This is a genomic window from Streptomyces sp. NPDC046712, from assembly GCF_040645695.1.
GTDB lineage: Bacteria > Actinomycetota > Actinomycetes > Streptomycetales > Streptomycetaceae > Streptomyces.
On the sequence record NZ_JBEYYW010000004.1, the window covers coordinates 286,483 to 342,502 of the forward strand.

Here is a 56,020-nt window from a genome sequence, read left to right on the forward strand (position 1 = left end):
TGGCCCTCCTTCTGCCCCTCGCCCTCGCCGCCCCGGCCGGCGCGGCCGACACCGAGTCCGTACCCGCCCGCGGCTCCGCCTACATGGGCATGGGCGTCATCGAGCACGACGGCCAGGGCGGCAAGCCCGGCGGCATCTCGATCCAGGCCGTCCAGACGGAGGGCGTGGACGTCTCCAGCCACCAGGGGAACGTGGCCTGGTCGACCCTGTGGAACAGCGGGGTGAAGTGGGCCTACGTCAAGGCGACGGAGGGCACGTACTACAAGAACACCTACTTCGCGCAGCAGTACAACGGCTCGTACAACGTGGGCATGATCCGCGGCTCGTACCACTTCGCGACCCCGGACACGACGACGGGCGCGGCGCAGGCGGACTACTTCGTGAACAACGGCGGCGGCTGGTCCAGGGACGGCAAGACGCTGCCCGGGGCGCTCGACATCGAGTGGAACCCGTACGGCGCGACCTGTTACGGCAAGACGCAGTCCGGGATGGTCGCGTGGATCCGTGACTTCGTGAACCGGTACAAGTACCGGACCGGCCGCGACCCGGTGATCTACACGGCCACGAGCTGGTGGAAGCAGTGCACCGGCAACTACGGCGGCTTCGCCACCACCAACCCGCTGTGGATCGCGCGGTACGCGTCGACGGTCGGCGAACTCCCGGCCGGGTGGGCGTACTACACGATGTGGCAGTACACCTCGACCGGCCCGACGGTCGGCGACCACAACCACTTCAACGGCGACCTCTCGCGGGTGCAGGCACTGGCGAACGGCTGAGCCCGGCCGCCCCTTCGGCGGCCTCCCGGACGCGACGGCGCGCCCGGGAGGCCGCCTTCGCCTTTCTGCGACAGCCCCCTTGCCCATTGGTATGGACCAATGCGAGGCTCTTGGGCAACGCGTACGGCTTTCAACTTCCGTGCGCCGTCCGCTCGTTGCTCGTCCCGTACTCCCCCACGCACGAGAGAGAGCCCCGCATGTCGTCGTACCGCCGCACCGCGGCAGCCGTCACCCTGTCCGCGGCCGCGCTGATCCCCCTCACCCCCTCCACCGCCGGCGCGCACGGCGCCGTCTTCAACCCGGTGAGCCGGGTGGCGGCCTGTTACGCGGAGGGGCCCGAGACGCCGAAGTCGCAAGTGTGCAAGGACCTGGTCGCCGACTCCGGCACCCAGCCGCTCTACGACTGGAACGAGGTGAACATCGCCAACGCGGACGGGCAGCACCGGCTGCTCATCCCGGACGGCAAGCTCTGCTCGGCCAACCGCGAGAAGTACCGGGCGCTCGACTGGGCACGCACGGACTGGCCGGCCACGGCGGTCGGGGCGGGCTCCTTCGACTTCAAGGTACGGGTGACGGCTCCGCACTCGGGCACGATGACGGTCTACATCACCAAGCAGGGCTTCGACCCGACCCAGCCCCTGAAGTGGTCGGACCTGGACGCGACCCCGGTGGCCACCTACGCCACGACCCGCACGGCGACGGACGGCTTCTACGCCTTCACCGGCAACCTGCCCGCCCGCACGGGCCGCCACATCGTCTACAAGGTCTGGCAGCGCAACGACAGCCCCGAGGCCTTCTACAGCTGCTCGGACGTGACCTTCGGCGGCGCCGCGTCGGCCGACGCCCCGACGGAGGCCGAGATCGCTTCCGGATCGGACCGTTCCACGGTCAGCCACGCGGGCCACGGCGGCGACGAACAACTCCCCGCCCTCTCCGCCGAGGCAGCCCGGACGTCCCCCTCCCCGCTCCCCCTGGCCCTCGCGGGCGCGGCGGCCCTGACGGCCTTCGGCGCGGGCAGCCTGCTGCTGTCCCGCCGCCGGAACACCTGACGTCCCGCCGCCGGAACACCTGACGGCCGTCCCGCCGCCGGAACACCTGACGTACGACGAAGCGGGGCACCCCCGGGAAGGGGTGCCCCGCTCGCCGTACGCGCGAGGGGTTACGCCGCCGCGCTCACCGTGACCTCTGCCGGGGAGAGGGCGATCTCCAGGACCTGGCGGACGTCCGTGACCGGGTGGACCTCCAGCTTGTCCAGGATCTCCGCCGGGACGTCGTCCAGGTCGGCCTCGTTGCGCTTCGGGATCACGACCGTCGTGATGCCCGCGCGGTGGGCCGCCAGGAGCTTCTGCTTCAGGCCGCCGATCGGGAGGACCCGGCCGGTGAGGGAGACCTCGCCGGTCATCGCCACGTCCGTGCGGACCAGGCGTCCGGAGAGCAGCGACGCCAGCGCGGTCGTCATCGTGATGCCCGCGCTCGGGCCGTCCTTCGGGACCGCGCCCGCCGGGAAGTGGATGTGCACGCCCCGGTCCTTGAGACCGGTCACGGGCAGCTCAAGCTCCGCGCCGTGCGAGCGCAGGAAGGAGAGCGCGATCTGCGCCGACTCCTTCATCACGTCGCCCAGCTGGCCCGTCAGGGTCAGCCCCGCCGCGCCCGTCTCCGGGTCCGCGAGCGATGCCTCCACGAAGAGGACGTCACCGCCCGCGCCCGTGACCGCGAGCCCGGTCGCCACGCCCGGCACGGAGGTGCGCCGCTCGGCCGGGTCCTGCGCCGACTCGGGCACGTGGTGCGGGCGCCCGATCAGCCCGCGCAGATCGTCCACACCGACCGAGAACGGCAGCTCCCGGTCGCCCAGTTCGTGCTGCGCCGCGACCTTCCGCAGCAGCCGCGCGATGGACCGCTCCAGGTTCCGTACGCCCGCCTCCCGGGTGTACTCCCCCGCCAGCTTCCGCAGGGACGCGTCCTCCAGGACCACCTCGCCCGGCTCCAGGCCCGCGCGCTCCAGCTGCCTGGGCAGCAGGTGGTCACGGGCGATGACGACCTTCTCGTCCTCCGTGTACCCGTCGAGCCGCACCAGCTCCATGCGGTCGAGCAGCGCCTCCGGGATGGCCTCCAGGACGTTCGCCGTCGCCAGGAAGACGACGTCGGACAGGTCCAGTTCGACCTCGAGGTAGTGGTCCCGGAACGTGTGGTTCTGCGCCGGGTCCAGGACCTCCAGGAGAGCGGCCGCCGGGTCGCCCCGGAAGTCGGAGCCGACCTTGTCGATCTCGTCGAGCAGGACCACCGGGTTCATCGACCCGGCCTCCTTGATCGCCCGGACGATCCGGCCGGGCAGCGCGCCGACGTACGTACGCCGGTGGCCGCGGATCTCCGCCTCGTCCCGTACGCCGCCGAGCGCGACCCGCACGAACTTCCGTCCCATCGCGTGCGCGACGGACTCGCCGAGCGAGGTCTTGCCGACGCCGGGCGGGCCGACGAGGGCCAGGACCGCGCCGCCTCGGCGGCCGCCGACGACCCCGAGCCCACGCTCGGCGCGCCGCTTGCGCACCGCCAGGTACTCGGTGATCCGCTCCTTCACGTCCTCCAGGCCCGCGTGCTCGGCGTCGAGGACGGCCTTCGCGCCCTGGATGTCGTACTGGTCCTCGGTCCGCTCGTTCCACGGCAGTTCGAGGACGGTGTCGAGCCAGGTGCGGATCCAGGAGCCCTCCGGGGACTGGTCGCTGGACCGCTCCAGCTTCTCGACCTCCTTGAGGGCGGCCTCGCGCACCTTCTCCGGCAGGTCGGCGGCCTCCACCCGGGCCCGGTAGTCGTCGGACTCGTCGCCCTCCGTCTCGCCGTTGAGGTCGCGAAGCTCCTTGCGTACGGCCTCCAGCTGGCGCCGCAGCAGGAACTCGCGCTGCTGCTTGTCGACGCCCTCCTGGACGTCCTTCGCGATGCTCTCGGCGACGTCCTGCTCGGCCAGGTGCTCGCGCAGCTGCGCCGTGGCGAGCTTGAGGCGGGCGACCGGGTCGGCGGTCTCGAGGAGTTCGACCTTCTGCTCGACCGTGAGGAAGGGGGAGTAGCCGGAGTTGTCGGCGAGCGCGGAGACGCCGTCGATCTGCTGGACGCGGTCCACGACCTGCCACGCGCCGCGCCTCTTCAGCCAGCTGGTGGCCAGCGCCTTGTACTCCGTGACCAGTTCGGTCACGGCGCCGGGCAGCGGCTCGGGCACGGTCTCCTCGACGACGCTGCCCTCGACCCACAGCGCCGCGCCGGGGCCGGTCGTACCGGCGCCGATCTTGACGCGGCCGCGGCCGCGGATGAGCGCGCCGGGATCGCCGTCGGACAGCCTGCCGACCTGCTCGACGGTGCCGAGGACGCCGGTCCCGGCGTACGTGCCGTCGATGCGCGGCACGAGGAGCACCTTGGGCTTGCCGGTATCGGAGCGCGCGGCGGCCTGGGCGGCCTCCACCGCGGCGCGTACGTCGTTGTCGGACAGGTCCAGCGGCACCACCATTCCGGGCAGCACGACCTCGTCGTCGAGCGGCAGCACAGGCAGGGTCAGCAGTGAGGACGTCGAAGCCATGATCTCCCCTTCGGCAGTCAAGTTGAGCTGTACCGACTCAATGCATGTGAGCCCAGGAATGTTCCCTGCGACCCGTTCGCTCTGAGCGATCACTCTCGCGCAGGCCGTGAGCTGCGGATGTAATGACTGCATGGATATGGGAGCTATTACCTCCGCCTGGGTGGCGGGCTGGACCGTGTCGCGGGGCACACCGCCCGCCGTCGTGGAGCCGTGGGGATACCGGATCGACGTGGGCCTGCCGACGCATGTCTTCCGGCATGTGCTGCCGGCGCCGGACGCGGTGTCCGTGGGGAAGCTCTGCTCGGAGATCACCGAGCCGAACGCCTGGCTGAAGGTGATGGCCGGGCCGGAGGAGGTCGCGGAGTGGATCACCCCGGGGTGGACCGTCCCGGACGATCCCGGCTTCATGATGACGAAGGCGCTGGACGCGGGTGCGCGGCCGCCGGCGCCGGAGGGCTACGCGCGGACGACGGAGACCCGGAACGGGGTGGTACGGGTCCGGATCGTGGCACCGGACGGCACGCTCGCCGCCCGCGGCCAGATGGCACCGACGGGAGAGACGGCGGTCGCCGACCAGATCGAGACCCACCCCGACCACCGGCGCCGCGGCCTCGGCGCCAACGTGATGCGCACCCTCGAAGCGGCGGCCGCGCAGGCGGGGGCGGTGACGGGCGTCCTCGCGGCGACGACGGACGGCCTGGCCCTGTACGACACCCTGGGCTGGCGCCACGAGGGCCCACTGACGGGCATCGTGCGGGACGCGTGACGGGCCTTCGGGCCTTGCGACTCTGCCCCGACGCCGTGCACACGGCCCTGGTCAATCGGATCGGCTGAGGGCATGCTCGGACCCATGGTGCTCAGGGACATGGTGCGCGGGAAGCGGTACGCGGGGCTCTGGGCCGCGTCGGCGGTGCTGATACCGGTGATGACGGTGGCCGGGTGCGGCGACCAGGGCGACCCGCGGCCCCCGGTCGCCACCCACGACGGGACCGCGAAGCCGACACCGACGCCCACGCCGCCGGGAACCGTGGACGCACCCGTCCCGCCCGTCCCGACGAGTACGGACGGGACCGTGAAGAACGACGGGGAGCCCAAGCCGCACGAGGTCCTCGTCGAGGTGAACGTCAACGGCGGTCTCGCCGGCGTCAGCAACCAGCTGATCGTCCACCACGACGGCAGCTACACGACCCGCTCCGGCACCAAGCCCCCGCGCACCGGCCGCATGACCGCCGCCGAAGTGGCGGAGCTGCGCGCGGCGCTGGAGGACCCGGCCTTCGGGAAGGTGCCCGCGCGGCCGAGCGGGAAGCCGGTGGCCGACGGCTTCACGTACGTGATCTCGTACGACCACCGGGTCGTCGTCGCCGCGGACGGCGAGCGCCCGGCGGCGCTGCAACGCGTGTTCGCGGCGCTGCCCGACGGCGGGCCGCCAACCAGCCCCTGACTCCGCTCCTCGGCCGGATCCGTTTCCCGGGACCGGCGGTCGCGTGAACCGCCGGCCGTCCGCCGAGCGATAGAGGGGGCGTGAGACTGTTGCGCCCCGAACGGGGAGAAGAGCGGGACGACTCCGCGCTGTTGCGCGCGGTCGCCCGGGGGGACGCCGAGGCGCTGGCCGTCCTGTACGACCGGCACGCGGGGTGGCTGCACGCCCGGCTGGCCCGGCGCTGCGCGGACGAGGAGACCGTGCGGGAGGTCCTCCAGGACACCTTCGTCACGGTCTGGCGCTCCGCCGGTTCCCACCGGGGCCGGGGCGAGGCCGGGGGCTGGCTGTGGGTCGTCGCCGCACGCCGCCTGGTCGACGCCCAGCGCGTCCGGGCCCGTGCGGAGCGCGCCGCGCCCGAACCGGTCGTCCCCGCCCCCTCGGCGGAGGACCGGGTCCTCGCGGGGCTCGAGTACGGGGACGTCGGCGCCGCGCTCGACCGGATCTCGCCCGAGCTGCGCGAGGTCCTGCGGGCCACCGTGGTCGACGGCCTGACGACCCGCGAGACGGCCCGGCTGCTGGGGATACCGGAGGGCACGGTGAAGACCCGCGCCCTGCGGGCCCGTCGCGAACTGCGTGCCGCCCTCGGCCCGAACCCTCTGGGAGGCACCGCATGACCGCGCCATGGCATGTGACCGATTCGCTCGCCGCCCGCTACGCCTCGGGTTCGGCGGCCGAGCCCGACGCCTGGTCCCTGGAGAAGCACGTCGAGGTGTGCGGCGGCTGCGCGGCCCGCGTCTCGGCCGCGGTCCGCGCGGGGGGCGCGGGCCCGGTCCTCGCGGACGTCCGTGCGGCGCTGCTGGACACGGTCCGTACCGAGGCGGTGAGCAGGCAGCCGAAAGCCGTCCCCGGACACCCGGGGCTCCGTACGGACACGGCAGCCGTCCCCGGACACCCGGGCCTCGGCGGCTCCGGGCTCTCCCCCGCCTCCCGTTGGGCGCGCGTGCTGTGGGCCGCGGGCCCCGCGCTGCGCGGGGCGTGGCTGGTGGCGCTGCTCGTCGTGGTCGCCGCCGCCGTGGGGCTCGCGTACGGCGCCGGGTTCCACGGGGCGCGGCCGGTGCTGCTCGCCGTGGCCCCGGTGCTGCCCCTGGCAGGGGTGGCCGTCTCGTACGGACGCCATGCCGACCCGATGTACGAGATCGGCGTGGCGACGCCCTCCGGCGGGCTGCGCCTGCTGCTCACCCGGGCGGCGGCGGTGCTCGGCGTGTGTGTGCCGGTGCTGACCGCGGCCGGGGCCCTGCTCCCGCCGGTCACCGGCGTGCCGGGCGCTGCGGCCTGGCTGTTGCCGGGGCTCGCGCTGACGCTGGCGGCCCTCGCCCTCGGCTCGTTCGTGGGATGCCGGGCGGCCTCGGCCACGCTCACCGGCGGCTGGCTGCTCGCGGTGACCGGGCCGGTGCTCGGGCGGCCCGGGGCCACGGGCGAGCTGGCCCGGTACCTCTCGGGCCCGGCCGCCCAGGGCGGTTGGGCAGCCGCCGCCGTCCTCTGCGCGGGCCTGCTGGCCCTGCGCCGCCGTTCCTTCGACCATCTGGAGAACCGGTGACCACACCGCGCACGTCCTCCGCGCCGAGCAGGCCGACCGCCCCGTCGGAGACGACCGTCGCGGCGACCGCTCTGACCGTCCGGCACCGCCGTACCGTCGCGCTCGACCGCCTCGACCTGACCCTCGGCCCCGGCGTCCACGGCCTGCTCGGCCCGAACGGCGCCGGCAAGACCTCCCTCATCCGCGTCCTCGCGACCGTGGCCGCCCCCTCGGACGGCCGGGTGGAGCTCCTGGGCCGGGACGCCGGGGCCCACCGCGAGCGGTCGGAGATCCGGCGCCGACTGGGCTACCTGCCGCAGGAGTTCGGGTACTACCCGGGCTTCACGGTCCGCGAGTTCGTGGCGTACGTGGCCTGGCTCAAGGAGATGCCCGCGGACCGCGCCCCGGCAGCCGTGGCGCGCGCCGTGGAGCGGGTGGGCCTGGCCGACCGCATCGACGCCCGGCTGAAGACCCTGTCCGGGGGCATGGTCCGGCGGGCCGGCATCGCCCAGGCGATCGTGAACGAACCGGAGTTGCTCCTCCTGGACGAGCCGACGGCGGGACTCGACCCCGAGCAGCGGGTCGAGTTCCGGACGCTCCTGAAGGAGATCGGCGCCTCGTCCACGGTGGTCGTCTCCACCCACCTGGTGGAGGACGTGGCCGCCGCCTGCTCGGAGGTCACGCTGATCGAGTCGGGCCGCGTCGCCTTCCGGGGCACGACGGCGGAACTGACCGCCCTGGGCGAGGAACCGGGGAGCCCGGGAGCCGCCGGCGACGCGGCCAACGCCATCGAGCGCGGCTACACGGCGGCCCTGCGCGCCCACCGCGCGCCCGCCTCCCCGGAGGTCCTCCGGTGACCGACACCCTCACCCCGCCCCGCGAGTCCGCCGCCCCACCCCGCACGTCCGTCGTCCGCACCGAGCTGCGCCGGGGCGTCGGCCCCTGGACGGGCGCCGCCGTCGCGGTGACGCTCCTCGTGACCATGTACGGCAAGGCGCCGGGCTGGCAGGGCCGCTGGACCGACGCGACCGACATGCTCCACGTCGCCACCGGCATGCTCGCCGGACCGCTCGCGCTCGCCGCCGGATGCTGGCAGGGCGGTCGGGACCGGCGGCGCGGAACGCTGGAGCTGTTGCGCTCCGTGCCCCGCGGCCGACTGCGTCGCCAGCTGTTGGCCGTCGCACCCTCCGCCCTGTGGCCCGTGGCCGGGCAGCTGTGCGCGGCCGCCGTGTGTCTGCTCGCCGGGGTCTGGCCGTACGTCTCCGGTGGCCGGCCGTACCTCGAACTGGTCGCCGCCGACGCGGTCGCCCTCGCCTCGCTCGGCACGCTCGGTCATCTGGCCGGGCAGGTGGTGCCGTGGCGGCTGACGGCTCCGCTGCTCGCGGTCGTCGGCTACGTCGGGCTCGGGATCGGCGCGTACAGCCCGACCTCCGTCCGCTGGCTCAGCCCGGCCGCCGAGCACTCCTTCGCGTGGGACAAGCCCCTGTGGTGGTACGCCCCCGCCTCGGCGGCCTGGACCGGCGGCCTCGGGCTGGCCGCCCTGGTCGCGTACGCCGCCCGCCCGGCCCGGCTTCGGCTGCTCGCCGTGGTCCCGCTCGCCCTCGCGCTCACCGCCGCCGGGGCGATCCTGCGGCTGCCGGAGCACGGGCCGTGGCGCCCGGACCCGGAGGCGGCCAGGCTCGTCTGCGACGGGGGCAGCCCGCAGGTGTGTCTGACGTCCGTCGACCGCGCGCTGCTGCCTGACGTCTCCCGGGCTCTCGCCCCGCTCAACGAGCGGCTGCGCGGTCTGCCGGGTGCGCCCACCCGCTGGGTCGGCGGCCCGACCGGCGCGCTGCCGGGCGACGTCGGACTGCCGGGAGCGGATCAGGACGTCGCCCGGGGGCGGCTCGTCCATCCCGAGCGCTACGCCAACTCGGCGGCCCAGTGGCTGTTCTCGGACACCTGCCGCCCGGGGGACTTCACCGGGCCGGACGCCGAGCGCACCAGCCTGGTCAATCTCGCCGTCGTCGAGTGGCTCGCGCCGGCGCCGCCCGGGTACGGGGCCGACACCACCGGTGCCCAGATGTACATCGCCCGGCTGAAGGCCATGTCCCCGGCGGAGCAACGGGCCTATCTCACCCGCTATCTGGCCGCCGACACCTGCCGGCCCGAGGAGGTGCCGATCCCGTGACCGGCTCCACCCTCTACCTCCGCTCGCGCACGGTGCCCGGCGCCCTCGCGGCCCTCCTCGGCACGGCCGCGGCCGCCGCCTGGTCCGCGTCCTGGCTCCAGTCCCAGCAGGGCTTCGACCACACCGCCCGCGTGCCGGTCGTCGTCCTCGGCCCGCTGCTCGCCGCGTCGGCGGTCGGGACGAGTCTGCATACGCCGAGCGACGAGCTGGACCGTACGGCGACCCGCCCCTGGCCGCCGCGGCGGCTCGCGCACGTCGTCGGCCTGACCACGCTCGCCGTCCTCCTGCTGGCACTCGCGGTACCCGGACACGCCGAGGAGTTCGGCGGGCTCGCGATGGTCCGCAACACGCTGGGCTCGGTGGGGGTCACCGTAGCCGCGGTGGCGCTGATCGGCGCCCGGGCCGCCTGGCTGCCGACGACGGTGTACGTCGGCAGTGTGTATCTGGCGGCGCCGCCCGCGCCGGGAGGCGCCGCCGCCGTGTGGGCCTGGCCGATGCAGCCGGGCCCGCAGGTCGGGGCGTGGGTGACGGCCGTCGCGGCGTTCGTCGTGGGGACGGCGCTGTACGCGATCCGCGGCGCCCGTCCCGTACGGAACTGAACGTCCCCGAGCCCCGCGCGCCCCTCCCCCGGTTCAGCCCGCCGCCGGCAGGCCCTCCCCCGTCGTCGAGATCTCGCTCAACTGCCGGTCCAGGAAGGCCCGTACACGGGCGGGCATGTCCATCGACGCCGGGTCCAGGGCCCACTGGATCTGCAGACCGTCCATCATGGCCAGCTGCTCCTGCCCGACGGCCCGGCAGTCGGTGTCCGCCTTCAGCTCCCCGCGCCGCACCGCGGCCTCCAGGAGGTCGACGGTGTGGCCCAGCACGCGCTCGTAGCGCTCCTTGAAGTAGCGGTGCGCGGGGTGGCCGACGTTGCCCGACTCGCCGATCAGGACGTTGAACATGCGCACGATGCCGGGGCGCCGGGTGTTGTCCTCGACGAGCCCGACGACGGTCTCCAGATACGCGGCGTACGACTCCGGCTCGTCGGCGAAGAGGCGCTCGACGTCGTGCTGCTCGCTCTGCGCGAGGACGGAGAGCAGGAGGTCCTCCTTGCTGCGGAAGTGGTGCAGCAGGCCGCCCTGAGTGATCCCGCAGTCGTTCGCGATCCGCGCGAGCGAGGAGGCGTGGAAGCCCCACTGCCCGAAGTGCTCGACGGCGGTGTCGAGGATCTTCCGGCGGCGTGCGTCTCCCACCGCATAGCTGCCTCTGCCTGCGCTGTTGCGGGTCGTTCGGCCCTTGTTCTCCGGCATGGGGACCACCCTAAGCCGTGCCCGAATTATGGCTTATGGCCTGTGATCCAGGACATATTCCAGAAACCTAGTGGCCACTCGGTTTTCACCTCTAGCCTGAGGGCGCCACGGCCGGCCCTTCGCCCGGCTCGGGCTGATGGCCGCCGCGCTCACGCCGGTCCGCCACTCGGTCACGTCGCACTCAGGAGCCAGGACATGCACCCGTACCAGGACGCCACCCGTCCCGTCGCCGAACGCGTCGAGGACCTGCTCTCCCGGATGACGCTGGAGGAGAAGGCCGGCCAGCTCTTCCACTCCATGCTGATGATGAACCCGGACGGCACCCCGGTGACCGAGACGGACGGCTCGATGCTGCCGTTCACCACCCCGGAGCTCGTCGAGGCCCGTCACCTCAGCCACTTCAACCTCCTCGGCACCTACGGCGCCCGCGAGATGGCCCTGTGGCACAACGCGATCCAGGAGATGGCCGCGAGCACCCGGCTCGGCATCCCCGTCTCGCTCTCCACCGACCCGCGCCACGCCTTCACGGACAACATCGGCGCCTCCTTCAACGCCGGCGCCTTCTCCGCCTGGCCCGAAGCGCTGGGACTCGCCGCGATCGGCGACCCGGAGCTGGTGTTCCGCTTCGCCGACACCGTGCGCCGCGAGTACCTCTCGGTCGGTTTCCGCACGGCGCTCCACCCGCAGATCGACCTGGCCACCGAACCCCGCTGGGCCCGCCAGTCCGGCACCTTCGGCTCGGACGCCGAGCTGACCGGCGAGCTCGTCCAGGCGTACATCCGCGGCCTGCAGGGCGAGGAGCTGGGGCCGGACTCGGTGGCGGCCATGGTCAAGCACTTCCCCGGCGGCGGCCCGCAGAAGGACGGCGAGGACCCGCACTTCCCGCACGGCAAGGAGCAGATCTACCCGGGCGGGATGCGCGACCACCACCTGGAGCCCTTCAAGGCCGCCATCGCCGCCGGCTGCTCGCAGATGATGCCGTACTACGGCCAGCCGATCGGCACCGACTGGGAAGAGGTCGGCTTCGGCTTCAACAAGGGTGTGATCACCGGGCTGCTGAGGGAGGAGCTGGGCTTCACCGGCATCGTCTGCACCGACTGGGGTCTGCTCACGGACGCGACGATCTTCGGCGAGATCCACGAGGCCCGGGCGTGGGGCGTGGAGCACCTCAGCGTCGCCGAGCGGGCGGCGAAGGCGCTGGACGCGGGCGCGGACCAGTTCGGCGGCGAGCAGTGCCCCGAGGTGGTCGTTGAGCTGGTGCAGTCCGGCCGGATCTCCGAGGCCCGCGTCGACGCCTCCGTACGCCGCCTGCTGCGCGAGAAGTTCGTCCTCGGGCTCTTCGACGAGCGGCGGTACGTCGACCCCGACGAGGCGGCCGAGACGGTCGGCCGCGCCGACTTCAAGGCGGCGGGCGCCGCGGCCCAGCGCCGCTCGCTCACCGTCCTCACCGACGGACCGCTGCCGCTGGCCGGCCGGCCGAAGCTGTACGTCGAGAACGTCGACGCGGCCGTCGCGGCGGCGTACGGGGACGTGGTGACCACCCCCGCCGAAGCGGACCTCGCCGTGCTGCGGCTGCGCACCCCGCACGAGGAGCGGCCGAACCGCTTCGAGGCCTTCTTCCACTCCGGCTCGCTCGCCTTCGAGGAGCCCGAACTGACCCGGATCCTCGCGCTGCTCGCGACGGTTCCGACGGTGGTCTGCGTCAACCTGGAGCGCCCTGCCGTCCTCCCGGAGATCGCCGAGCACGCGGCGGCGCTGATCGCCGACTACGGCGCGAGCGACGAGGCGCTGCTCGACGTGGCCTTCGGCCGTGCGCGCGCCGAGGGAAAGCTCCCCTTCGAACTGCCGCGCTCGATGGCAGCGGTGGCGGCGGCCCGCCCGGACGTCCCGAACGACACGGAGAACCCGGTCTTCCCGCACGGCCACGGCCTGTCGCTGTAGCCCACGGACCGCGGGGTACCTGAACGACCCCGCGCCGATCCGGGGCCCGCCCGTCCCCCAGGGCCTCGCCCTGGGGAGACCCCGGGGGCCGGGCCCCGGATCGATCTCGCCTTCGAACAGCGCGGCACGAGCGACTCCTTCGACATCGCGCTCGGCCTCTGCCCGTTCGACGGCTCCCGTCGACGCCCGCCGCGAGCTGCAGTGGATCGAGCGGTACGTGAAGGACGAGGCGCCCCGCCCGTAACTCCTGTCTCCGTAATGGTTTGTCCCGGCCGCCCCGCCCCGCGAGGATGGCCGGGACAGACCGTCTGCCGAGACCGGGAGTGTGTGAACATGTCCAGCCCCGTCACCCTCGACCGCCGTGAGGGTCCGTACGGAGAAGTCGTGCTGCGCCGCCGCGACGAGCACTTCGAGATCATCGCCAACGGCACCTTCCTGATGGACACCTCGGACGGTCGCTCGGAGCGGCTCCTGATCGACGCGGCGATGGACGCCCTCGGCGGACGCACCGCAGCCTCCGTGCTGATCGGCGGCCTCGGCGTCGGTTTCTCCCTCGCCCACGCCTCCGCCGACCCCCGCTGGGGCCGGATCGCCGTCGTCGAGCGCGAGCAGGCGATCATCGACTGGCACCGCGAAGGGCCGCTGGCCGCGATCTCGGGCGCGGCGCTGGCCGATCCGCGCAACGTGATCCTGCACACGGACCTGGTCGAGCACGTCCACACCTCCACCGACACCTACGACGCGCTCTGCCTGGACATCGACAACGGCCCCGACTGGACCGTCACCGACGGCAACCAAAGTCTGTACTCCGCCGAGGGATTGGCGGCCTGCGCGGCCCGGCTGAACCCCGGCGGGGTCCTCGCCGTGTGGTCCGCGCAACCCTCCGCCGATTTCGAATCGTCCTTGCGGAATGCCGGATTCAGCGGGGTACGGACGGAAGAGATCCCGGTTGCCCGGGGCGTCCCGGACGTGGTGCACCTCGGCATCCGGCCTGCGTAGCCGTATCGCTGTCCGTGCCTCTAGGCTCTTGGCCGACATCAGCGATGCGAGGCGGGGCAATGGAGCAGACACACACCACTCACCACGGTGCGGCGGCCACTCCGGGCGCGCAGCGGCGGGTGCTGGTCGTCGAGGACGACACGACGATCGTGGATGCGATCTCCGCGCGGCTGCGGGCGGAGGGGTTCCTCGTCCAGACGGCGACGGACGGTCCCGCCGCGGTCGACGCGGCCGAGGCGTGGCAGCCGGACCTGATGGTGCTCGACGTGATGCTGCCGGGGTTCGACGGTCTGGAGGTGTGCCGCCGGGTCCAGGCCCAGCGGCCGGTCCCGGTCCTGATGCTCACGGCGCGCGACGACGAGACGGACATGCTGGTCGGGCTCGGCGTCGGCGCCGACGACTACATGACCAAGCCGTTCTCGATGCGTGAGCTGGCCGCTCGGGTGCACGTGCTGCTGCGCCGGGTGGAGCGGGCCGCGCTGGCGGCCGTCACCCCCCGGAGCGGGATCCTGCGCCTCGGCGAGCTGGAGATCGACCACGCGCAGCGCCGGGTCCGGGTCAGGGCCGAGGACGTGCACCTGACGCCGACCGAGTTCGATCTGCTGGTCTGCCTGGCGAACACGCCGCGTGCGGTCCTCTCCCGCGAGCAGCTGCTCGCGGAGGTCTGGGACTGGGCGGACGCCTCGGGGACCCGGACCGTGGACAGCCACATCAAGGCGCTGCGCCGGAAGATCGGGGCGGAGCGGATCCGTACGGTCCATGGCGTCGGATACGCGCTGGAGACCCCGGCGCCATGAGCCGACGGGGGCCGCGCCCCGAGCGCCGCGGCAGGCGCCGGATCCTCATCTCGATCAAGACCAAGCTGGGTGCTCTGGTCGTCGGGGCGGTCCTGCTCACCTCGGGCCTGGCCCTGGTGGCGATCCGTACCTCCACGGAGTTCCGCTACATCACGATCTTCGCGATGATCGCGACCCTCCTGATCACCCAGTTCGTGGCGCAGTCGCTGACGGCGCCGCTGGACGAGATGACCACGGTGGCCGGGTCGATCTCGCGCGGCGACTTCAGCCGGCGGGTGCGGGGCGCGGACCGCCGCGACGAGCTCGGCGACCTCGCCTCGACGATCAACCGCATGGCGGACGATCTGGAGGCCGTGGACCGGCACCGCAAGGAGCTGGTGGCCAATGTCTCGCACGAGCTGCGCACCCCCATCGCCGCGCTCCGCGCGGTTCTGGAGAACGTCGTGGACGGGGTCTCCGAGGCCGATCCGGAGACGATGCGGACGGCGCTGAAGCAGTCGGAGCGGCTCGGCCGGCTGGTCGAGACACTGCTCGACCTGTCACGTCTTGACAACGGTGTCGTCACGCTGAAGGCACGCCGTTTCGAGGTCTGGCCGTATCTCTCGGGGGTGCTCCGGGAGGCCAATCTGGCCGCGTCCCAGCGCGGCCTGTCCTCCACGTCCGGGCTGCACAACCGTACGGACGTCCATCTGCACCTCGATGTGTCGCCGCCCGAGCTGACCGCGCACGCGGACGCGGAGCGGCTGCACCAGGTGATGGCGAATCTCATCGACAACGCGGTGAAGCACTCGCCGCCGCACGGCCGGGTGACCGTACGGGCCCGGCGCGGGCCCTGGCCGGACTCCCTGGCGCTCGAGGTCGAGGACGAGGGCCCGGGTATCCCGGAGTCGCTGCGGCACACGGTCTTCGAGCGGTTCAACCGGGGCCAGGTGCCGGCCCAGTCCGGTCCGGGCAGCGACGGTGGCACGGGTCTCGGCCTCGCGATCGCCCGCTGGGCGGTGGATCTGCACGGCGGGGAGATCGGAGTGGCCGAATCGTCACGCGGCTGCCGGATCCAGGTCACTCTTCCGGGAAGCCTTCCGGCGCGGGATTGACGTAGGGTCGAACCGGAAGCGCATGTTCTGCGTGTGAGTGAACAGGACACGATCAGGACGTGGTCAGGGATGCGTGCCTCACGGGCCGCAACCCGGTTCTCTCGTACCCGCGAGAGGGCAGAACCACGCTTGTTTCCCGCCATTCCCTGCCCCGAAACGCGGTGTCAAGTGTGACTTGCGCGACGTTGGAGCGCCTGGCCTGCACCTCTCGGCCAGGGAGGCGTAGCCTTTATTTCCGCTGTCCATCACCTTGTGAAGCGGAAGAGGGCGGTTACCGCCGTGTCGTCTCAGTCCCCCAGTAACTCGAGCATCTCCACCGACCAAGACGGGCAGGGTCAGAACCCTGCGACCGCCTTCGGCGCCAATGAGTGGCTCGTCGACGAGATCTACCAGCAGTACCTCCAGGACCCGAATTCGGTCGATCGTGCCTGGTGGGACTTCTTCGCCGACTACAAGCCCGGCACGACGGAGGCTCCCGCCGCCGCGCCGCAGGTGAGCCCCGCACAGGCCGCACCTGCCGCTCCGGCCCCGGCTGCCGCCCCGGCTGCCCCGGCGCCCGTCAAGGCCGCTCCGGCCCCGGCTGCCGCCCCGGCCCCTGCTCCGGCCAAGCCCGCCGCGGCCGCTCCGGCCCCGGCGAAGCCGGCTGCGGCCGCGAAGGCCCCGGCCGCCGCCGAGGCGCCCGTCGGTCCCGAGCTGATCACGCTGCGTGGCCCCGCCGCCGCCGTCGCGAAGAACATGAACGCCTCGCTCGAGGTGCCGACGGCGACGTCCGTCCGCGCCGTCCCGGTGAAGCTGCTCTTCGACAACCGGATCGTGATCAACAACCACCTGAAGCGCGCCCGGGGCGGGAAGATCTCCTTCACGCACCTCATCGGCTACGCGATGGTGCAGGCGATCAAGGCCATGCCGTCGATGAACTACTCCTTCGCGGAGAAGGACGGCAAGCCGACCCTGGTCAAGCCGGACCACGTGAACTTCGGTCTCGCGATCGACCTGGTGAAGCCCAACGGCGACCGCCAGCTCGTCGTCGCGGGCATCAAGAAGGCCGAGACCCTGAACTTCTTCGAGTTCTGGCAGGCCTACGAGGACATCGTCAAGCGCGCCCGCGTCGGCAAGCTGACGATGGAGGACTTCACCGGCGTCACGGTCTCGCTGACCAACCCCGGCGGCCTCGGCACCGTCCACTCCGTGCCGCGTCTGATGCCCGGACAGTCCGTGATCATGGGCGTGGGCTCGATGGACTACCCGGCCGAGTTCCAGGGCACCTCCCAGGACACCCTGAACAAGCTGGGCATCTCCAAGGTCATGACGCTGACCTCGACGTACGACCACCGGGTCATCCAGGGTGCCGCCTCCGGCGAGTTCCTGCGGATCGTCGCCAACCTCCTCCTCGGCGAGGACGGCTTCTACGACGACATCTTCAAGTCGCTGCGCATCCCCTACGAGCCGGTCCGCTGGCTCAAGGACATCGACGCCTCGCACGACGACGACGTCACCAAGGCCGCCCGCGTCTTCGAGCTGATCCACTCCTACCGGGTCCGCGGCCACGTCATGGCCGACACCGACCCGCTGGAGTACCGCCAGCGCAAGCACCCCGACCTGGACATCACCGAGCACGGCCTCACCCTGTGGGACCTGGAGCGCGAGTTCGCGGTCGGCGGCTTCGCCGGCAAGTCGATGATGAAGCTCCGCGACATCCTCGGCGTGCTCCGCGACTCGTACTGCCGCACCACCGGCGTCGAGTTCATGCACATCCAGGACCCGAAGCAGCGCAAGTGGATCCAGGACCGTGTCGAGCGCACGCACTCCAAGCCGGAGCGCGAGGAGCAGCTGCGGATCCTGCGCCGTCTGAACGCGGCCGAGGCCTTCGAGACCTTCCTGCAGACCAAGTACGTCGGTCAGAAGCGGTTCTCCCTGGAGGGCGGCGAGTCCGTCATCCCGCTGCTCGACGCGGTCATCGACTCCGCCGCCGAGTCCCGCCTGGACGAGGTCGTCATCGGCATGGCCCACCGCGGCCGCCTGAACGTCCTGGCGAACATCGTCGGCAAGTCGTACGCGCAGATCTTCCGCGAGTTCGAGGGCAACCTCGACCCGAAGTCGATGCACGGCTCCGGCGACGTGAAGTACCACCTGGGCGCCGAGGGCACCTTCACGGGCCTGGACGGCGAGCAGATCAAGGTCTCGCTCACCGCCAACCCCTCGCACCTGGAGGCGGTCGACCCGGTCCTCGAGGGTGTCGTCCGCGCCAAGCAGGACGTCATCAACAAGGGCGGCACGGACTTCACCGTCCTGCCGGTCGCCCTGCACGGTGACGCGGCCTTCGCCGGCCAGGGTGTCGTCGCCGAGACGCTGAACATGTCGCAGCTGCGCGGTTACCGCACCGGCGGCACGGTCCACATCGTCATCAACAACCAGGTCGGCTTCACCGCCGCCCCGGAGTCCTCGCGTTCCTCGATGTACGCGACCGACGTGGCCCGCATGATCGAGGCGCCGATCTTCCACGTGAACGGCGACGACCCGGAGGCCGTGGTCCGCGTCGCGCGGCTCGCCTTCGAGTTCCGCCAGACGTTCAACAAGGACGTCGTGATCGACCTCATCTGCTACCGCCGCCGCGGTCACAACGAGGGCGACAACCCGCAGTTCACCAACCCGCAGATGTACAACCTGATCGACAAGAAGCGTTCGGTGCGCAAGCTCTACACCGAGTCGCTGATCGGTCGCGGCGACATCACGCTGGAAGAGGCCGAGCAGGCGCTCCAGGACTTCCAGGGCCAGCTGGAGAAGGTCTTCGCGGAGGTCCGCGAGGCCACCTCGGCGCCGGCTCCGACGCACGTCCCGGACGCCCAGCCGGAGTTCCCGGTCGCCGTCAGCACCGCGGTCTCCCAGGAGGTCGTGAAGCGGATCGCCGAGTCTCAGGTCAACATCCCGGAGCGGATCACGGTCCACCCGCGTCTGATGCCGCAGATGCAGCGCCGCGCGGCCTCCATCGACGACGGCACGATCGACTGGGGCTTCGGCGAGACCCTCGCCATCGGCTCGCTGCTGATGGAGGGCACCCCGGTCCGGCTGTCCGGCCAGGACTCCCGCCGCGGCACCTTCGGTCAGCGCCACGCGGTCCTGGTGGACCAGGAGACCGGCGAGGACTACACCCCGCTGCTCTACCTGGCCGAGGACCAGGCCCACTACAACGTCTACGACTCGCTGCTCAGCGAGTACGCGGCGATGGGCTTCGAGTACGGCTACTCGCTGGCCCGCCCGGACTCCCTGGTCATCTGGGAGGCCCAGTTCGGTGACTTCGTCAACGGCGCGCAGACCGTCGTCGACGAGTTCATCTCCTCGGCCGAGCAGAAGTGGGGCCAGACCTCCGGCGTCACGCTGCTCCTGCCGCACGGCTACGAGGGCCAGGGCCCGGACCACTCGTCCGCCCGCCCTGAGCGCTTCCTCCAGATGTGCGCCCAGGACAACATGACGGTCGCGATGCCGACCCTGCCGTCGAACTACTTCCACCTGCTGCGCTGGCAGGTCCACAACCCGCACCACAAGCCGCTCATCGTCTTCACCCCGAAGTCGATGCTGCGTCTGAAGGCCGCGGCGTCGAAGGCGGAGGAGTTCACCACCGGCGGCTTCCGCCCGGTGATCGGCGACGACAGCGTGAACGCGGCCGACGTCCGCAAGGTCGTCTTCTGCGCCGGCAAGGTCTACTACGACCTGGAGGCCGAGCGTCAGAAGCGCGGTGTCACGGACACGGCGATCATCCGTCTGGAGCGCCTGTACCCGCTGCCGGGTGCCGAGCTCCAGGCCGAGATCGCCAAGTACCCGAACGCCGAGAAGTACCTGTGGGCGCAGGAGGAGCCGGCGAACCAGGGTGCCTGGCCGTTCATCGCGCTCAACCTGATCGACCACCTGGACCTGGCGGTCGGCGCCGACATCCCGCACGGCGAGCGCCTGCGCCGGATCTCGCGTCCGCACTCCTCGTCCCCGGCGGTCGGCTCTGCCAAGCGCCACCAGGCCGAGCAGCAGCAGCTGGTCAACGAGGTCTTCGACGCCTGATCCGCTGTTCCGGTACGCACGGAGGCCCGGCACCCCGCGAGGGGTGCCGGGCCTCCGGCGTTCTCCGGACCCGTCGCGGGTCAGCCGAGATACGCCTCGAAGTCCCAGTACGGCCGGTTGCGCTGCCGTGCGGAGAGGGTGTGCGGGTGCTGCGCGCCGAGAGTCCGGGTCAGGGTGAGGAGGGCGTCCTCCTCGACCTTTCCGGCCTCCTCCACCTCACGCAGTCCGCGCAGGTCGGCCGCGAGGGCGATCTGCGCGGAGAGGGTGAGGGGGTGGTCGGTGCCGAGGACGGTGCGCGCCTGGCGGAGCGTCTCCCGGCTCAGCTCGGTGGCGTCGGCGACCCGCCCGTTGAAGTTCCGGGCGGCGGCGGCGTTGAGCGCGCAGCCCAGCACCCAGGGGTGGTCGACGCCGAGCGAGGCGGTGAGCCCGGCCAGGGCGGCCTCCAGCATGGCCATGGCGTCGGCGCGCTCGCCGGAGGCCTGCATGACGAGTCCGGTGTTGGCCAGCATCCCGGTGGCGACCGGATGGGCCGGGCCGAGGAGGCTGCGGTAGGCCGCCTCCGCCTCCTGGGTCAGCTCGCGCGCATGGCTGAGATCGCCGTGTTCGCGCAGGAAGTTGGCGTAGTTGTTGATGAAGGAGAGCGTCAGGTAGTGCCCGCGGCCGTGCACCTGCTCGAGCTGCTCCAGGAGGTTCGCCATCTGGCTGCCGATGTCCTGCTGCGAGCTGCCTTCGCGGCGTCGGCACAGGGCCAGTTGAGCCCGGGCGGACAGGGTCTGCGGGTGCTGGGCTCCCAGGACCTGCACATGCAGGCGGACGTTGGCCTCCTGGCGGACCAGGGCGTCGCGGTAGCGGCCGAGCAGCCGTAGGTCGTGGGCGAGCGCGTTGCCCGAGTTGAGGGTGTTCACATGGCGGGCGCGCAGGACGCTCTCGCGCCGGGCGAGGGTGTCGACGTCGTAGTCGTACGCCTCCTGGTAGCGGCCGAGCAGGCGGAGGGCCACTCCGAGGTTGTGACGCGCGACGAGGGTGACGAACTCGCCCTCGCCGAGCAGCCGCTGGGACACCTCGAGCACCTCGCGCTGGAGTGTCTCCGCTTCCTGGTACTGGCCCAGGTGCCGCAGGTTGGTGGCGATGGCGCTGTTGCAGAACAGTTCGCCCAGCTCGTTGCGCGGGGTGGCCCGGGTCAGCCGGTCCTGGAGCGCGCGGTCGAGGTCGTGGGCCTCACGGAACCGGCCGCTGGCGCGCAGGATGTTGCCCTCCTGCGTGGTGAGGTCGAGCATCGGCTGGGCGAGCGGGTCCATGAAATCGCTCCAGCTCGCGCGGATCCGCTCGGCGAGCCGGGTGCCCGCCTTGAACTCACCGCTGCGGAAGCAGTAGCGCAGACAGTTGAGGACGGCGGTCTGGGTGCGGGGGTTGTGGCTGGTGAGCGCGCCCGAGGGTTCCAGGTGCGGGAGCAGTTCGGCGTACTGGGGCCAGTGCCGGCTGTCCATGGGGTCGCCGGGGTCGGCTTCGGCGAGCAGCGTGCGGACGGCCTTGCGGTGGGCCTCGCGGTGCGGGCCGTCGGTGAGCCGGGAGACGATGTCGTGCACGAGCCGGTGCATGTGGACCGACTCCTGGTGCGGTCCCGTCTCCGTGCTGAGGGTGCCGCGGCTGTCCCGGGTGAGTACGGAGTACTTGACCAGGGTGTCCAGGGCCCGGGTCCACGCGGCGAGGTCGGTGGCCATCCAGTGGAGGTCCTCGGGCAGTTCGGCCTGGGGATACGAGCGGACGATGCCGAGGGGGATGCGTCCGGGGGCGAAGGAGGCGCACAGGCTGAGGATCTCGACCGCCTGCGGCTGGGAGCCCCGGAGCCGGTTGATCAGTATCGACCAGGAGGTGAGGGAGGCGTTCGGGAAGCCGTCGCCCGTGGAGGGCTCGTCGACGGTGGTGAGGCGCCCCTCGCGGACCATGCGCAGATACTCGGGGACCTCCATGCGGGACTCGCCGAGCCAGGCGGCGGCCTGGACGAGCGGCAGGGGGACGTCGCCGAACTCGGCCGCGACCTCGTCGGCCTCGGCGCCGCTGATGTGCGGGGCGCGGCGCATCAGATAGGCGGTGGACTCGGCCCGGTCGAAGCCGTGGACCTCGAGGACGTCGGTGTGCTCGGCCCATTCGCGGTTGCGGGAGGTGATCAGGACGTGGCCGGGTCCCTGCGGGAGCATCACGTTGACGCCCTCGATGTCGTCCCAGCCGTCGAAGATCACCAGCCAGCGGGAGTGCGGCTCGCCCCGGCGCAGGGCTTCGCGCACGGCTCGGATGCGCTCGCCGGGTTCGCTGCCGGCGGGCAGGTCGAGCGCCGCGGCCAGTCCGCCGAGGCGGTCGCGCTGGATGTTGCGGTCGTCGGAGTTGACCCACCAGATGACGTCGTAGTCGGGGCTGAAGCGGTGGGCGTACTCGGCGGCGATCTGGGTCTTGCCGATGCCGGACATGCCGACCAGGGTGCAGGCGGCGTTGCCCCGTTCGGCGTCCATGAGGCGCTGCTGGAGGTCGGTCAGCAGGTCGTCGCGGCCGGTGAAGCGGCGGTTCCGGCGGGGGACCTCCCCCCAGATGTCGGGTGGGGTGTCCGGGTAGCGGGTGGTGGGCAGGGCCGGGGTGCGGCGGCTGCCCGGCCGCCGCGGCTCGATGCCGAGTCTGGAGAGCAGGCGCGCCTCGGCCTCCTCCTCTCCGACGCCCCAGAGGCTGACGGGTTCGAGGACCGCGGTGGCGGGGAGCAGCGAGCGGTTGGTGAGATTGACGGCGGCGAAGCGGTCGGCGTGGGCGGCGACGAAGCCGCGCAGGACGTCGTTCCACTCGCCGGCCGGGCGCGGGCCGAGTTCGAAGAACCAGTCGTTGAGCACGAGGAGGACCGGTCCGCTGGCGAGCAGCAGGTCGTCGAGGGAGTCCTCCAGGGGCACTTCGCGGGGCGGGTCCCAGCGTTGCAGGGTCGACCGGACGTCGTGCCTCGCGAGGCGCTGTGCGATCCAGGTGGCCCAGGGGCGGTGATAGCCCGGGAAGACGACCAGGACATGCTCCGGCCCACCTGCTCCTCCGCGGTCCGCCGTCACGGAGCCGCTCGATCGCCCCTGTTCCGCCATATGCTTCTCCCTACTCCACTCACGCGCCACGCTGTGTGATGTGCCGTGGGCACAGTGTTACTCAAGGGCGCCTCGGGTCGCGCCGAGGCTCGCATGGTGCCTGTGCATTCGATGGGCGAACTCCCGCCCGGAGTTTGTCAGTTCATCGGATTCAAGCAGGATCTCCAGCGCCTCGCCCACCTGATCGTGGAAGCGCTCGAACTGCTGCCCGGCCCGGGTGCGCCAGGGTGTCGGCAGCCCTCCCCCACCCGCGGCCCTGCGCCACAGGTCGGTGAGGGCGAGATGGGCGTACGTGCCCTGGAGCACCCCCGAGATGGGCCGTGGATCGGCCCGCCAGCCGACCCGGTGCACGGCCCCGTGCACCGGGTCGTAGAGCGGTACGAGTTCGTGGAGCGCGGCGAGCTTGCCGTGGTGCACCTCGTGGACGAGGGTCTCGGCCAGCTCGCGGGCGTTGTGCGGCAGCGTGGTCAGCACGGCCCCCGGTGCGGAGCGCAGGGTGGCGCCGATGGGGCCCGCTTCGCCCGCTGCCAGGGGGACGACGACCCGGACGGCACGGGTGGTCTCGGCGGCCCGGCCGGGGTCCGTACGGGACAGCAGATCGTGCGCCGCCCGCCATCGGGCGACCCAGAGCGGGAAGTCGCCGGTGACCCGCCCGGACGCGCGCCGTACGGGGTTGCCGACCCCACCGGGCGGTACGCGGTAGGGGTCGAGGTCGTCGAGGAGGGCGATGCCGCCGGGCAGTCCGCGCACCCCTTCCCAGCGGCGCCCGAGACCCGCCGCGCGGGCGTGCGGACCCTTCGTCACCAGGACGGCACCGGGCACGCGGGCGCCGTCCCGCCCGATCCGGGCGGCCCTGCCCCGGACCCGGACGCGGGCGCGGTCGGCGCCCGTCCCGAGCCGTCCGACACCGGTGAGCGAGAGCGCGCCGCGCGGGGCGGCGACGTCCCGGTCGAGAGGGCAGCCGGCGCGCAGGGCGGCCGTCGCGGCGATGGCCTCCCAGCGGGCCAGGTGTTCCGCGAGCAGGGCTCCGGACGGCGCGGCCAGCGCGGCGGCCAGCCAGGTGCCGGTCGTGGGGTAGTCCAGGACGTCACGGACGACGTCGGGCCGCTCTCGTTCGGCCCTCTCGAGGAGGCGCCATGCGTCCTCGAAGCGCCCGTACGCGCCCGGGTCCAGGTCCTCGTGCCCGCGCTGGACCCGGATCCGCAGGGCCTTGAGGAGCAGCAGTCGCCGGGAGCGCAGCCCGGAGCGGAGCTGCGGCGTTCCCGTCACGGCCGGGCGGGTGCTCGCCAGTTGGGTGAGGACGGCCGGGGAGAGGGGCACGACGCTCACGGCCGGTTCCTCGCTCCTACCGATGGCCGGGCCACACATCTGGCCGGATTCGGTCGGTAGGTGGTCAGGGGCCGGTCATCAGCGCAGGCCGTCGCTGTTCGACGCCCAGGACTCGCCGAGCTCCAGCGACTGCACGAGTACGTGCTCGACCGCGGCGGCCAGCTCCGGATGGTCCATGACCCGCAAGGTCCGCAGGTCGACGGCGGTGAGATCGGGCAAGGACGGAGCCTGACCGGCGCCCCGGTCGGTACCGGTCGCCCACTCCTTGTGCTCCGACACCCTCGGCTCCTCCCCACCGACGTCTGTCCCCCACGGTCGTAGCGGCGGAGCGGTTCTTCCCGACGCCAGGAAGTCAGAAACCCGTTCGACTCAACTGCGCCCATTCACGCCCCCGTTATCCAGCCGTTCTCCGTATCGCCTCTCCGGCCTCCGCCTAGTCCGGCGTCTCGCTCCAGACCCACCACGGCGGCGCGATCCGGCGGCGGTCCTCGCCGGACAGCGATGCCTGGACGGGGCCCTGATCCCTGCTCACCTCCGCCAGGAGCGTCCTGGTCCGTTCGACGTCGCTCCAGTCCACTTCGACCAGGGCGGCCGTCAGCCGCCGCCACTGCTCGGCCGCGGCACTCAGCGCGCTCTGCGCCCTGCCGGTGCGGCCCATGAGCCACAGCACGGCTCCCTGTGCGTGCAACGCACGGGCTCCGGTGATCGTGCCCGGGGTGTCGCCGTAGGCCGACGTGGCGTCCTCCCAGGACCGTTCGTACGCCGTGAGCGCGTCGCCGAGGAGACCGTCCCGGGTCACCCCGCTCAACTCCAGTCGCACCCGTCCCAGTTGCAGCCACACGGCGGAGCGCAGCCCGGCGTCCCGCGTCGTGCGGACGGCCTGCTCCAGGAGGTGGCGGCCTTCGAACAGGTCGGGCAGGAACCCGGCACGGTGGAAGCGCAGGGCCAGCACGCTGCCGATCAGGATCTGCGCCCGGGCGCGGTCGGGCGCCTCGGCCGGGAGGCGGGTGAGTGCCTCGCGCAGGACGCTCTCGGCCCGGTCGACGGCGGCCTGTTCGGGGGTGGCCGCCGCGCGGCGCATCAGGGACTCGCCCCAGGCCATCAGGATCCGTCCGCGCTGCTCGCTGTCGGCGGGGGCGAGCAGCGTGGCCTCCTCGTAGGCGGCGTCCGCGGCCGGTCCGTCGCCCGCGGTGTCGTAGAGCCGGGCGCGCGCCGTCGTCCAGCGCAGCCGCAGGGCCGAGCCGGTGCCGAGGAGCTCCCCCGCGCGGTCGAGTACGGGGGTGAGCTCGCCCGGGTCCGCGCCCGCGAGGTGCAGGGCGTCGGCCAGGTCGAGGAGTGCGGGGGCGCTCTCCCTGAGGGAGAGGGCCGTGGTGAGTTCGGTGGCCGCCGCGGCGCCGTCGCCGCGTGCCAGGAGCAGCCGTCCGCGGCGCAGATGCAGTGTGTGGTGGTGGGCCTCGGGCCAGTCGGGCACGTCCCCGTCGAGCGCGGCGAGGGCGTCGTCGAGGTGTCGTGGGTCGGCGGTGTGGCGCCACAACCCGTGGTGCGCCACGGCCTGTTCGAGCCGGGCCTCGGCCCACTCCGCGCCGCCCGGCTCGGCGAGGCCCCCGGCCCGCTCCAGCTCGCCCAGCGCGCGGGTCAGCAGTACATGGCGGCGCTCGGTGCCCTGGACGGCGGCGGTGCCGGCCTCCGCGTACAGCACCCGGCCGAGCAGGATCCCGGCCTCGACGGGGTGGTCCGGCAGCGCCGCCTCGGCCTGCTGGCGGGCCCGGACGAGCAGCGACGGGTCGGACTGGTCGCGCCACTGGTCGAACAGCCCCCGAGCCGCGGCGAGCGGATCGGGGGTGATCAGGTCGGGGTGGTAGAAGCGGAGCACGCGCGCGGGGATGCGGGCGAAGAGCTCGGGTTCCGTGCCGACCGGGCCGGTGGGCTCGTCGGTCTCCTCGACCGCGTCGGGCGCCGCCGGGTCGTCGTCGGGGGCGTGGCCTGCAAGCCGGGCCGCCGCGAGCGCCGGGAAGTTGCGCATGCCCTGGCCGAAATTGCGCTCCACGTACTCGGAGCAGTGCTTGAGCACCAGCGCGGCGGCGCTGCGGTCCAGGGAGCCGAGGAGGTGCTGCTGGACGCCGGGCGGGTAGCTGAAGCAGGGGTACGGGGCGGGGCCGGGCAGTTGTCGCAGCAACCCGCTGAGCAGGACCTCGGCGAGCTCCATGGGGCCGGTGTCGGGCAGCATGGCGCGCTGCACGAGCTGCATGACGGGTAGGGCCAGCGGCGCGGCGGCGAGATGGACGGCGAGCCGCAGGGCGCCGGGCGAGGCGCCGGCGGTGAAGGCCCTCAGCAGCTCCTCGTCGCTGCGCGGGACGCGGCCCCGGCCGGCGGACGTGGGCGGGGCGGCCGGCCCTGACGTCCGCAGCGCGTCGGGGGCGATCAGGGCGGCCCAGCCGCGGACCGCGCCCGAGCCGTGGCCGCCGTGGAGCCGCGCCCAGGAGGCGAACGCCTCGGGTGTGGGCGTGAGCACGGGCACCGCGCGGGTCTCCGCGGCGACCGGCTCCCAGGGCTCCTCGTCGGGCTGGAAGCCGGTGTGTCCGCCGGGGGAAGAGGGGCGCAGCAACAGGCCCGGTTCGACGGAGAGCGCGGTCCGGGGCCAGAGTCTCGGGGGCAGCGGCTGGACGAGGGCGAGCGGGGACTGCCGGGGCCACTGGTGGATGAGCCGCTGGGCCGCGCCGCGCTGCCACAGCGGGCCGACACAGTCGCTGACGATCAGGGTGAGGCGGCGGCCGGTGGGGTCGTGGAGCTGGTCGCCCGGGCGCAGCCGGGGCCGACCGTCGGGACCCGAGGTGGTGGTGACGAGCGGCGCGCCCTCGCCGGTGTCGTACAGCCGGTGGACCTGGACGTCCCGGAAGGCACCGGACTGCTGGCAGGCCTGGCGCAGTTCCTCGACCATCCGGGTCCACACGACCATGGCGGGGCCGGTGTCCATCAGGAGCTGGATGTCGGGGCGGCGCCCCGCGGCGGTGCGCAGGACGGGGGTGAGGATGCCCGCGGCGGCGCTGCGTTCGGCCGTCGCCTCCTCGTCGAGGAGACCTTCGCCGGGCCGGAGCGGGAAGTGGGCGTAGTGGCGCAGCGGGCGGAGCGCCTTCTGCAGGCCGAGCAGGCCGGGCAGGGCGTTGGCGCCTGGCGCGCGGACGGGCAGGGCCCTGCCCCGTTCCGTCCGTGAGCCGACGCCGTGGGTCGGAGGGCGGACGTACAGCGAGAGGCCGACGGTGTCGGAGGCGTGGCTCGGCCGTGCCCCCTCGTCACCGGGACCGATGCCGCTGCCGGTGCGTCCGCCCGTGCGCCCGGGGTCGCGCTCGCCGTCGATCCCCACACCCGTACGGGGGTCGGTGGTGTCGCCGCTCTCGCCGATGGCCGGATTTCGCCCCTCCTCCGGCGCATCGGGGCGGGCCGAGTCGGCAGACCGGCCCGCCGGCCGGTCCGCCTCCGGACCCTCCGCCGGCTCCGGGGACGCGCTCGGCAGCCACTGGGCGAGCCAGACGGCGTCCGCGACCTCCTCGGCGGTGGGGTCCTGGCCACCGGCCCGCAGTCTGCGGGTGAGTTCTTCCAGATGCATCCGGTGCATCCGGCCATCACCTCGGTTGATCGAGCGGCTGCATGAGCATGTCCGCGATGCGTTCCCGGGTCACCCGCTCGGTGCGCGGGGCGTGCTGGGTCAGATAGATCGCGTTCAGGAGCTGGTCGGTGGCGATGACCTCGCCGGGTTCGCGGTTCAGGAAGCGGCTGACCAGGCCCTCCTCGCCGGCCGCGGCATTCGGCCCGAGGTGCGCCTCGATCATCGCGCCGAGCTGCTCCTCGCCCGGCGGTTCCAGCTCCAGGCGGATGCAGCGGCGCAACAGGGCGGCGGGGAAGTCCCGTTCGCCGTTGGAGGTGAGCACGATGAACGGGAAGGTGGAGCAGCGGATCCGCCCGCCCTGCACGGGGACCTTGCGGCCGTCGTCCGTGAGCACCTCGACCACCGGCTCCCGGTCGGCCAGCCGCTCCAGCTCCGGGATGGCGAACTCGCCCTCCTCCAGGGCGTTCAGCAAGTCGTTCGGCAGGTCCAGGTCGCTTTTGTCGAGCTCGTCGATGAGCAGGACGCGGGGCTGGTCGGAGGGGAGCAGCGCGGTGCCGAGCGGTCCGAGCCGGATGTACGAGCCGATGCCCGCCGGGGTCGCGGCGGGCACCGTCGACCCGGCCTGGGCGCGCTCCAGCTGGACGTCCTGGAGCCGGCCGATGGCGTCGTAGCGGTAGAGCCCGTCCTGCAGCGTCGACCGGGAGACGATCGGCCAGCGCAGCACCCGGCCCAGGCCCAGTTCATGGGCGACGGCGTGGGCGAGGGTGGACTTTCCGGTACCGGGGTTGCCGGTGACCAGGAGCGGCCGGCGCAGATAGAGCGCCGCGTTGACGGCGTCGGTCTCGGCGGGCCGGGGGTGGTGGTTCTGGACCAGGCGGCGGCGCACGCCGAGGCGCCGGTCGGAGCCCGCCAGGGTGTCGTCCGCGCCGCCGGTCGAGAAGTCCCGCCAGGGCGGCGGGGCGGGCAACCGCCGTATCTCGTCGTGCGGGTGGCCGGCCCCACGGTAGATCCGCCAATCGTTCACGATGAACTCCTCCTGGCTGTGGTGGCGTGGCCCGGCCCGTCGAAAATACCGCCCGCCCGCAAGGGCTGCCGACAGGGAATCCGGTCGAATTGTCCGGGTGCCATCGGGGTCACCAGTCCTCCTCGCCGAGCATCGGCGGGCCCTGGAGTGGATCTTCGTGCGGCGGGCGGTCGGGGGGATCGAACAGGACGGCGAGATGCGCGGCCCAGGCGTGCTCGGAACGTGCGGCCGGACCGGCGTCTTCGCTCTCCGCTGCGGAGTACGGGACCGCGTCGGCGAGGGTGACCGCGTCGGTCTCGTCGTCGCTGTCGCCGTACGGGCTCAGGTCGGCCTCCGCGTCGGCGTACGGGTCCGGGTCCGCGCCCATGTTCCCGTCCGCGCCCATGTCCGGGTCCGCTTCCGCGTCGGCGGCGACGCGCTTGCGCAGCGAGATGACCGGTCCGTGCAGCCCGCCGGCCGTTCCGGCCTCCGCGAGCAGCCGGTCGGCGCGCTCGTGGAACTCGGCGCAGTCCGTGTGGTCGTGGGCACCGCTCCGCCACAGGGCGATGGGGTGTCCGGCGGCGAGCGCGGCGGCCATCGCCTTGAGTCCGTCACCGCTGCCGACGGGGCCGCAGTAGACGGGCACCGATCCGTCCGCGGCCTCGGAGAGACGTACCCACGCCTGCCGCGGGGACTCGCGGCGGATCCGTGCCGCGTGGACGTCCCGCGCCGGCCCGAGCGCCTCCGCGCGCAGCGGCACCGCCCTGAGCGGCCCCCGGCCGGCCGTCCGCCATCGCTTGTACCACTCGGGCGCGGGCGGCCGCGCGTGCCGGCCGGCGTCCCGTATGACGACGATCCGGCGCTGTCCGAGAGGCAGGGAGCGTTCGTCGAAGAGCTCGTCGTCGGGCGAGAGCCGCCAGGTGTCGAGCGGCTCGTCGAACAGCTCGCGCGGTAACAGCGCCTCGACGGCGGCCAGATGCTCGCCTCGGTCGCCCCGGGCCAGCGCGTCCGCGAGCGGCTCGCGCAGGGTGTCGCGGAGCCGTTCCCGCTCGACCCCCTCGTCGTCCCCGTGCAGCGGGCTGATCGTGCGCCCGTCGAAGAGCAGCTTCACCCGCCAGGGGAACCGCCGTCCGTAGCGCGGGGTGTCGATCTCGACCAGGACGTCGGCCCGTGATCCCGGTTCCCGGGCCGAGCGGGGGCGGGTGGGGCGGCCGGCCCTGAGGAGCCCGGCGATCGTCTGGCGGATGACGAGCGGGGTCTCCGCGGCGGCGTCGGTGACCCAGGCGGTCAGGCTCCGGATCGCCGCGCTGTCGCCGTGCCGCTCCCTGACGTGCCGGGCGACCGCCGCCGCGTACACGAAGACGGCGTTCAGACCGAGGTCGGAGGCGGTCTCCTGGTTCGGCTCATGGAGTTCCTGGAGCAGTCCGACGCCCTCGCGCCAGGTGTGCGGGTCGACTTCGAGGAGGGGGCGGACGTTCCTGCCCACCGTCAGCTCCCTGACCTCGTCGACGAGGTGCAGCACGTCGCCGGGCCCGGTGGGCGGGGGCAGTTCGGCCAGCCGCCCGTACAGATGGATGCGGCGCCCGGGGTCGAGTCCCTGGGTGGTGGGGGGCCGGTGCCGGAGCTGCGCCCTGGTCCAGTCGGGCTCGCCGGAGAGCGAGCGGAAGCGGGCGAGGTGGTGCCGGTCGTGCTCCCGGATGACCTCGGAGAGCAGCGAACCGCCCCGCGCCCGGTACAGCTGGCGCAGGGAGGTGATGGGGACGGCGGCGCCCTCCGTCGCGCCGCGTCCCTTGTTGAGTCCGATGACGGCCGCGCGGTTCAGGTCGACCACGGGTCCGCCGGAGAGTCCTTCCACGGGCTGTGTCCCGCGCAGCAGGAGGGCCTCGCCGTCGATGCCGTGGACCTCGCCGACGGCTTCGCGGATCCCGAGCCGGCCGGTCTCCCGGGACCAGCCGTGCAGACCGACCGGGATGGGCTCGGCGATGACGGGCGTGCGCTCGCTGAGCCGTACGCAGCTCACGTCGAGGGCGTCGGGGACATGGACGAGCGCGAGGTCCGGGAAGTCGTAGCGGTCCAGCTCCTGTTCGGGCACGGCCGGGCGCGGCTTGGCAAGGACGACCTCGCCGGTCGTCACGCCGCCGTCCCGGACGATGCCGACGGCTCGCTCGCCTCTCCACACCGCGCTTCCCCCCTTTGCCACGACGTGGGCGCAGGTCAGCACCCAGCCGGGGGCGATGAAGAAGCCGGTGCCCCAGTACCGGTCGCCGTGCGGGTCATACCCGTCCCCGGGAGCCGCGATGCGTACCAGTGCGGGGCGCACGAGGGATTCGAAGGCGCTCATACGGCGCCATCGGCCGCCGGCCGGTGGTGCGGACCGGTATCGGGAGCCGGCGCGGGCGCGGGCACGGGCGCCGTGACCGCGGTGTCCGGTTCGGGGGCGGGGGTCGGGCCGGGTTCGGTCCAGGTCAGGGAGACCGAGATCGATGCCGTGCCGCCGCCGTCCGCGAGGACGCCGATCACCTTGCCGGCCTGCGCGGACAGTTCGATGCCGAAGCTGACGGCGACCTCGACGGGTGCCTGCGGGTCGAGTCCGGCCCGCAGCGAGCCGACGACGCCGCGCACGACGTCGGTGAGTCCGCCGGCCATGGAGACGACCCGGTCGCCGATGCCGGTGTCCTGGAAGCCGCTGCCCCGGCCGAGTTCGGCCGGCTCGCTGATCCGGGCCCAGACCGGTGTCCCGTCGTCCAGTCGTATACGAGCGATCCCATGCGTCACAGCGGCCCCCCGCTCCCCGAAACGATGATGAAGAAGGCTAATCGCTGGCACCGACGAGCGACAGGGGCCGTCATGCCCCACGGCCTATCCTGATCGCATGTACTTCACTGACCGTGGCATCGAGGAACTGGAGAAGCGGCGCGGCGAGGAGGAGGTCTCCTTCGAGTGGCTCGCCGAGCAGCTGCGTACGTTCGTCGATCTCAACCCCGACTTCGAGGTGCCGGTCGAGCGCCTCGCGACCTGGCTGGCCCGTCTGGACGACGAGGACGACGAGGAGTAGGACCCGGGTGACGCCGTAGGGGCCTCGCTCGCGGCCCCCGATCTCGGCCCCCGCCTCGGGTCACAGACCGCGCAGGCGGTCGTACGCGAGTCCCAGGGCGCCGTGCGCGACGAGCAGTGCCCCGGCAGCCGTCCAGCCGCCACTGCGGCGGGCGATGCCCCAGGCGAGCAGCGGCACACCCGCCCCGAGCTGTACCGCGCCGAGCAGCCGGGCCCTGGGGCCGCGGAGATACGGGCCGAAGGGGCCGCCCTCCACCGCGTCGAGTTCGGCGCGTACGGCTTCGCGCCAGCCGGACCATTCGAGCTCTTCGGCGCCCTGGGCCAGGGCCACGGAGCGGAGCCGGTCGGCGCTCTCTCCGGGGGTGAGCCCGGTGGGCAGTCCGAGGCCGATGCGGGCCAGGACCGCGGTCAGGCCGATGAGCCGGGCGTGCGCGTCGGCGTCCTTGTCGGTCTTGGTGAGCGGCTCCAGGGCCTGGACGTCCAGGACGGGGTCGAGGGCGAGCCGGGCCGCGAAGGTCCGCATGGCCTCGTCCTCGCCGGCCGGGGTGCCGTCGGCGAGCCAGGTGTAGCCGACGGTGCGGCGGAAGCCGGCGGCGAGGATGAAGCCGGCCCGGTCCGCGTCCCACCAGAGCGCGAGGACGGGCCAGGTGGCGGCGGAGACGGCCAGCGCGGTGGCCCAGCCGGTGACGACGCGGTCGACGGGTTCACCGCCGTGGAGCCAGGGCTTTCCCTCCGGGACGATGACGCTCCATTCGGTTCCGGCCGGGGCGAGGAGCAGCTGTTCCCGCAGCAGCTGGGCCGGCGGGCGGACCGCCGCGGGCTCGGCACGGCAGAGCAGCAGCGCCCCGACGGGGCGCGGTCCGGATGTCGCGTTCATGGCCCATACGCTAGGTCAATTTGTCCAGCTATGAGGGTGAATGGTCCCGCGAGCCATCGAGGAACGGGGTTGACTTCCCACGACCGCGATATATCGTGTATGCGAAGAGACGCGATATGTTGCGTCGCCGATGCGGGAGGTCAGCACGATGACAGAGTGGTCCGTGGCCGAGCCGACGAAACTCACGCTGACCGACCCCGTGACGCGCCTCCAGGTGCGCGTCGTCAACGGCACGGTGAACGTGGTGGGCACCGACGAGCCGACCGCCCGGCTGGAGGTCTCCTCCATCGAGGGCCCGCCGCTGATCGTGACCCAGGAGGGCTCGACGCTGACGGTCACCTATGAGGACCTGCACTGGAAGGGCTTCCTCAAGTGGTTCGACCGCAAGGGGCAGCGTCGCCGGGCGACGGTCTCCGTGGCCGTCCCCGCCGGTACGGACGTCGAGGTCGGCGTGGTCGGCGCCGGCGCGGTGATCTCCGGCATCAAGGGACGTACGGACGTCCGGGGAGTCACGGGTGACACCACGCTGGTCGGCCTCTCCGGCCCGGTCCGCGCGGAGACCGTCTCCGGCTCCCTGGAGGCCCAGTCCGTCACCGGCGCGCTGCGCGTCAACTCCGTGACGGGCGACGTGACGGTCATCGAGGGGGCGGGCGCCTCCGTGAAGGCCGACACGATCAGCGGGGACATGGTGATCGATCTCGACGCCGCCGACCTCGACGGCCCGCCCGCCGACATCCGGCTCACCAGCGTCTCCGGAGAGGTCGCCATCCGGCTTCCGCACCCGGCGGACGCCCGGGTCGAGGCGAACACGACGAGCGGCTCCGTCTCCAACGCCTTCGACGACCTGCGGGTGGACGGACAGTGGGGCTCCAAGAGCATCACCGGCACGCTCGGGGCCGGCCGCGGCACGCTGAGGGCGACGACGGTCTCCGGCTCGATCGCCCTGCTCCGCCGCCCGGACCCGGCCGCGTCCGACGACTTCGAAGCCGCCTCCACCGGAAAGGTGCTGTGACATGCCGCCCGTCTTCGCCCACGGCCGCCTGCGCCTCTATCTGCTCAAGCTCCTCGACGAGGCGCCCCGCCACGGGTACGAGGTGATCCGGCTCCTGGAGGAGCGCTTCCAGGGCCTCTACGCCCCCTCGGCCGGCACGGTCTATCCGCGGCTGGCCAAGCTGGAGGCCGAGGGCCTGGTCACGCACGCCACCGAGGGCGGCCGCAAGGTGTACTCGATCACCGACGCGGGCCGGGCGGAGCTGGCCGGGCGCGGCGGTGAACTGGCCGACCTGGAGCTGGAGATCCGCGATTCGGTCTCCGAACTGGCCGCGGAGATCCGCGACGACGTGCGCGGGGCGGCGGGGAAGCTGCGCAGCGAGATGCGCGCGGCGGCGAGCGAGTCCCGCCACAAGGACTCCTCGTTCGCCGACGTCAAGGAGGAGCTGCGTCGCGCCAAGCAGGAGTGGCGGGAGCAGACCCGCCAGGCCCGCGCGGAGGCGCAGTCGGCACGCCGCCAGGCCAAGGAGTTCCAGCGGATCGCCAAGCAGGTCCAGGACGAGGTCCAGGACCGCTTCGCGCGCGGCGACTGGCCGTCGGGGGTCTGGGAGGGCATCTCGGACATCACGGCCCAGCTGGGTGGTCTGGTCACCGGCACGACGCACCCCAAGGCGTCCGCTCCCGACCCGACCGCGCCGGCGGCCTCCGACGAGGCCGGCTCGGAGTGGGGTGGCTCGGAGTGGGCCGCCTCGGAGGGCGCCGGCTCGGAGTGGGCCGGCTCCGAGTGGGCCGCCGACACCGAGTCGACCGGCGACCCCGCCCGTGATCTCGACCGTCTCCTGGACCGCTTCCGCGACGACATCCGCGACGCGGCCCGCGACCACGGGGTGACGGCCTCGCAGCTGGCGGAGACCCGCCGCCGGCTGTCCACGGCGGCGACACACATCACCGCGCTGCTGCAGCCCCAGAAGGGGAAGCAGGCCGGCTGATCCGGCCCGGGGGCCGGGCCATGACGGGCCGTCCGTGTCGGGGCTGCCACCCCGCCACGGACGGCTCCGTGCGTCGTCAGCGCCGGGTGACGGTGACCGTCACCCGGGCTCCCGGCGCGGCCACCACCCACGCACGGCCCGCGTCCTTGCGGAGCACGACCGCCTTCCCCCTGGCCGCCACCTGCCAGTTGCCCGGGGGAAGGGACAGCTCCGTCACCCGGGAGCCGCGCCGCCCGGAGTCGTACTCCAGGCGGTAGACCCCGCTCCCGGAGTCGTAGGCGGAGGAGCGGACCGCGCCCGCGACCGCCTCCGCGTACGGCTGGGCCGTCAGCTCCTTGTTCGTACGGAAGGTCCCGGCGCCGTCCACCGCGCAGTAGCCGCCGCCGTAGCACCACACATAGCCGGCCCACCCGCTGCCGTACCGGCCGAGGGAGGCCATCGCGTCCCGGTAGAAACGGTTCATGTTCGGCAGGGCGTTGTTGAGCGGCCCCCACTCCCCCACGACCACCGGGACCTTGTACTCCTTGGGGTACTGCGTCACGGCCTGCTCGTAGCTCTCGATCCAGCCGGCCGCCGGATCGTAGTCGGCGCCCGCCTCCATGGCGGTGTTGTAGAAGTGCGGGGCGTAGACGATCTTCGGGTCGTCGATCCTCCCGAGGCCCGTCGGCACGCCCTCGCCGACGATCGGCGTGGGTTCGACGAAGACCCAGGTGTCCCGGTCCACCGAGCGGACCGCGTCCGCGAGCCGGTTGTACATCGGGGTCAGCTGCTCGCGTTCGATCCGCCGGGCGGCCGTCGGCAGATCCTCGCCCTCGCCGAGCTCGCCCATCGGCTCGTTGATCAGGTCGTAGCCGAGGACGGCCGGGTGGTCCTCGAAGCGGTCGGCGAGTACGCGCCACATCCGGGCCTGGGCGCGTCGCAGGTCCTCGTCCTCGTAGAGATGGGTGAAGGCGCGCTGCACGGCCGGCTCGAAGTACTCGGCGAACCAGTCGTCGGGGTGCGGGGTGAAGGGCAACCCGTCCGTCCGGGTCGCCCACTCGGGCACGCCACGGTGGCCGAACGCCGGCCCGAAGACGTCCTGGTGGGCGTCGATGAGGACGTGGACGTCGTACTTCTCCGCCCAGTCCAGGACCCGCTCGATCCTCCGCAGATAGGTCTCGCTGTACCGGCCCCGCTGCGGCTCCAGGTCGTCCCAGAAGACGAGCAGCCGGGCGAAGTTGAAGCCCTTGGCGCGCATGTCGCGGAAGTGCCGTTCGGTGACGGCGTTCAGGGCCTGGTCGCCGCGGCCGGCCTTGTCCTCGACGTTCCAGCCGCGCAGGGTGAGAGCGCGGCCGTGTTCGTCGGTGAGGACCGGTATGTCTCCCGGGTCACCCGTGCTCTCGGCGTGGGCGGCGCCGGTCGGGGCGAGGAGCGCGGCGACAACGGCGCCCGCGGCAAGGGTCGTTCGCAACAAGGGAACCTCCGGCACGACGGTGTGATCGCAGTGCCGGAGATCCCATCAGCAGATCTGACGATCCATCAAGAGGTTGTCAGGACGATCTTCCCGAAGAGCTCGCCCGAGGCCATCTTCTCGAAGCCCTCGCGGGCCCGGTCCAGCGGAAGCACCTCGTCGATCACCGGCCGTACGCCCGTGGCCGCGCAGAACGAGAGCAGGTCCTCCAGCTCGTCCTTCGAGCCCATGGTCGAGCCGACGACCTTGAGCTCCAGGAAGAAGATCCGGGTCAGCTCGGCGTGCGAGGGGCGGTCGCCGCTGGTCGCGCCCGAGATGACCAGGGTGCCGCCCGGCCGCAGCGACTTGACCGAGTGCGACCAGGTGGCGGCGCCGACGGTCTCGATGACCGCGTCCACGCGCTTCGGGAGCCGTGCGCCCGGCTCGTACGCCTCCAGGGCACCGAGCTCAACGGCGCGCTTGCGCTTGGCCTCGTCCCGGCTGGTGGCGAAGACGCGCAGGCCGGCCGCCTTGCCGAGCACGATCGCGGCGGTGGCGACACCGCCGCCCGCGCCCTGCACGAGGACGGAGTCACCGGGGCGCACCCCGGCGTTGGTGAAGAGCATGCGGTACGCGGTGAGCCAGGCGGTCGGGAGGCATGCGGCCTCCTCGAAGGAGAGCTCCTTGGGCTTGGGGAGCACGTTCCAGGTGGGCACGGTGACGCGCTCGGCGAAGGTGCCCTGGTAGCGCTCGGTCAGGATGGAGCGCGGCTCGTCGGGCCCCACGCCGTGGCCGGTCTGGCCGATGACGGAGTGCAGGACGACCTCGTTGCCGTGCTCGTCGATGCCGGCGGCGTCGCAGCCGAGGATCATCGGGAGCTTCTCCTCGGGCAGCCCGACCCCGCGCAGCGACCACAGGTCGTGGTGGTTGAGGGAGGCGGCCTTCACGGTGACGGTGGTCCATCCGTCCCGTACCTCGGGCTCGGGCCGTTCCCCCAGCTCAAGGCCGTTCAGCGGCTGGTCGCGGTCGATTCGGGCGGCATAGGCAGCGAACATGACCACGAGCGTAGGGTCACCCACGCGGATGGCGGAACCACACACGGATGTGACACACGTCCTCTGGCGCGACAGCGCGAAAAGGGCCCCGCTCCTCGTGGAGCGGGGCCCTTCACCGGTACGGACCGCGTCAGCGGCGCGCCACGCCCTCGGCGCGGGCCGCGGCGGCCACGGCGGCCGCGACGGCCGGGGCGACACGCTCGTCGAACGGCGACGGGATCACGCAGTCGGCGGCGAGCTGGTCGCCGACCACGTCCGCGATCGCGTTGGCCGCGGCGATCTTCATGCCCTCGGTGATCCGGGAGGCCCGGACCTGGAGCGCACCGGCGAAGATGCCGGGGAAGGCGAGGACGTTGTTGATCTGGTTCGGGTAGTCCGAACGGCCGGTCGCCACGACGGCCGCGTACTTGTGCGCGACGTCGGGGTGGACCTCCGGGTTCGGGTTGGCCATGGCGAACACGAACGCGTTCGGCGCCATGGACGCGACCGCGGCCTCCGGGACCGTACCGCCGGAGACGCCGATGAAGACGTCGGCGCCGACCAGGGCGGTCTCCAGGGAGCCGGTGAGGCCCGCCTTGTTGGTGAGCTCGGCGATCTCGCGCTTGACGTCCGTGAGGTCGTCGCGGTCACGGCTGACGATGCCCTTGCGGTCGGCCACGGCGACGTCGCCGAGCCCGGCCTCGAGGAGGAACTTCGCGATGGCCACACCGGCCGCACCGGCGCCGGAGATGACTCCGCGCAGCTCGCCCAGGGTCCGGCCGGTCAGCTTCGCCGCGTTGCGGAGCGCGGCGAGGGTGACGATCGCGGTGCCGTGCTGGTCGTCGTGGAAGACGGGGATGTCGAGCCGCTCCTGAAGCTTGCGCTCGATCTCGAAGCACCGCGGCGCCGAGATGTCCTCCAGGTTCACTCCACCGAAGGAGGGAGCGAGCCGGACGACGGTCTCCACGATCTCGTCGGTGTCGGTGGTGGCGAGCGCGATCGGCACCGCGTCCACGCCGCCGAACTGCTTGAAGAGGATGGCCTTCCCCTCCATGACCGGAAGCGAGGCCTCCGGGCCGATGTCGCCGAGTCCGAGCACCGCCGTACCGTCGGTCACGACCGCGACGACCTGGGACTTCCAGGTGTAGTCGTGGACCAGTTCCGGCTGCTCGGCAATCGCGGTGCACACCTTGGCGACGCCGGGCGTGTACGCGAGGGACAGGTCGTCCTTGTCGCGCAGCGGCACCGTGGCCGAAATGGCCATCTTGCCGCCGCGGTGCAGCGCGAAGGCCGGATCGAAGGGCTCCTGAGCCCCTTCCGTGCCGCTGTCGCTGCGAGGATTGACGATCTCCGCTGCCATTGGGTTGACCCCTTAAGTCTTCTTCATTTGAGGGTGGCCGCTCCTGGTTGAGGAGGGGTGGGCGGGTCCCGCGGTCGCCTTGTCTGGCAACCGCGCGGGCGCGCCGCACAACGCGCCCTGAGCCCCGGATGAGGGGTGTAAGGATCCTTCTTACCGGACGTACGTCACCGTAGACGAGTCCAATACGGAGCGGTGATGCGACTCATACGGCCGCAATGGCACCTTGCGCAGAGCGGGCGCATCATCGAATGTCCGGACAGTCTCTCTCGTACACCGGATCGTGGCCTTCGTGCCGTCCGAATGGCGAGATCAACCGGAGATTTTCCGGTGGAGAGGAGGTATCTCGGGAGAAGGTCCGGCCCTGATGTACCGGCCTGTCGCGATTCGGGGGTCACCCGTTACCCGATTTTGACATGCGGGGCTGCCCGATTCGGGTAGTCCGAATGGCAAGATGCCGTAATCACACGAGGTCGCGACACCCGAAGGTGCGTGCGCGGCCTATGGCAACTCCCTCATACGCCGGAGGAACCCGACCATGACCGCACGCTCCACGCGCTGTACGACCGCTGCCAAGACCCGCACCTCCCGTCTTGCCGCGGTCGCCGCCATCGCGGTCGCCGGCTCCATGCTGCTGACCGCCTGCGGCGACCAGACCGAGGGCGGCTCCGCCGAGGGCACCAAGACCGGCGCTGCCTCCAACGCCCCGCTCTTCTCCAAGCTGCCCGCCGACGTCCAGAAGGCCGGCGTCATCAAGGTCGGCACGGACGCCACGTACGCGCCGATGGAGTTCAAGGAGGGCGAGAAGATCGTCGGTGTCGACCCGGACATCGCCGCGGCCCTCTCCAAGCAGCTCGGTGTGAAGTTCGAGTTCACCAGCGGAACCTTCGACACCCTGCTCACCGCCCTTCCGACGGGTCGCACGGACATCGTGATGTCCTCGATGACCGACACCAAGGCCCGCCAGGAGGGTCTGGACGACAAGGGCCAGAAGACCGGTACCGGTGTCGACTTCGTCGACTACTTCACCGCCTCCACCGGCATCCTGGTGAAGAAGGGCAACCCGGAGAACATCCGGTCCCTCGACGACCTGTGCGGCAAGAAGCTCGCCGTCCAGCGAGGCACGACGTACGAGCAGGCCGCCAAGGACCAGGCCGAGAAGTGCAAGAAGGACGGCAAGCCCGCCCTCACCTTCGAGTCCTTCCCGACCGACGCCGAGGCCCAGACCCGCGTCAAGGCGGGCGGCGCCGTCGCCGACCTGAACGACTCGCCGGTCGCCGCGTACATCGCGAAGACCGCGGGTGGCGGCAACGACTTCGAGGCCATCGCCAACAAGACGGACGCCGGCCTCTTCGGCATCGCCGTCGACAAGAAGAACACCCAGCTGCGTGACGCGCTCAAGGAAGCGCTGGACGCGATCATCAAGGACGGCACCTACAAGGCCGCCCTGGACAAGTGGGGGGCCGCCGACGGCGCCATCCCCGCGGCCAAGATCAACGGCGGCTCCTGACCCCTACGCACCACTGAAGGGCAGTCGTTGTGACTGACAAGTTCGACAAGGTTCCCGCCGGGGCGTCGCCCGCCCCGGCCGGGGTGCCGCCGGAGGCCATCAAGGCCATTCCGGTCCGCCACTACGGGCGCTGGGTCGCCGGTGTCGTGGTGGTGGCCCTGCTGGCGCTCGTCGTGTACGCCTTCTCCCAAGGCAACGTGCGCTGGGCGACGGTGCCGGAGAAGCTGTTCGACCCCAGCATCCTGTCCGGTCTGGGCAACACGATCCTGATCAGCGTCGCCTCGATGGCGCTGGGCCTGGTGCTGGGCGTGCTGTTCGCCGTGATGCGCCTGTCGAAGAACCCGGTGACCAGCTCGGTCGCCTGGCTCTACATCTGGATCTTCCGCGGCACCCCGGTCTATGTGCAGCTGCTGATCTGGTTCAACCTCGCCCTGATCTTCCCGGTGTTCAACATCGGGTTCTACAAGGACGAGATGACCGACGTCATGACGCCGTTCCTGGCCGCCCTGCTGGGTCTGGGCCTGAACGAGGGCGCGTACATGGCGGAGATCGTCCGGGCCGGCATCCAGTCGGTCGACGAGGGCCAGACGGAGGCCTCGCACGCGCTCGGCATGAGCCAGGCCAAGACGATGCGGCGCGTGGTGCTCCCCCAGTCGATGCGGGTGATCATCCCGCCGACCGGGAACGAGTTCATCAACATGCTCAAGACCTCGTCCCTGGTCGTGGCCGTGCAGTACCCGGATCTGCTCCGCGCGGCGCAGGACATCGCCTCGGTCTCGTTCGCGGTGATGGAGATGTTCTTCCTCGCCTCGATCTGGTACCTGATCCTGACCTCGGTGTTCAGCGTCGGCCAGTTCTACCTGGAGCGGCACTACGCCCGCGGCTCGCTGCGCGCGCTGCCGCCCACGCCGTGGCAGAAGGTCAAGGCGAACCTCGCCCGATTCTCCAACCGTGAGGCGGTGGCCAAGTGACTCTCATGGTGAAGGCCGAGGGCGTCCACAAGTCCTACGGCCCCGCGCACATCCTCAAGGGCATCGACCTCGAGGTGAACAACGGCGAGGTGTTCTGCCTGATCGGCCCGTCCGGTTCCGGCAAGTCCACCTTCCTGCGGTGCATCAACCACCTGGAGAAGATCAACTCCGGTCGGCTCTACGTCGACGGCGAGCTGGTCGGCTACCGCCAGAAGGGCGACAAGCTCTACGAGCTGAAGGACAGCGAGGTCGCGGCCCAGCGCCGGGACATCGGCATGGTCTTCCAGCGCTTCAACCTGTTCCCGCACATGACGGCCCTGGCCAATGTCATGGAGGCGCCGATCCAGGTGAAGGGCGAGTCCAAGGCCGTCGCCCGCGAGCGCGCCGAGCGGCTCCTGGACCGGGTCGGCCTGGCCGACAAGGCCGGGAACTACCCCACGCAGCTCTCCGGCGGCCAGCAGCAGCGCGTGGCCATCGCCCGCGCGCTGGCCATGGAGCCGAAGCTGATGCTCTTCGACGAGCCGACCTCGGCCCTCGACCCGGAGCTGGTCGGCGACGTCCTGGACGTCATGCGCGACCTCGCCGAGTCGGGCATGACGATGGTCGTCGTCACCCACGAGATGGGCTTCGCCCGCGAGGTGGGCGACAACCTCGTCTTCATGGACGGCGGTGTCGTGGTCGAGTCCGGCCACCCGCGTGACGTCCTGGGCAACCCGCAGCACGACCGGACGAAGGCGTTCCTGTCCAAGGTGCTGTAGCAGGCGGTACGACGCGAAGGGGCGGTACGGGAATCCCGTACCGCCCCTTCCCGCATGTTCGCGGCGGCCTACTTCACCGCGAGCACCAGCGTGTCCGACGGCGAGGCCCAGACCGGCCGGGCCTCCGCGAAGCCTGCCGCGCGGAGGATCTCGGCGTGGCGGCGGGAGGACGGCGCGTCGCCGTCGGCGTGCTCGCCGTAGATCTCGAAGCGGCGGGCGGTGGGTTCGGCGAGGACGGGGTCCTTGGCGGCCACCGCCCACCACTCGGCCCAGTCGAGGGCGCCGCCGGCCTTCGCCCGGTCCATGGCGGCGTGCCGGTGGGCCCGCTCGGCGGCGTTGATCCGCGGAGTGGTCTCGTCGATCATGTGGTCGGCGTTCATGAAGACGCCGCCGTCGCGGACGAGGCCGGCCAGCTGCCCGTACAGCGCGGTGAGGGGCTCGGTGTGGAGCCAGTGCAGCGCGGTGGCCGTGAGCACGGCGTCGTACGAGTCGTACGGAAGCCGGCCGACCCACGACGGGTCCTTGAGGTCGGCGGTCACGAAGGTGGCGCGCTCCTCGCCGGCGAAGTACCCCTCGGCGATGGCCAGCAGGGCCGGGTCGAGGTCGACCCCGACGCTGGTCGCCCCCGGGAACCGCTTGAGCAGTCGATCCGTAATACTCCCTGTACCGCACGCCAGGTCCAGGACGCGGGGCTCCGGCCCCACCACGGCCTCGACCATGTCGAGCATCACGCGGAACCGCTCCTCGCGGTCCGGCATGTACCACTCCTGCTGACGGTCCCAGCTCTCCTGCCAGGCCGCCCAGTCGGTTCCGGTCGTCGCCGCGTCCGTCATCTCCGCTCCTCACCTCTTCGTAATACCCTCGAAGGGGAAACAGCTGTTACCCCCTCCCGTCACCGACCCTAGACCGCCGGAGTAAGGACTACAAGTGGAACTGGCCTATTACTCGGATTACGCCGTGCGTCTGGTCAACACCGAGGAGCCGGCTCGCAACAAGGACTCCCTCACTTCCGTCGAGGCGGTCCGCGAGCTCTTCGGCGCGGCCTCCCAGATGGCCCGGCGTGCGACGGACGCCGACGTGACGCGCTTCCGCTCGGTACGCGGCAGGCTGCGGGCGGTCTTCACCGCGGCGGACGAGGGCGACCACACGCAGGCGGTGGACCTGCTGAACTCGCTGCTGCTCGAGTTCCCGGTCTCCCCGCAGATCTCGGGCCACGACTACCTGGACGACGAGGGCCGCCCGCGCTGGCACATGCATCTCGCCGACCACCCCTCGAACGCGACCGCGGGGTACGCGGCGATCGCGGCGATGGGCCTCGCCTTCCACCTCACGGAGTTCGGCGCCGACCGCCTCGGCCTGTGCCAGGCGTCCCCCTGCCGCAACGCCTACCTCGACACCTCGACCAACCGTTCCCGCCGCTACTGCTCGGACCGCTGCGCGACCCGCGCCAACGTGGCCGCCTACCGGGCCCGCAAGCGCCTGGAGGCCGAACGGACCGAGGAGACGGACCGGACCGGCCTGACGGACGAGAAGAGCCAGGAGAGCACCACACCGGCCGACCGCTGACGCCCGGGCGTGACCGGCCGGTACCTCGCCCGTACGCGCCCCAGCACCAGCTCGGCCGGCACGGCGCCGAAGACCCGGCTGTCGCCCTCGGCGTCCGGGTTGTCCCCCAGCACCCACCAGCCGGAGCCCTGTCGCTCGATCAGACGCTTGACGATGAGCAGGTCCTGCTGGAGCGGATGCCGCAGCACGGCCACGCTGCCGGGCCGGAGCCGTCCGCCGTAGTGCACGAGCAGCCGATCGCCGTGGAGGAGCGTGGGCACCATGGACACCCCTGTCACCTCGGCGATCCCGAACAGGGCCTCGGGCCCCCGCTCCGACTCCCGCCCCGCGCCCGTCATCCGGCACCTCCCGGTCCGATCGTCAACGTCGTCCACTCGTACACGAGTCCCATGGTGACCCTGGACTTTTGTCCTAAGCCCCTGGGGGCGCTCGCGAAAACAGCCTTCTCGGGGAGTAATCTCCCACCTGAGAAGACGATCACGAGGAAGGACAGCTCAATGCTCTCCCGCCTGTTTGCCCCCAAGGTGAAGGTCAGCGCCCACTGCGACCTCCCCTGCGGTGTCTACGACCCGGCCCAGGCCCGGATCGAGGCCGAGTCGGTCAAGGCCGTCCAGGAGAAGTACCAGGCCAACGAGGACGCGCACTTCCGCGCGCGTGCCACGGTCATCAAGGAGCAGCGCGCGGAGCTCGCCAAGCACCACATCTCGGTGCTGTGGAGCGACTACTTCAAGCCCCCGCACTTCGAGAAGTACCCCGAGCTGCACACGCTCATCAACGACACCCTGAAGGCCCTGTCGGCCGCCAAGGCGTCGACGGACCCGAAGACGGGCGAGAAGGCGCTGGAGCTCATCGCCGAGGTCGACCGGATCTTCTGGGAGACGAAGAAGGCCTGACCTTCCTCGCGCGCAAGCACCGCCCGAAGGGGCCCGACCGGCGATCCCGGTCGGGCCCCTTCGGCGTCATCGGGTGGGCTCCACCGGGAGGGTGTAGCGGAGCTTCTGCTTCGAGGTGGCGCCCAGGCGGTCGTAGAAGCGGATCGCTCCCTCGTTCCAGGTCGGGGTCTGCCACTGGATCTCGGTGAGGCCGAGGGTGCGGGCCTCCGCGCGCAGGGCCTCGATGAACAGGGGGCCGAGGCCCAGGCCGCGTTCCGTCGCGGAGAGGTAGAGGCAGTCCATGTGGAGGTACTCGGCTCCGTCCCAGGTGGACATCTCCGGGGCGCACGTGGCGTAGCCGACGAGGCGGCCGTCGGGGAGCTCGGCCACCAGGCAGCGCAGCCGGGGCGGTTCGGGGCCGAAGAGGAGGCGGCCGAGGCGGTCCGCGAGGCCCGGGGCGGGGGGTGCGGCCTTCTCGTACGCGGCGTGCTCGGCGGCCAGTTCCGCCACCCGGTCGAGATCCTCCGGAAGCGCGTGGCGCACGCGTGCGGCGCTCAACGGAGCTCGCCCTCGATGATGTCCGCCGCCCACGCGCCGACGCGCTCCGCGGCCGTTCCCGTGCCGTCCAGGACCCCTCGTACGAACGCCTCCCGCTCGTGCGCGAGGACCGGGGCCTCCCGGCCGCAGGGCCTCCGCGTCCCCCACGCCCGGGCGGTCCGGGCGTGATGACCCTCCGCCGGCGCCGTCAACGCCGCCTCGTCCACACGATCCGTCATGCCGTCATCATGCCCGGCACCACCGACATCCCGTTCCGGCGGAGCCACTGCCGGTACGGCGCCGCCCGCAGCGCCGCCTCCCGGTAGGCCGCCGACAGGTCGGCGTACAGCGGGTCGAGCAGCGCGCCCTCGCGCGCGTACAGGAGCAGACGTACGGCCAGGGGGTCGTCCCGCAGCGGGCGGATCGCCATGTCCTCGCGCGGCAACGATGTCGGCTGGCAGGGTGCCACGGCCTCGCCGAGGGCGATCAGCCCCGCCGCCGTGTGGTAGTCGCCGTGCAGCAGCGGCGGGTCGATGCCGGCCTCGCTCAGGACGCGCCGCAGCCCGTCCCACTCGCCGTCCACCGTCGGGTCGACCATCCACCGGTCCTCGGCGAGGTCGGTCAGCTCCACCACGGGCCGCCTGGCGGCCGGATGGTCCCGGGCCATCGAGACGAACTGCGGCTCCCGCTCGACCAGGACCCGTGCCTGGAGCCCGTCGGGGACGCGCAGCGGGCATCCCTCGACCTCGTGGACGAAGGCCACGTCCAGCTGGCCCGCCGCGACCGACCGCAGCAGGGCGTTGGCGGAGACGTCCATGTGGAGCGCGATGTCCGTGCCGGGGAGCCCCTGGCGCAGTCGGCGCAGCCAGCCCGGCAGGGCCCTGCTCGCGGTCGAACCGACCCGCAGCCGCGGCCCGTCGGCGCGGGCCGCCGCCGCCCTGGTCTCGCTGATCAGCGTGGCCATCTGGTCGACGAGGGGCCGGGCCCTGCTGAGCACCGAGCGGCCGAGCGGTGTGGGCCGGCAGCCGGTGCGTCCGCGCGCGAACAGCTCCGCGCCCAGGGCGTTTTCGATGCGCTGCAGCTGGGTCGTCAACGAGGGCTGGCTCATGCCCAGTTGGCGTGCCGCCTTGTGCAGACTGCCCGTCTCCGCGATGGCGCAGAGCGCGCGCAGATGCCTCACCTCCAGCTCCATGCCCCGAGAGTAGGACGGCACCCCCAGTCGCACCAGACACCCTCGTCTCACCAATTCCCTTGGATTCGAAGGCAGTTCAGCCACGCGTGGCGGGTGGTGATGCCTTCGCGCTATCACCTGCTGCCATCATCCGCACGGGCCCCGGCTCCCCCGACACTCTCTCCAACCGACCAGGAGGAGCCACCCCCCATGAGACACCCCAAGGTCCTCACCGCCTCGCTCGCCGCCACCCTCGGTCTCGGCCTCGCCGCCGCGCTCGGCGCCGCGCCCGCCGCCTCGGCCGCCCCCGCCGCCGACGTCGCGGCGCCCTCCGGGTACGCGGCCTACGCCGGGTCCGCCGAGGACGCGAAGGCGACCAAGGCGTTCCACGAGGCCGTGATGAAGTCCGTGGCGAAGAAGCGGGCCGCCAACCCCGGCGCTGCCGCCGTCACCGTCGTCTACAGCGCCGCCAACGCCCCGAGCTTCCGCACCCAGATCGCCCGGAGCACGCAGATATGGAACAGCTCGGTGGTCAACGTACGGCTGGTGGAGGGCAGCAACCCGGACTTCCGCTACTACGAGGGCAATGACTCGCGCGGCTCGTACGCCAGCACCGACGGCCACGGCAACGGCTACATCTTCCTCGACTACCGGCAGAACCAGCAGTACAACTCCACCCGCGTCACCGCCCACGAGACCGGGCACGTCCTCGGCCTCCCCGACCACTACTCGGGCCCGTGCAGCGAGCTGATGTCCGGCGGCGGCCCGGGTACCTCGTGCCAGAACGCCCAGCCCAACGCCCAGGAGCGGTCGCGCGTCGACCAGCTGTGGCGCAACGGCCTCGCCTCGGCCGTGAAGACCTTCTGAGCCCACCCCCCACCGGAGGGGCGGACGGCCACCCCGCCGTTCGCCCCGCCGTGGGCGAACATCCTTGGATCCGGGCCGTGTTGTGTGAATGCTGGGAGGACACATCCCGGATCCCGGAGGCGTCCCATGACCGCCGAGCAAACCGAACACGCCAAGCACGAGGGCGCCCTGTACGAGGCCGTCGGCGGTGCCGACGCGCTGCGCCGCCTCTCCGACACCTTCTACGAGGCGGTCCTGGCCGACCCGCTCCTGGCGCCCGTCTTCGCCGACTTCACCCCCACCCATGTCGAGCATGTCGCCGTGTGGCTGGCGGAGGTGTTCTCCGGACCCGCCGACTTCACGGCGGAACTGGGCGGCCACCAGGCGCTGCTCCGCGCCCACCTCGGGCTCGCCATCACCGAGGAGCAGCGGTCGCGCTGGATGGAGCTGATGACCGCGGCGGTAGAGAAGGAGCTGCCGGACGACGAGCTGCTACGCCGCCGGGTCGTGGAGTACTTCGACTGGGGAACCCGGATCGCCAAGGACGTCTCGGCCTCGGCGCCGGGGACCGACCTCGGCGACCCCGGCCCCACCCCGCGCTGGGGTTGGAAAGGCCTCGCCTGACCGCCGTGCGCCGCGTCAGGCGGCCTGCAGCAGCCGGCGGCCGAACGCGGCCCCGGTCGGCAGCTGACGCCTCACCCGCTCGAGCGCCTCGTCGAAGTCGCCTCCGGCGATGCCCGATTCGAAGGCGGCGCCGCCGTAGTGCAGCGTCAGACTCAGGTCCACCCGCTCACCGAGCGTCAGCAGACAGCTGAGGGTGGCCTGCTGCGTGGCTCCGTCCATGACGACGGGGAGCGGCAGGTCCCACTCCAGGACGCACCCGGTGAGGGCCGCGCCGCCCTCGTCCGTCGCGCGCAGGGCGGCGAAGCTCGCGCCCGTGTACTCGATTCCCCTGATGCGGGTGGACACCTGGGTTCCGCCCGCCGTGATCACGATCGCTTCCGCGCCGCTGCGGTCCCGGTACCAGCCGGTCCAGACTTCTGACGACTCCGATGACATGCGCGGACTGTAGCGGTCTGACCGGCTCCTTCGCGCGTCCGGTCACCCAGGGGCCGGACTTCTCCCGGTCTCGCCGTTCTTGCCGGTCACGTGCGGGGTAGTGGCTTCCGCACCACCCTCGGGAGCGGCGTCCGGGGCCCCTTCCGGTTCGTCGCCGTCCCGGTCGATGCGCTCGGGGTGGACGTACCGCTCGCACCGCGGGTTGCGGCACGGCTGCACTTCCCATTCCGGCACCCAGGCCCCGAGGACCTTGTGCCGCTTCGCGACGATCTCCAGGGGCCGTCCGCAGGCCGGGCATGTGGGCGTGGCCTGCGGGTCCCGTACCGTACGCGGCGTTTCACTGCCCATACCCTCAAGGGTAGGGCGGCCCGATGGTCACCGCTTCCTGGTGTACGTACGAACGAGCACGCCGTTGTCGAAGGTGCGCACCGCACCCAGTTCGAAGTCGCGGGGCTCGAAGCCGGCGCCGAACATCGGCATGCCGGAGCCGTAGACCTGCGGGTAGGTCTTGATGATCAGCTCGTCGATCTCGTCGATGAGTTCACCGGCGATCGTGGAGCCGCCGCAGAGCCAGATGTCGAGCGGGCCGTCCTCGGCCTTCAGCTCGCGGACGCGGCCGACGAGGTCGTCGGCGATCAGCTCGACGTTGGCGTCGGGCGACTCGGTGAGCGAGCGTGTCGCGACGAATTCCCGCAGGTGGGCGTAGGGGCTGGCGATGCCCACGTCCAGGCCGATCCGGTACGAGTTCAGGCCCTGGATCACGGTGTCGAAGCGGCGGTTCTCGGTGCCCGGCTCGATGCCGAGCACGGGCCACACGTGGGCGGCGACGGTCTCGGGGTACTCGGCCTTCAAGTACTCCAGGAACTCCCCGGCCACGTAGGCGTACGTGGACGAGGCATCGCCCTTCGGGTCACCGATGAAGCCGTCGATGGTGCAGGCGATGAAGTAGGTGAGCTTGCGCAAACCGGTCCTCTTTGTCTCTGGGGTGTGGGCTGCGGTCGCAACCACGACGGTTATAGTGCTTCATCTGTAGTGGTTGCGCAAGCCCTATTTTCGAAGAAAGTTCGAAGAGAACGGAAGGAACCCCGGATGGCGCGAAATCCCGAACGGCGTACGGCCCTCCTCGACGCGGCGATCGAGGTGCTCGCGGACGAAGGTGCCCGCGGGCTGACCTTCCGGGCGGTCGATGCCCGGGCCGGCGTCCCCACGGGCACCTCGTCCAACTACTTCACCGACCGGGACCAGCTGCTCTCCCAGGTCGGGGACCGGATCTTCGTCCGGCTGACCCCGGAGCCGGGGTCCGTGGACACGGCTCTGCGGCCGGAGCCCAGTCGGCAGCTGGTCGTGGAGCTGATGCGCTGGCTGGCCCGGCGGATGGCGGCCGAGCGCACCTGCTATCTGGGCCTGTTCGAGCTCCGCCTGGAGGCCACGCGCCGCCCGGAGTTGCGCACCCAGCTCACCAAGGTGCTGCGCGCCGATCTCGACGACAACATCCGCCTGCACGTCGAGTCCGGGATGCCGGGGGACGCGGACACGGTCCGGCTGCTCTACTTCGCCCTCACCGGGCTGCTGTTCGACCACTTCACGGTCCCCGGCCTGCACGACGAGCGAGAGCTGGACGATCTCATCGAGACCGTGGTCAGCCGGATCGTGCCGGAGGCCTGAGTCGCGGTCCGTGCCGGAGGGCGTGAGTCGCGGGTGCGGCCGGGGCGGGGGACCGGTCGGCGCGGCCCCCCGCCCCGGATCACCGGATCACCAGATCGGCGCGTCCGGCGCTCAGCGCCAGCGGCTGACCTCCACGTTCTCCAGGACTCCCAGCGCGTCGGGCACGAGCACCGCCGCCGAGTAGTAGGCCGTGACGAGGTAGGAGATGATCGCCTGCTCGTCGATGCCCATGAAGCGGACGGACAGGCTCGGCTCGATCTCGTCCGGGATGCCCGTCTGGTGCAGGCCGATCACACCCTGGTCGGACTCACCCGTACGCATACAGATGATCGACGTGGTCCTGGCGTCCGAGACCGGGATCTTGTTGCACGGGTAGATCGGCACTCCGCGCCAGGTCGGGATGCGGTTGCCGTTGATCTCGATGGACTCGGGGACGAGGCCGCGCCGGTTGCACTCGCGCCCGAACGCGGCGATGGCGCGCGGGTGGGCGAGGAACATCTTGGAGCCCCGGCGGCGCGAGAGGAGCTCGTCCATGTCGTCCGGGCTGGGCACGCCGTCATGGGGCTGGAGCCGCTGCCCGTAGTCGCAGTTGGAGAGCAGACCGAACTCGCGGTTGTTGATGAGCTCGTGCTCCTGGCGCTCGCGCAGCGCCTCGACCGTGAGCCGCAACTGCTGCTCGGTCTGGTTCATCGGCTGGTTGTAGAGGTCGGCGACGCGGCTGTGGACCTTCAGCACGGTCTGCGCGACGGACAGTTCGTACTCACGCGGGGAGGCGTCGTAGTCCACGTACGTGTGCGGGACGACCGCCTCGCCGACGTGGCCGGCGGAGAGGTCGATCGCCGCCTCCCCGTACTTGTTGGTGCGCTGGTGGGGCAGCGCGGCCACGCCCGCGAGGTGGGCGGCGAGCGAGGTGGCCCGCTCGGCGAGGTTCCGCACGTCGTCGCGGGTGAGCTCGAGGACCGTGCAGGTGGTGGCCGCGCGGGCGGTCCACTCCCACGTGAGGTCCGGGTGCGTCAGCGCGCTGTCGCCGAAGTACGCGCCGTCGGCGAGGACTCCGAGGATCGCCTCGTCCCCGTACGGGCCCTCGCCGATCTGCTCGACCTTTCCGTGCGCGAGGAGGTGGACGCGGTCGGTGGGCTCGCCGGCGGTGGCGATCACCTCGCCCGGTGCGTACTCGCGCTGGCGGCACCGCGCCGCGAGCTCGGTCAGGGCCTCCTCGTCCTCGTAGCCACGCAGCGCCGGGAGTTCGCCGAGCTCGGCGGGGATCACCGTGACGCGCTCTCCGGTCTGCACGAAGGTGACGCGTCCGTCACCCACGGAGTAGCTGAGCCTCCGGTTCACCCGGTACGTGCCACCCTGGACCTGCACCCACGGCAGCATCCGCAGCAGCCACCGGGAGGTGATCTCCTGCATCTGCGGGGCCGACTTGGTGGTGGTCGCCAGGTTCCGCGCGGCGGCGGTACCGAGACTCTGCTGCGGGCTTGCCTGATCCGCGCGGATCTCGTCGCCAACCGAACCAACGGACATGGAACTCCCTCTCGTAAGACTGACCTGCGAGAGGAAGCCTTTCAGCACGGAGAGTGTGCGCGCCATTACACAAATGAGTGGGAGTGGATGGCCTCCGGCTGGGCATGTCACACGGTTTCCACTCGAACAGGCCAGCCCCACCCGTCACACGGTGCGTTGTCCGGATCGACTCGCACACGGCCCGAACGGGTGGCCCGGAGCCGAGCACTCCGGTACTCCGGTACTTCGGTTCCGTCCCGTTCCGCTCATCCGAAGGAGTCGGTCATGGCCCCACCCATGTCCGCGGGCAGGTTCCTCGACGCACTGCGCGACGAGGGTCTGACGGTCGTCGAGGTCGGCGACTGGCGCACGCACAACCGCAACAACAAGGGCCCCTGGGGCCCCGTCCACGGCGTGATGATCCATCACACGGTCACCCGGGGCACCACGAACACCGTCCGGATCTGCCGGGACGGCCACACCTCCCTGCCCGGGCCGCTCTGTCACGGCGTGATCACCAAGGACGGCAGGGTCCACCTGGTCGGCTACGGCCGCGCCAACCACGCCGGGGCCGGCGACGACGAGGTCCTGCGCGCGGTCATCGCCGAGCAGCACCTCCCGCCCGACAACGAGGCCACGACGGACGGCAACCGCCACTTCTACGGCTTCGAGTGCGAGAACCTCGGGGACGGGAAGGACCCGTGGCCGAAGGTCCAGCTGGAGGCGATCGAGAAGGCGGCCGCGGCGCTGTGCCGGGTGCACGGCTGGAGCCAGCGCTCGGTGATCGGCCACCTGGAGTGGCAGCCGGGCAAGGTCGATCCGCGCGGCTTCACGATGGCCTCGATGCGGGAGCGGATCGCGGAACGCCTTCGGTAGACAATGGCCGGGTGAACGCGTTCGACCTCGCACTGTCCCGGCTGCGGCCCCGGCTCCCGTCCCCCGTGGAGCCGGTCGAGGACGAGCGCTTCACCCGCCACGGCCTGCGGCTGCTGCTCAAGCGCGACGATCTGATCCACCCCGATCTGCCGGGCAACAAGTGGCGCAAGCTGGCACTCAATCTGCGGGAGGCCGGCGGCCGGCCGGTTCTGACGTTCGGCGGGGCGTACTCCAACCACCTGCGCGCGACGGCGGCCGCCGGCCGGTTGCTCGGCTTCGACACGATCGGAGTCGTACGCGGGGACGAGCTGGCCGGTCGGCCGCTCAACCCCTCGCTGGCGCGGTGCGCGGCGGACGGGATGCGGCTGGAGTTCGTGGACCGGTCCACGTACCGGGCGAAGACGGACCCGGCCGTCCTGGCCGGACTGCTCGCCCGGTCCCCTTCGGGGACGTACGTGGTCCCCGAGGGCGGCAGCAACGCCCTCGCCGTCGAGGGCTGCGTGGAGCTCGGGCGCGAGCTGCGCGGAGCCGCCGACGTGGTTGCCGTCGCCTGCGGCACCGGAGGCACGCTCGCGGGCCTGGCCGCCGGTCTGGACGCCGGACAACGGGCGCTCGGTGTCCCGGTCCTCAAGGGCGGCTTCCTGGGCGAGGAGATACGCGCCCTGCAGCGCGCCGCCTTCGGTGGCCCCCGCGGCGAGTGGAGCCTCGACGAGCGCTTCCACGGCGGCGGTTACGGCCGTACGACCCCCGCCCTCGACGCGTTCGCCCAGGACTTCGAGGCGCGGCATGGACTCGCCATTGAGCGACTGTATGTCGCCAAAATGCTCTACGGACTTGTCGTCCTGGCCGAGGAGGGCGCGTTCGCCCCGGGCACGACGGTCGCGGCCGTGATGACGGGAGCCCCCTCCTGACCTGAGGCCACCCTCCTCACCTCAGGCCACACTTCCTGGCCTCAGGCCGCCGCTCCCGGCCTCAGGCCGTCTCCTCGCGGTACGCCGCCGCCTCCTCCAGGTCCAGCCGGCGCAGCAGGGTGCGCATCATCTCGTCGTCGATGCGGCGCGCGTCCCGGAGCTGCACGAAGACCTCGCGCTCGGCTTCGATCATCTCCCGCGCGAGCCGGCGGTAGGTGTCGTCCGCCGTCTCGCCGGTGACCTCGTTGACCGCGCCGAGGCGTTCCCACACCGCGTTGCGGCGGCGTTCCAGGACTGTGCGGAGCCGGTCGGCCAGCGGCTGGGGCAGGGCGTTGCGCTCGTCGGCGAGCAGGGCGTCGAGACGCTCCTCCGCCGCACGGGACGCCTCGCTCTGGGCCTGGGCCTCGGCCAGGGTCTCCTTGTACGTGTCGCGGCCCGGCAGCTTCAGGAACCTGATGAGCGGCGGCAGCGTGAGGCCCTGGACGACCAGCGTCCCGATCACGGTGGTGAAGGTGAGGAAGAGGACGAGGTTGCGTGCGGGGAACTCCACCCCGGCCGTCATCACCGGGATCGAGAAGGCGATGGCGAGGGAGACCACGCCGCGCATCCCGGCCCAGCCGACGACCAGCGGCGCCCTCCAGTCCACCCCCGGTTCGCGCTCCCTGATGCGCTCGGACATCCAGCGGGGCAGGAAGGTCGCCGGGTACACCCAGATGAAGCGGACCACGACCACGGCCACGAACACGCCCACGGCGTACCCGATCGCCTCGCCGATCCCGTACCGCCCGAGGCCCTGGACGACGTACGGCAGCTGCAGCCCGATCAGGGCGAAGACGGCGGACTCCAGGATGAAGGCGACCATCTTCCACACGGCCTCCTCCTGGAGGCGGGTCGCGAAGTCCACCTGCCAGTTGCGGTGTCCGAGGAAGAGGCCGACGACGACCACCGCGAGGACTCCGGAGGCGCCGACCTCCTCCGCCGCGGCGTAGGCGACGAAGGGGATCAACAGCGAGAGGGTGTTCTGCAGCAGGGCCTCGCGGAGCCGGAGGCGCACCCAGTGGATGGGGACCATCAGAACAAGTCCGACGCCGATCCCGCCGATCGCCGCGAGCGCGAACTCGCCGAGGCCGCCCGCCCAGCTGATGCCCTCCCCGACCGCCGCGGCGAGCGCCACCTTGAACGCGGTGATGGCGGTGGCGTCGTTCACCAGGGACTCGCCCTGGAGGATGGTGGTGATCCGGTTCGGCAGTCCGAGCCTGCGGGCGATGGCCGTCGCCGCGACGGCGTCCGGCGGCGCGACCACCGCGCCGAGGACGAGCGCGGCGGTCAGCGGAAGGTCGGGGACGAGCACATAGGCGAGCCAGCCGACCGCCACGGTCGCGAAGAGGACGTATCCGACGGAGAGCAGGGCGACGGGCCGGATGTTGGCGCGCAGATCGAGGTACGAGGACTCCACCGCCGCCGTGTAGAGGAGCGGGGGAAGGATCAGCGGCAGCACGATGTGCGGGTCGAGCGTGTAGTCGGGGACGCCCGGGATGTAGGAGGCGGCGAGCCCGACCGCCACCAGGAGCAGCGGCGCCGGCACCGGTGTCCTGCGGGCCGCGCCGGCCACCGCGGCGCTCGCCGCGACGAGCCCCACCAGCTGCAGTGCGTCCATTCCTCGGTCCCCGTCCCCATCGTGTTCGACCACGTAACCTGGCCATCATGAGCGAGTGTCCGCACGTTGCCGAAATGCCGCGCCCCGAACCGGCGCCGCTGACCGACACCTGTCCCGAATGCCTGGCCGACGGCACCCACCCCGTCCAGCTGCGGCTCTGCCTCAGCTGTGGGCACGTGGGATGCTGCGACTCCTCGTCGGGGCGGCACGCCACCGGACACTTCTCGACCACCGGACACCCCGTGATGCGGACCTTCGAGCCGAACGAACGCTGGCGCTGGTGCTTCGTGGACGGTTCGATCGTCTGAGGGCTGGGTACGACACCCCGGCAATCGGCTGCCGGTCGCTGTGCAATTGGGCCCCGCAAACCCCTAGCCACTGTCCGTACTCATGGCCTTACCATGAGTGACAGACGGGGGCGGGATCCTGCCAGGGGCCCACGGCGACACGGCAGCATGGATCGCGATAGCGTCACGGCGGATTGCGCAACCGACTGCGTACCGCCCGGTTCGGGGGGCTTTCTCCCCCCGGGCCCCGAATGAGCTTGTGCCACCTTGGAGGTGAGGGTGTCCCAGATCGCAGGCGAGCCCGGGACCCAGGACTTCGTGGAAGTCCGGCTGCCCGCTGCGGGTGCCTACCTGTCCGTGCTGCGTACGGCCACGGCCGGCCTCGCGGCGCGCTTGGACTTCACCCTCGACGAGATCGAGGACTTGCGGATCGCGGTCGACGAGGCGTGCGCCATCCTGCTCCAGCAGGCCGTACCGGGGTCCGTCCTGAGCTGCGTCTTCCGCCTGGTCGACGACTCTCTCGACGTGACGGTGTCGGCCCCGACGACGGACGGGCGGGCGCCGGAGCGGGACACCTTCGCGTGGACCGTGCTCTCCGCCCTGGCCGGAAAGGTCGAGTCGTCCGTGGCGGAGGACCGTACGGTCTCCATCAGCCTGTACAAACAGCGCGGCGCGGGGCCAGGCCCGGCGTGAGGAGCGGGGACGCGACGGCCGGCATCCCTGAGCAGCAGGCGCGGCCGCATCCGGAGGTCGAGGTCGAGGTCGCTACGGAGCAGGCGGTCCAGATGAGCGAGCACGAGCAGCACAACCAGGTTTCCGAGCCGCGGGAGGCTCCGGATCCGCACGACCGGAGTGGGGCGCGCGCGCTCTTCATCGAGTTGCGCAAGCTCCCGGAGGGCTCCCCGGAGAAGGCGGAGCTGCGCAATCAGCTGGTACGGATGCACCTGCCGCTGGTCGAGCACCTGGCCCGGCGCTTCCGCAACCGTGGCGAGCCGCTCGACGACCTGACGCAGGTCGCGACGATCGGCCTGATCAAGTCGGTGGACCGGTTCGACCCGGAGCGGGGCGTCGAGTTCTCGACGTACGCGACGCCGACGGTCGTCGGCGAGATCAAGCGCCACTTCCGGGACAAGGGCTGGGCAGTCCGGGTGCCGCGCCGCCTGCAGGAGCTGCGGCTCTCGCTGACGACGGCGACGGCGGAGCTCTCCCAGCTGCACGGCCGCTCCCCGACGGTGCACGAGCTCGCGGAGCGTCTCGGCATCTCGGAGGAGGAGGTCCTGGAGGGCCTGGAGTCGGCGAACGCCTACTCGACGCTCTCGCTGGACGTCCCGGACACGGACGACGAGTCCCCGGCGGTCGCGGACACACTGGGCGC

53 protein-coding genes (2 of these 53 running past the window's edge) are annotated in these 56,020 nt (G+C 72.0%); 30 read left to right on the forward strand and 23 right to left on the reverse strand.

The features are described from left to right. A protein-coding gene (locus tag ABZ939_RS07865; protein WP_361850470.1) for a lysozyme crosses the window boundary here: on the forward strand, positions 1–776 show its 3' portion. It extends 52 nt beyond the left edge of the window; the window shows 776 of its 828 coding nt (coding positions 53–828); its start codon lies off the left edge, out of view; it ends in the stop codon at positions 774–776. 197 nt (positions 777–973) lie between these two features. Then, positions 974–1,825 carry a lytic polysaccharide monooxygenase gene (locus ABZ939_RS07870; RefSeq protein ID WP_361850472.1) on the forward strand — a complete coding sequence of 284 codons (852 nt, stop codon included), beginning with the start codon at positions 974–976 and terminating at the stop codon, positions 1,823–1,825. Positions 1,826–1,935: 110 nt separating this feature from the next. On the opposite strand, the gene lon is transcribed toward ABZ939_RS07870, so the two are convergent. After that, positions 1,936–4,338 carry an endopeptidase La gene (lon, locus tag ABZ939_RS07875; RefSeq protein WP_361850474.1) on the reverse strand — a complete coding sequence of 801 codons (2,403 nt, stop codon included), beginning with the start codon at positions 4,336–4,338 and terminating at the stop codon, positions 1,936–1,938. Positions 4,339–4,468: 130 nt separating this feature from the next. Between lon and ABZ939_RS07880 the strand changes: the two genes are divergently transcribed. The 7 genes from ABZ939_RS07880 to ABZ939_RS07910 all read left to right on the forward strand — a co-directional run bounded on the left by ABZ939_RS07880 (position 4,469) and on the right by ABZ939_RS07910 (position 10,103). After that, complete coding sequence (locus ABZ939_RS07880; RefSeq protein WP_361850476.1) at positions 4,469–5,104, forward strand: GNAT family N-acetyltransferase; 636 nt, start codon at positions 4,469–4,471, stop codon at positions 5,102–5,104. A gap of 84 nt (positions 5,105–5,188) precedes the next feature. After that, positions 5,189–5,779 (forward strand): hypothetical protein, encoded by a 591-nt coding sequence (locus ABZ939_RS07885; protein ID WP_361850478.1) that lies wholly within the window; start codon positions 5,189–5,191, stop codon positions 5,777–5,779. Between the two features lie 80 nt (positions 5,780–5,859). Next, a complete protein-coding gene (locus ABZ939_RS07890) occupies positions 5,860–6,432 on the forward strand; it encodes an RNA polymerase sigma factor (RefSeq protein WP_361850480.1) in 573 nt (190 codons plus the stop codon). Beyond that, on the forward strand, positions 6,429–7,355 hold the full coding sequence (locus ABZ939_RS07895; RefSeq protein WP_361850482.1) for a zf-HC2 domain-containing protein: 927 nt from the start codon (positions 6,429–6,431) through the stop codon (positions 7,353–7,355). Before ABZ939_RS07890 ends, ABZ939_RS07895 begins: the two co-directional genes overlap by 4 nt. A gap of 71 nt (positions 7,356–7,426) precedes the next feature. Then, the gene (locus ABZ939_RS07900; RefSeq protein ID WP_361850718.1) at positions 7,427–8,191 is read left to right on the forward strand and encodes an ATP-binding cassette domain-containing protein; all 765 of its coding nucleotides are present in this window, start codon (positions 7,427–7,429) and stop codon (positions 8,189–8,191) included. Further along, positions 8,188–9,504, forward strand: coding sequence for a hypothetical protein (locus ABZ939_RS07905; protein WP_361850484.1), 1,317 nt, complete (start codon positions 8,188–8,190; stop codon positions 9,502–9,504). The genes ABZ939_RS07900 and ABZ939_RS07905 overlap by 4 nt, the downstream gene beginning before the upstream one ends. Beyond that, positions 9,501–10,103: a hypothetical protein gene (locus ABZ939_RS07910; RefSeq protein ID WP_361850486.1), complete on the forward strand. Its 603-nt coding sequence runs from the start codon at positions 9,501–9,503 to the stop codon at positions 10,101–10,103. The genes ABZ939_RS07905 and ABZ939_RS07910 overlap by 4 nt, the downstream gene beginning before the upstream one ends. Before the next feature lie 33 nt (positions 10,104–10,136). On the opposite strand, the gene ABZ939_RS07915 is transcribed toward ABZ939_RS07910, so the two are convergent. Beyond that, a complete protein-coding gene (locus tag ABZ939_RS07915; protein WP_361850488.1) occupies positions 10,137–10,796 on the reverse strand; it encodes a TetR/AcrR family transcriptional regulator in 660 nt (219 codons plus the stop codon). Positions 10,797–10,991: 195 nt separating this feature from the next. Here ABZ939_RS07915 and ABZ939_RS07920 point away from each other — a divergent pair, with 195 nt between their 5' ends. The 5 genes from ABZ939_RS07920 to ABZ939_RS07940 all read left to right on the forward strand — a co-directional run bounded on the left by ABZ939_RS07920 (position 10,992) and on the right by ABZ939_RS07940 (position 19,677). After that, the gene (locus ABZ939_RS07920; RefSeq protein WP_361850490.1) at positions 10,992–12,737 is read left to right on the forward strand and encodes a glycoside hydrolase family 3 N-terminal domain-containing protein; all 1,746 of its coding nucleotides are present in this window, start codon (positions 10,992–10,994) and stop codon (positions 12,735–12,737) included. A 333-nt stretch (positions 12,738–13,070) separates the two neighbouring features. Continuing rightward, positions 13,071–13,736 (forward strand): spermidine synthase, encoded by a 666-nt coding sequence (locus ABZ939_RS07925; protein WP_361850492.1) that lies wholly within the window; start codon positions 13,071–13,073, stop codon positions 13,734–13,736. A gap of 59 nt (positions 13,737–13,795) precedes the next feature. Next, positions 13,796–14,533, forward strand: a complete 738-nt coding sequence (locus ABZ939_RS07930) for a response regulator transcription factor (RefSeq protein WP_361850494.1) — start codon at positions 13,796–13,798, stop codon at positions 14,531–14,533. After that, the gene (locus tag ABZ939_RS07935) at positions 14,530–15,627 is read left to right on the forward strand and encodes a HAMP domain-containing sensor histidine kinase (protein WP_361850496.1); all 1,098 of its coding nucleotides are present in this window, start codon (positions 14,530–14,532) and stop codon (positions 15,625–15,627) included. Before ABZ939_RS07930 ends, ABZ939_RS07935 begins: the two co-directional genes overlap by 4 nt. A gap of 279 nt (positions 15,628–15,906) precedes the next feature. Then, positions 15,907–19,677 carry a multifunctional oxoglutarate decarboxylase/oxoglutarate dehydrogenase thiamine pyrophosphate-binding subunit/dihydrolipoyllysine-residue succinyltransferase subunit gene (locus ABZ939_RS07940; RefSeq protein WP_361850498.1) on the forward strand — a complete coding sequence of 1,257 codons (3,771 nt, stop codon included), beginning with the start codon at positions 15,907–15,909 and terminating at the stop codon, positions 19,675–19,677. Positions 19,678–19,757: 80 nt separating this feature from the next. Here ABZ939_RS07940 and fxsT read toward each other — a convergent pair whose 3' ends face one another. The 7 genes from fxsT to ABZ939_RS07975 form a co-directional block, all read right to left on the reverse strand. Further along, entirely contained in the window at positions 19,758–22,787 is a 3,030-nt protein-coding gene (gene fxsT / locus ABZ939_RS07945; RefSeq protein ID WP_361850500.1) for an FxSxx-COOH system tetratricopeptide repeat protein, read from the reverse strand. 57 nt (positions 22,788–22,844) lie between these two features. Next, positions 22,845–24,116 carry an HEXXH motif-containing putative peptide modification protein gene (locus tag ABZ939_RS07950; protein ID WP_361850502.1) on the reverse strand — a complete coding sequence of 424 codons (1,272 nt, stop codon included), beginning with the start codon at positions 24,114–24,116 and terminating at the stop codon, positions 22,845–22,847. Positions 24,117–24,194: 78 nt separating this feature from the next. Further along, complete coding sequence (locus ABZ939_RS07955; RefSeq protein WP_361850504.1) at positions 24,195–24,395, reverse strand: hypothetical protein; 201 nt, start codon at positions 24,393–24,395, stop codon at positions 24,195–24,197. Between the two features lie 154 nt (positions 24,396–24,549). Continuing rightward, positions 24,550–27,729, reverse strand: coding sequence for an SAV_2336 N-terminal domain-related protein (locus ABZ939_RS07960; RefSeq protein ID WP_361850506.1), 3,180 nt, complete (start codon positions 27,727–27,729; stop codon positions 24,550–24,552). A gap of 7 nt (positions 27,730–27,736) precedes the next feature. Then, positions 27,737–28,744: a MoxR family ATPase gene (locus tag ABZ939_RS07965; RefSeq protein WP_361850508.1), complete on the reverse strand. Its 1,008-nt coding sequence runs from the start codon at positions 28,742–28,744 to the stop codon at positions 27,737–27,739. Between the two features lie 109 nt (positions 28,745–28,853). Continuing rightward, entirely contained in the window at positions 28,854–31,064 is a 2,211-nt protein-coding gene (locus ABZ939_RS07970) for a trypsin-like peptidase domain-containing protein (RefSeq protein WP_361850510.1), read from the reverse strand. Beyond that, positions 31,061–31,498 carry a CU044_2847 family protein gene (locus ABZ939_RS07975; RefSeq protein WP_361850512.1) on the reverse strand — a complete coding sequence of 146 codons (438 nt, stop codon included), beginning with the start codon at positions 31,496–31,498 and terminating at the stop codon, positions 31,061–31,063. The genes ABZ939_RS07970 and ABZ939_RS07975 overlap by 4 nt, the downstream gene beginning before the upstream one ends. A 97-nt stretch (positions 31,499–31,595) precedes the next feature. On the opposite strand from ABZ939_RS07975, the gene ABZ939_RS07980 reads away from it, so the two are divergent. After that, complete coding sequence (locus ABZ939_RS07980) at positions 31,596–31,778, forward strand: DUF6104 family protein (RefSeq protein ID WP_361850514.1); 183 nt, start codon at positions 31,596–31,598, stop codon at positions 31,776–31,778. 60 nt (positions 31,779–31,838) lie between these two features. On the opposite strand, the gene ABZ939_RS07985 is transcribed toward ABZ939_RS07980, so the two are convergent. Beyond that, positions 31,839–32,654, reverse strand: a complete 816-nt coding sequence (locus ABZ939_RS07985) for a hypothetical protein (protein ID WP_361850516.1) — start codon at positions 32,652–32,654, stop codon at positions 31,839–31,841. Positions 32,655–32,802: 148 nt separating this feature from the next. Here ABZ939_RS07985 and ABZ939_RS07990 point away from each other — a divergent pair, with 148 nt between their 5' ends. Together ABZ939_RS07990 and ABZ939_RS07995 are read left to right on the forward strand one after the other, a co-directional pair. Beyond that, entirely contained in the window at positions 32,803–33,666 is an 864-nt protein-coding gene (locus ABZ939_RS07990) for a DUF4097 family beta strand repeat-containing protein (RefSeq protein WP_361850518.1), read from the forward strand. 1 nt (position 33,667) lies between these two features. Further along, on the forward strand, positions 33,668–34,633 hold the full coding sequence (locus ABZ939_RS07995) for a helix-turn-helix transcriptional regulator (protein WP_361850520.1): 966 nt from the start codon (positions 33,668–33,670) through the stop codon (positions 34,631–34,633). Positions 34,634–34,709: 76 nt separating this feature from the next. On the opposite strand, the gene ABZ939_RS08000 is transcribed toward ABZ939_RS07995, so the two are convergent. From ABZ939_RS08000 to ABZ939_RS08010, 3 genes are all read right to left on the reverse strand, one after another. Next, entirely contained in the window at positions 34,710–36,086 is a 1,377-nt protein-coding gene (locus tag ABZ939_RS08000) for a cellulase family glycosylhydrolase (protein WP_361850522.1), read from the reverse strand. Positions 36,087–36,151: 65 nt separating this feature from the next. Then, positions 36,152–37,117 (reverse strand): zinc-binding dehydrogenase, encoded by a 966-nt coding sequence (locus ABZ939_RS08005; RefSeq protein WP_361850524.1) that lies wholly within the window; start codon positions 37,115–37,117, stop codon positions 36,152–36,154. 130 nt (positions 37,118–37,247) lie between these two features. Then, positions 37,248–38,456 (reverse strand): NADP-dependent malic enzyme, encoded by a 1,209-nt coding sequence (locus ABZ939_RS08010; protein WP_361850526.1) that lies wholly within the window; start codon positions 38,454–38,456, stop codon positions 37,248–37,250. Between the two features lie 535 nt (positions 38,457–38,991). On the opposite strand from ABZ939_RS08010, the gene ABZ939_RS08015 reads away from it, so the two are divergent. Genes ABZ939_RS08015 through ABZ939_RS08025 form a run of 3 tightly spaced genes read left to right on the forward strand, consistent with a single transcriptional unit; the run spans position 38,992 to position 41,692 of the window. Next, positions 38,992–39,963, forward strand: a complete 972-nt coding sequence (locus ABZ939_RS08015) for an ABC transporter substrate-binding protein (protein ID WP_361850528.1) — start codon at positions 38,992–38,994, stop codon at positions 39,961–39,963. A 29-nt stretch (positions 39,964–39,992) separates the two neighbouring features. Then, positions 39,993–40,934, forward strand: coding sequence for an amino acid ABC transporter permease (locus ABZ939_RS08020; protein WP_361850530.1), 942 nt, complete (start codon positions 39,993–39,995; stop codon positions 40,932–40,934). After that, entirely contained in the window at positions 40,931–41,692 is a 762-nt protein-coding gene (locus ABZ939_RS08025; RefSeq protein ID WP_361850532.1) for an amino acid ABC transporter ATP-binding protein, read from the forward strand. The genes ABZ939_RS08020 and ABZ939_RS08025 overlap by 4 nt, the downstream gene beginning before the upstream one ends. Positions 41,693–41,760: 68 nt before the next feature. Here ABZ939_RS08025 and ABZ939_RS08030 read toward each other — a convergent pair whose 3' ends face one another. Continuing rightward, a complete protein-coding gene (locus ABZ939_RS08030) occupies positions 41,761–42,525 on the reverse strand; it encodes a class I SAM-dependent methyltransferase (RefSeq protein WP_361850534.1) in 765 nt (254 codons plus the stop codon). Positions 42,526–42,619: 94 nt separating this feature from the next. Between ABZ939_RS08030 and ABZ939_RS08035 the strand changes: the two genes are divergently transcribed. Beyond that, complete coding sequence (locus ABZ939_RS08035; RefSeq protein ID WP_361850536.1) at positions 42,620–43,258, forward strand: CGNR zinc finger domain-containing protein; 639 nt, start codon at positions 42,620–42,622, stop codon at positions 43,256–43,258. Here ABZ939_RS08035 and sodX read toward each other — a convergent pair. Then, entirely contained in the window at positions 43,153–43,596 is a 444-nt protein-coding gene (gene sodX / locus ABZ939_RS08040) for a nickel-type superoxide dismutase maturation protease (protein ID WP_361850538.1), read from the reverse strand. The genes ABZ939_RS08035 and sodX overlap by 106 nt on opposite strands. 159 nt (positions 43,597–43,755) lie before the next feature. Here sodX and sodN point away from each other — a divergent pair, with 159 nt between their 5' ends. Then, complete coding sequence (gene sodN / locus ABZ939_RS08045; protein ID WP_361850540.1) at positions 43,756–44,151, forward strand: superoxide dismutase, Ni; 396 nt, start codon at positions 43,756–43,758, stop codon at positions 44,149–44,151. A gap of 66 nt (positions 44,152–44,217) precedes the next feature. On the opposite strand, the gene ABZ939_RS08050 is transcribed toward sodN, so the two are convergent. Genes ABZ939_RS08050 through ABZ939_RS08060 form a run of 3 tightly spaced genes read right to left on the reverse strand, consistent with a single transcriptional unit; the run spans position 44,218 to position 45,859 of the window. Next, the gene (locus ABZ939_RS08050) at positions 44,218–44,688 is read right to left on the reverse strand and encodes a GNAT family N-acetyltransferase (protein ID WP_361850542.1); all 471 of its coding nucleotides are present in this window, start codon (positions 44,686–44,688) and stop codon (positions 44,218–44,220) included. Next, complete coding sequence (locus ABZ939_RS08055) at positions 44,685–44,906, reverse strand: hypothetical protein (protein WP_361850544.1); 222 nt, start codon at positions 44,904–44,906, stop codon at positions 44,685–44,687. The genes ABZ939_RS08050 and ABZ939_RS08055 overlap by 4 nt, the downstream gene beginning before the upstream one ends. Continuing rightward, the gene (locus ABZ939_RS08060) at positions 44,903–45,859 is read right to left on the reverse strand and encodes a LysR family transcriptional regulator (RefSeq protein WP_361850546.1); all 957 of its coding nucleotides are present in this window, start codon (positions 45,857–45,859) and stop codon (positions 44,903–44,905) included. The genes ABZ939_RS08055 and ABZ939_RS08060 overlap by 4 nt, the downstream gene beginning before the upstream one ends. A gap of 189 nt (positions 45,860–46,048) precedes the next feature. Here ABZ939_RS08060 and snpA point away from each other — a divergent pair, with 189 nt between their 5' ends. Together snpA and ABZ939_RS08070 are read left to right on the forward strand one after the other, a co-directional pair. Then, positions 46,049–46,705, forward strand: coding sequence for a snapalysin (snpA, locus tag ABZ939_RS08065; RefSeq protein ID WP_361850548.1), 657 nt, complete (start codon positions 46,049–46,051; stop codon positions 46,703–46,705). A 126-nt stretch (positions 46,706–46,831) separates the two neighbouring features. Next, complete coding sequence (locus ABZ939_RS08070) at positions 46,832–47,308, forward strand: group II truncated hemoglobin (protein ID WP_361850550.1); 477 nt, start codon at positions 46,832–46,834, stop codon at positions 47,306–47,308. A 15-nt stretch (positions 47,309–47,323) separates the two neighbouring features. On the opposite strand, the gene ABZ939_RS08075 is transcribed toward ABZ939_RS08070, so the two are convergent. The 3 genes from ABZ939_RS08075 to ABZ939_RS08085 are packed head-to-tail and all read right to left on the reverse strand — an operon-like array spanning position 47,324 to position 48,706. After that, positions 47,324–47,743 (reverse strand): DUF6304 family protein, encoded by a 420-nt coding sequence (locus ABZ939_RS08075; RefSeq protein ID WP_361850552.1) that lies wholly within the window; start codon positions 47,741–47,743, stop codon positions 47,324–47,326. 42 nt (positions 47,744–47,785) lie between these two features. Next, entirely contained in the window at positions 47,786–48,091 is a 306-nt protein-coding gene (locus ABZ939_RS08080) for a hypothetical protein (RefSeq protein WP_361850554.1), read from the reverse strand. Positions 48,092–48,118: 27 nt separating this feature from the next. Then, on the reverse strand, positions 48,119–48,706 hold the full coding sequence (locus ABZ939_RS08085; RefSeq protein ID WP_361850556.1) for a dihydrofolate reductase family protein: 588 nt from the start codon (positions 48,704–48,706) through the stop codon (positions 48,119–48,121). A 126-nt stretch (positions 48,707–48,832) separates the two neighbouring features. Here ABZ939_RS08085 and ABZ939_RS08090 point away from each other — a divergent pair, with 126 nt between their 5' ends. After that, entirely contained in the window at positions 48,833–49,408 is a 576-nt protein-coding gene (locus ABZ939_RS08090) for a TetR family transcriptional regulator (protein WP_361850558.1), read from the forward strand. A 111-nt stretch (positions 49,409–49,519) separates the two neighbouring features. On the opposite strand, the gene ABZ939_RS08095 is transcribed toward ABZ939_RS08090, so the two are convergent. Further along, positions 49,520–50,935 (reverse strand): family 2B encapsulin nanocompartment shell protein, encoded by a 1,416-nt coding sequence (locus tag ABZ939_RS08095; protein ID WP_361850560.1) that lies wholly within the window; start codon positions 50,933–50,935, stop codon positions 49,520–49,522. A gap of 264 nt (positions 50,936–51,199) precedes the next feature. On the opposite strand from ABZ939_RS08095, the gene ABZ939_RS08100 reads away from it, so the two are divergent. Continuing rightward, positions 51,200–51,790, forward strand: a complete 591-nt coding sequence (locus ABZ939_RS08100) for a peptidoglycan recognition family protein (protein WP_361850562.1) — start codon at positions 51,200–51,202, stop codon at positions 51,788–51,790. A gap of 11 nt (positions 51,791–51,801) precedes the next feature. Continuing rightward, entirely contained in the window at positions 51,802–52,701 is a 900-nt protein-coding gene (locus tag ABZ939_RS08105) for a pyridoxal-phosphate dependent enzyme (protein ID WP_361850564.1), read from the forward strand. Between the two features lie 61 nt (positions 52,702–52,762). Here ABZ939_RS08105 and ABZ939_RS08110 read toward each other — a convergent pair whose 3' ends face one another. Further along, a complete protein-coding gene (locus ABZ939_RS08110) occupies positions 52,763–54,358 on the reverse strand; it encodes a Na+/H+ antiporter (protein WP_361850566.1) in 1,596 nt (531 codons plus the stop codon). A gap of 47 nt (positions 54,359–54,405) precedes the next feature. On the opposite strand from ABZ939_RS08110, the gene ABZ939_RS08115 reads away from it, so the two are divergent. From ABZ939_RS08115 to ABZ939_RS08125, 3 genes are all read left to right on the forward strand, one after another. Continuing rightward, entirely contained in the window at positions 54,406–54,666 is a 261-nt protein-coding gene (locus ABZ939_RS08115; RefSeq protein WP_361850568.1) for a UBP-type zinc finger domain-containing protein, read from the forward strand. 258 nt (positions 54,667–54,924) lie between these two features. Beyond that, on the forward strand, positions 54,925–55,338 hold the full coding sequence (locus tag ABZ939_RS08120; protein ID WP_015036094.1) for an anti-sigma regulatory factor: 414 nt from the start codon (positions 54,925–54,927) through the stop codon (positions 55,336–55,338). After that, on the forward strand, positions 55,335–56,020 hold the 5' portion of the coding sequence (locus ABZ939_RS08125) for an RNA polymerase sigma factor SigF (RefSeq protein WP_361850570.1). The gene runs 220 nt beyond the window's last position; 686 of the gene's 906 nt are visible here — the first part of the coding sequence; its start codon is at positions 55,335–55,337; its stop codon lies off the right edge, out of view. Before ABZ939_RS08120 ends, ABZ939_RS08125 begins: the two co-directional genes overlap by 4 nt.

Bases quoted from the DNA above. Each gene is read 5' to 3' on its own strand.
- ABZ939_RS08090 (WP_361850558.1), top strand. From the start codon at position 48,833: ATGGCGCGAAATCCCGAACGGCGTACGGCCCTCCTCGACGCGGCGATC.
- ABZ939_RS08100 (WP_361850562.1), top strand. From the start codon at position 51,200: ATGGCCCCACCCATGTCCGCGGGCAGGTTCCTCGACGCACTGCGCGAC.
- ABZ939_RS08055 (WP_361850544.1), bottom strand. From the start codon at position 44,906: ATGACGGATCGTGTGGACGAGGCGGCGTTGACGGCGCCGGCGGAGGGT.
- ABZ939_RS08115 (WP_361850568.1), top strand. From the start codon at position 54,406: ATGAGCGAGTGTCCGCACGTTGCCGAAATGCCGCGCCCCGAACCGGCG.
- sodX (WP_361850538.1), bottom strand. From the start codon at position 43,596: ATGACGGGCGCGGGGCGGGAGTCGGAGCGGGGGCCCGAGGCCCTGTTC.
- ABZ939_RS08070 (WP_361850550.1), top strand. From the start codon at position 46,832: ATGACCGCCGAGCAAACCGAACACGCCAAGCACGAGGGCGCCCTGTAC.
- ABZ939_RS07880 (WP_361850476.1), top strand. From the start codon at position 4,469: ATGGATATGGGAGCTATTACCTCCGCCTGGGTGGCGGGCTGGACCGTG.
- ABZ939_RS08075 (WP_361850552.1), bottom strand. From the start codon at position 47,743: ATGTCATCGGAGTCGTCAGAAGTCTGGACCGGCTGGTACCGGGACCGC.
- ABZ939_RS07935 (WP_361850496.1), top strand. From the start codon at position 14,530: ATGAGCCGACGGGGGCCGCGCCCCGAGCGCCGCGGCAGGCGCCGGATC.
- snpA (WP_361850548.1), top strand. From the start codon at position 46,049: ATGAGACACCCCAAGGTCCTCACCGCCTCGCTCGCCGCCACCCTCGGT.
- sodN (WP_361850540.1), top strand. From the start codon at position 43,756: ATGCTCTCCCGCCTGTTTGCCCCCAAGGTGAAGGTCAGCGCCCACTGC.
- ABZ939_RS07920 (WP_361850490.1), top strand. From the start codon at position 10,992: ATGCACCCGTACCAGGACGCCACCCGTCCCGTCGCCGAACGCGTCGAG.
- ABZ939_RS07985 (WP_361850516.1), bottom strand. From the start codon at position 32,654: ATGAACGCGACATCCGGACCGCGCCCCGTCGGGGCGCTGCTGCTCTGC.
- ABZ939_RS07970 (WP_361850510.1), bottom strand. From the start codon at position 31,064: ATGAGCGCCTTCGAATCCCTCGTGCGCCCCGCACTGGTACGCATCGCG.
- fxsT (WP_361850500.1), bottom strand. From the start codon at position 22,787: ATGGCGGAACAGGGGCGATCGAGCGGCTCCGTGACGGCGGACCGCGGA.
- ABZ939_RS07895 (WP_361850482.1), top strand. From the start codon at position 6,429: ATGACCGCGCCATGGCATGTGACCGATTCGCTCGCCGCCCGCTACGCC.
- ABZ939_RS07990 (WP_361850518.1), top strand. From the start codon at position 32,803: ATGACAGAGTGGTCCGTGGCCGAGCCGACGAAACTCACGCTGACCGAC.
- ABZ939_RS07925 (WP_361850492.1), top strand. From the start codon at position 13,071: ATGTCCAGCCCCGTCACCCTCGACCGCCGTGAGGGTCCGTACGGAGAA.
- ABZ939_RS08030 (WP_361850534.1), bottom strand. From the start codon at position 42,525: ATGACGGACGCGGCGACGACCGGAACCGACTGGGCGGCCTGGCAGGAG.
- ABZ939_RS07870 (WP_361850472.1), top strand. From the start codon at position 974: ATGTCGTCGTACCGCCGCACCGCGGCAGCCGTCACCCTGTCCGCGGCC.
- ABZ939_RS08005 (WP_361850524.1), bottom strand. From the start codon at position 37,117: ATGTTCGCTGCCTATGCCGCCCGAATCGACCGCGACCAGCCGCTGAAC.
- ABZ939_RS07885 (WP_361850478.1), top strand. From the start codon at position 5,189: ATGGTGCTCAGGGACATGGTGCGCGGGAAGCGGTACGCGGGGCTCTGG.
- ABZ939_RS08080 (WP_361850554.1), bottom strand. From the start codon at position 48,091: ATGGGCAGTGAAACGCCGCGTACGGTACGGGACCCGCAGGCCACGCCC.
- ABZ939_RS08110 (WP_361850566.1), bottom strand. From the start codon at position 54,358: ATGGACGCACTGCAGCTGGTGGGGCTCGTCGCGGCGAGCGCCGCGGTG.
- ABZ939_RS07995 (WP_361850520.1), top strand. From the start codon at position 33,668: ATGCCGCCCGTCTTCGCCCACGGCCGCCTGCGCCTCTATCTGCTCAAG.
- ABZ939_RS08095 (WP_361850560.1), bottom strand. From the start codon at position 50,935: ATGTCCGTTGGTTCGGTTGGCGACGAGATCCGCGCGGATCAGGCAAGC.
- ABZ939_RS07930 (WP_361850494.1), top strand. From the start codon at position 13,796: ATGGAGCAGACACACACCACTCACCACGGTGCGGCGGCCACTCCGGGC.
- ABZ939_RS08015 (WP_361850528.1), top strand. From the start codon at position 38,992: ATGACCGCACGCTCCACGCGCTGTACGACCGCTGCCAAGACCCGCACC.
- ABZ939_RS08010 (WP_361850526.1), bottom strand. From the start codon at position 38,456: ATGGCAGCGGAGATCGTCAATCCTCGCAGCGACAGCGGCACGGAAGGG.
- ABZ939_RS08060 (WP_361850546.1), bottom strand. From the start codon at position 45,859: ATGGAGCTGGAGGTGAGGCATCTGCGCGCGCTCTGCGCCATCGCGGAG.
- ABZ939_RS07980 (WP_361850514.1), top strand. From the start codon at position 31,596: ATGTACTTCACTGACCGTGGCATCGAGGAACTGGAGAAGCGGCGCGGC.
- lon (WP_361850474.1), bottom strand. From the start codon at position 4,338: ATGGCTTCGACGTCCTCACTGCTGACCCTGCCTGTGCTGCCGCTCGAC.
- ABZ939_RS07960 (WP_361850506.1), bottom strand. From the start codon at position 27,729: ATGCACCGGATGCATCTGGAAGAACTCACCCGCAGACTGCGGGCCGGT.
- ABZ939_RS07915 (WP_361850488.1), bottom strand. From the start codon at position 10,796: ATGCCGGAGAACAAGGGCCGAACGACCCGCAACAGCGCAGGCAGAGGC.